The organism is Aeromonas sp. s8, from assembly GCF_040907785.1.
Lineage (GTDB): Bacteria > Pseudomonadota > Gammaproteobacteria > Enterobacterales > Aeromonadaceae > Aeromonas > Aeromonas veronii.
This window is the reverse complement of record NZ_JBFOCL010000049.1, coordinates 57,672-110,747: the sequence shown is the minus strand read 5'-3', so window position 1 is coordinate 110,747 and position 53,076 is coordinate 57,672. Positions and strand designations below refer to the sequence as shown.

51 protein-coding genes (1 of these 51 cut by a window edge) are annotated in these 53,076 nt (G+C 58.8%); 21 read left to right on the top strand and 30 right to left on the bottom strand.

Annotated elements, in window-relative coordinates:
- From AB5Y86_RS18295 to AB5Y86_RS18280, 4 genes are all read right to left on the bottom strand, one after another.
- A partial coding sequence (locus tag AB5Y86_RS18295; RefSeq protein WP_368193730.1) for a transposase occupies positions 1-136 on the bottom strand: 136 nt, incomplete at its 3' end.
- Between the two features lie 211 nt (positions 137-347).
- Positions 348-1,007 (bottom strand): hexitol phosphatase HxpB, encoded by a 660-nt coding sequence (gene hxpB, locus AB5Y86_RS18290; RefSeq protein WP_368177318.1) that lies wholly within the window; start codon positions 1,005-1,007, stop codon positions 348-350.
- Between the two features lie 126 nt (positions 1,008-1,133).
- Complete coding sequence (gene purT / locus AB5Y86_RS18285; protein WP_368193724.1) at positions 1,134-2,312, bottom strand: formate-dependent phosphoribosylglycinamide formyltransferase; 1,179 nt, start codon at positions 2,310-2,312, stop codon at positions 1,134-1,136.
- A gap of 85 nt (positions 2,313-2,397) precedes the next feature.
- Positions 2,398-3,240, bottom strand: coding sequence for a DMT family transporter (locus AB5Y86_RS18280; RefSeq protein WP_368193728.1), 843 nt, complete (start codon positions 3,238-3,240; stop codon positions 2,398-2,400).
- Between the two features lie 274 nt (positions 3,241-3,514).
- Between AB5Y86_RS18280 and AB5Y86_RS18275 the strand changes: the two genes are divergently transcribed.
- Positions 3,515-4,102, top strand: a complete 588-nt coding sequence (locus AB5Y86_RS18275) for an FMN-dependent NADH-azoreductase (protein WP_279504603.1) — start codon at positions 3,515-3,517, stop codon at positions 4,100-4,102.
- Positions 4,103-4,285: 183 nt separating this feature from the next.
- Here AB5Y86_RS18275 and AB5Y86_RS18270 read toward each other — a convergent pair whose 3' ends face one another.
- The 4 genes from AB5Y86_RS18270 to AB5Y86_RS18255 all read right to left on the bottom strand — a co-directional run bounded on the left by AB5Y86_RS18270 (position 4,286) and on the right by AB5Y86_RS18255 (position 6,669).
- Positions 4,286-4,465 (bottom strand): hypothetical protein, encoded by a 180-nt coding sequence (locus tag AB5Y86_RS18270; RefSeq protein ID WP_005336860.1) that lies wholly within the window; start codon positions 4,463-4,465, stop codon positions 4,286-4,288.
- Positions 4,466-4,628: 163 nt separating this feature from the next.
- A complete protein-coding gene (locus AB5Y86_RS18265) occupies positions 4,629-4,817 on the bottom strand; it encodes a DUF4250 domain-containing protein (protein WP_005336858.1) in 189 nt (62 codons plus the stop codon).
- Positions 4,818-4,819: 2 nt separating this feature from the next.
- A complete protein-coding gene (locus tag AB5Y86_RS18260; RefSeq protein WP_005336856.1) occupies positions 4,820-5,284 on the bottom strand; it encodes a MarR family winged helix-turn-helix transcriptional regulator in 465 nt (154 codons plus the stop codon).
- Between the two features lie 170 nt (positions 5,285-5,454).
- Positions 5,455-6,669 carry a UPF0149 family protein gene (locus tag AB5Y86_RS18255; RefSeq protein WP_368193722.1) on the bottom strand — a complete coding sequence of 405 codons (1,215 nt, stop codon included), beginning with the start codon at positions 6,667-6,669 and terminating at the stop codon, positions 5,455-5,457.
- Between the two features lie 231 nt (positions 6,670-6,900).
- Here AB5Y86_RS18255 and AB5Y86_RS18250 point away from each other — a divergent pair, with 231 nt between their 5' ends.
- Together AB5Y86_RS18250 and AB5Y86_RS18245 are read left to right on the top strand one after the other, a co-directional pair.
- Positions 6,901-7,779 (top strand): S1 RNA-binding domain-containing protein, encoded by an 879-nt coding sequence (locus tag AB5Y86_RS18250; RefSeq protein WP_231554908.1) that lies wholly within the window; start codon positions 6,901-6,903, stop codon positions 7,777-7,779.
- A 1-nt stretch (position 7,780) separates the two neighbouring features.
- Entirely contained in the window at positions 7,781-8,092 is a 312-nt protein-coding gene (locus AB5Y86_RS18245; RefSeq protein ID WP_235462392.1) for a DUF1289 domain-containing protein, read from the top strand.
- Positions 8,093-8,147: 55 nt separating this feature from the next.
- Here AB5Y86_RS18245 and AB5Y86_RS18240 read toward each other — a convergent pair whose 3' ends face one another.
- Positions 8,148-8,471 carry an HI1450 family dsDNA-mimic protein gene (locus tag AB5Y86_RS18240; protein ID WP_368193718.1) on the bottom strand — a complete coding sequence of 108 codons (324 nt, stop codon included), beginning with the start codon at positions 8,469-8,471 and terminating at the stop codon, positions 8,148-8,150.
- Between the two features lie 147 nt (positions 8,472-8,618).
- Here AB5Y86_RS18240 and AB5Y86_RS18235 point away from each other — a divergent pair, with 147 nt between their 5' ends.
- The gene (locus tag AB5Y86_RS18235) at positions 8,619-8,747 is read left to right on the top strand and encodes a hypothetical protein (RefSeq protein ID WP_019445852.1); all 129 of its coding nucleotides are present in this window, start codon (positions 8,619-8,621) and stop codon (positions 8,745-8,747) included.
- 3 nt (positions 8,748-8,750) lie between these two features.
- Here AB5Y86_RS18235 and mtgA read toward each other — a convergent pair whose 3' ends face one another.
- From mtgA to minC, 5 genes are all read right to left on the bottom strand, one after another.
- Positions 8,751-9,542 carry a monofunctional biosynthetic peptidoglycan transglycosylase gene (gene mtgA / locus AB5Y86_RS18230; RefSeq protein WP_368193716.1) on the bottom strand — a complete coding sequence of 264 codons (792 nt, stop codon included), beginning with the start codon at positions 9,540-9,542 and terminating at the stop codon, positions 8,751-8,753.
- The gene (locus AB5Y86_RS18225; protein WP_005352317.1) at positions 9,527-9,853 is read right to left on the bottom strand and encodes an HI1450 family dsDNA-mimic protein; all 327 of its coding nucleotides are present in this window, start codon (positions 9,851-9,853) and stop codon (positions 9,527-9,529) included. Before AB5Y86_RS18225 ends, mtgA begins: the two co-directional genes overlap by 16 nt.
- Before the next feature lie 196 nt (positions 9,854-10,049).
- On the bottom strand, positions 10,050-10,316 hold the full coding sequence (minE, locus tag AB5Y86_RS18220; RefSeq protein WP_005336848.1) for a cell division topological specificity factor MinE: 267 nt from the start codon (positions 10,314-10,316) through the stop codon (positions 10,050-10,052).
- A gap of 2 nt (positions 10,317-10,318) precedes the next feature.
- Positions 10,319-11,131 carry a septum site-determining protein MinD gene (gene minD / locus AB5Y86_RS18215; protein ID WP_005336847.1) on the bottom strand — a complete coding sequence of 271 codons (813 nt, stop codon included), beginning with the start codon at positions 11,129-11,131 and terminating at the stop codon, positions 10,319-10,321.
- 18 nt (positions 11,132-11,149) lie between these two features.
- A complete protein-coding gene (gene minC, locus AB5Y86_RS18210; protein WP_013723728.1) occupies positions 11,150-11,869 on the bottom strand; it encodes a septum site-determining protein MinC in 720 nt (239 codons plus the stop codon).
- A gap of 107 nt (positions 11,870-11,976) precedes the next feature.
- On the opposite strand from minC, the gene AB5Y86_RS18205 reads away from it, so the two are divergent.
- Entirely contained in the window at positions 11,977-12,255 is a 279-nt protein-coding gene (locus AB5Y86_RS18205) for a YcgL domain-containing protein (RefSeq protein WP_005360946.1), read from the top strand.
- Between the two features lie 844 nt (positions 12,256-13,099).
- Here the strand turns inward: AB5Y86_RS18205 and AB5Y86_RS18200 are convergent.
- The 3 genes from AB5Y86_RS18200 to AB5Y86_RS18190 all read right to left on the bottom strand — a co-directional run bounded on the left by AB5Y86_RS18200 (position 13,100) and on the right by AB5Y86_RS18190 (position 16,568).
- A complete protein-coding gene (locus AB5Y86_RS18200) occupies positions 13,100-14,470 on the bottom strand; it encodes an L-serine ammonia-lyase (RefSeq protein ID WP_005336844.1) in 1,371 nt (456 codons plus the stop codon).
- 275 nt (positions 14,471-14,745) lie between these two features.
- The gene (locus tag AB5Y86_RS18195) at positions 14,746-16,131 is read right to left on the bottom strand and encodes an L-serine ammonia-lyase (protein ID WP_368193714.1); all 1,386 of its coding nucleotides are present in this window, start codon (positions 16,129-16,131) and stop codon (positions 14,746-14,748) included.
- Between the two features lie 152 nt (positions 16,132-16,283).
- Positions 16,284-16,568: a pyrimidine/purine nucleoside phosphorylase gene (locus AB5Y86_RS18190; RefSeq protein WP_021230003.1), complete on the bottom strand. Its 285-nt coding sequence runs from the start codon at positions 16,566-16,568 to the stop codon at positions 16,284-16,286.
- A gap of 270 nt (positions 16,569-16,838) precedes the next feature.
- Between AB5Y86_RS18190 and AB5Y86_RS18185 the strand changes: the two genes are divergently transcribed.
- Positions 16,839-18,080: a dicarboxylate/amino acid:cation symporter gene (locus AB5Y86_RS18185; protein WP_139474291.1), complete on the top strand. Its 1,242-nt coding sequence runs from the start codon at positions 16,839-16,841 to the stop codon at positions 18,078-18,080.
- A gap of 1,612 nt (positions 18,081-19,692) precedes the next feature.
- Here the strand turns inward: AB5Y86_RS18185 and pfkA are convergent.
- From pfkA to elyC, 3 genes are all read right to left on the bottom strand, one after another.
- The gene (gene pfkA / locus AB5Y86_RS18180) at positions 19,693-20,664 is read right to left on the bottom strand and encodes a 6-phosphofructokinase (protein ID WP_005336840.1); all 972 of its coding nucleotides are present in this window, start codon (positions 20,662-20,664) and stop codon (positions 19,693-19,695) included.
- Between the two features lie 149 nt (positions 20,665-20,813).
- Positions 20,814-21,569 carry a triose-phosphate isomerase gene (gene tpiA / locus AB5Y86_RS18175; protein ID WP_005336839.1) on the bottom strand — a complete coding sequence of 252 codons (756 nt, stop codon included), beginning with the start codon at positions 21,567-21,569 and terminating at the stop codon, positions 20,814-20,816.
- Positions 21,570-21,704: 135 nt separating this feature from the next.
- On the bottom strand, positions 21,705-22,475 hold the full coding sequence (elyC, locus tag AB5Y86_RS18170) for an envelope biogenesis factor ElyC (protein WP_368193713.1): 771 nt from the start codon (positions 22,473-22,475) through the stop codon (positions 21,705-21,707).
- A gap of 101 nt (positions 22,476-22,576) precedes the next feature.
- On the opposite strand from elyC, the gene cmoM reads away from it, so the two are divergent.
- The 6 genes from cmoM to AB5Y86_RS18140 all read left to right on the top strand — a co-directional run bounded on the left by cmoM (position 22,577) and on the right by AB5Y86_RS18140 (position 31,212).
- The gene (gene cmoM / locus AB5Y86_RS18165; protein WP_033113262.1) at positions 22,577-23,353 is read left to right on the top strand and encodes a tRNA uridine 5-oxyacetic acid(34) methyltransferase CmoM; all 777 of its coding nucleotides are present in this window, start codon (positions 22,577-22,579) and stop codon (positions 23,351-23,353) included.
- A 100-nt stretch (positions 23,354-23,453) separates the two neighbouring features.
- Entirely contained in the window at positions 23,454-24,788 is a 1,335-nt protein-coding gene (gene mukF, locus AB5Y86_RS18160) for a chromosome partition protein MukF (protein ID WP_005345760.1), read from the top strand.
- Complete coding sequence (gene mukE / locus AB5Y86_RS18155; RefSeq protein WP_005345759.1) at positions 24,769-25,488, top strand: chromosome partition protein MukE; 720 nt, start codon at positions 24,769-24,771, stop codon at positions 25,486-25,488. Before mukF ends, mukE begins: the two co-directional genes overlap by 20 nt.
- A 3-nt stretch (positions 25,489-25,491) precedes the next feature.
- Positions 25,492-29,919 (top strand): chromosome partition protein MukB, encoded by a 4,428-nt coding sequence (mukB, locus tag AB5Y86_RS18150; protein ID WP_368193711.1) that lies wholly within the window; start codon positions 25,492-25,494, stop codon positions 29,917-29,919.
- A 220-nt stretch (positions 29,920-30,139) separates the two neighbouring features.
- On the top strand, positions 30,140-30,526 hold the full coding sequence (locus tag AB5Y86_RS18145) for a septal ring lytic transglycosylase RlpA family protein (protein ID WP_330124172.1): 387 nt from the start codon (positions 30,140-30,142) through the stop codon (positions 30,524-30,526).
- 158 nt (positions 30,527-30,684) lie between these two features.
- Positions 30,685-31,212: a hypothetical protein gene (locus tag AB5Y86_RS18140; protein WP_230599627.1), complete on the top strand. Its 528-nt coding sequence runs from the start codon at positions 30,685-30,687 to the stop codon at positions 31,210-31,212.
- 36 nt (positions 31,213-31,248) lie between these two features.
- Here the strand turns inward: AB5Y86_RS18140 and AB5Y86_RS18135 are convergent, their stop codons facing one another.
- The 3 genes from AB5Y86_RS18135 to AB5Y86_RS18125 all read right to left on the bottom strand — a co-directional run bounded on the left by AB5Y86_RS18135 (position 31,249) and on the right by AB5Y86_RS18125 (position 34,098).
- Entirely contained in the window at positions 31,249-31,875 is a 627-nt protein-coding gene (locus AB5Y86_RS18135; RefSeq protein ID WP_368193710.1) for a heme-binding beta-barrel domain-containing protein, read from the bottom strand.
- 298 nt (positions 31,876-32,173) lie between these two features.
- Positions 32,174-32,377 carry a hypothetical protein gene (locus tag AB5Y86_RS18130; RefSeq protein WP_368193708.1) on the bottom strand — a complete coding sequence of 68 codons (204 nt, stop codon included), beginning with the start codon at positions 32,375-32,377 and terminating at the stop codon, positions 32,174-32,176.
- Between the two features lie 479 nt (positions 32,378-32,856).
- A complete protein-coding gene (locus AB5Y86_RS18125) occupies positions 32,857-34,098 on the bottom strand; it encodes a lipase family alpha/beta hydrolase (RefSeq protein WP_368193705.1) in 1,242 nt (413 codons plus the stop codon).
- Positions 34,099-34,310: 212 nt separating this feature from the next.
- Here AB5Y86_RS18125 and AB5Y86_RS18120 point away from each other — a divergent pair, with 212 nt between their 5' ends.
- Entirely contained in the window at positions 34,311-35,315 is a 1,005-nt protein-coding gene (locus tag AB5Y86_RS18120) for a Wadjet anti-phage system protein JetD domain-containing protein (RefSeq protein WP_368193703.1), read from the top strand.
- Between the two features lie 41 nt (positions 35,316-35,356).
- Here the strand turns inward: AB5Y86_RS18120 and AB5Y86_RS18115 are convergent, their stop codons facing one another.
- A complete protein-coding gene (locus AB5Y86_RS18115; RefSeq protein ID WP_368193702.1) occupies positions 35,357-35,950 on the bottom strand; it encodes a hypothetical protein in 594 nt (197 codons plus the stop codon).
- Between the two features lie 609 nt (positions 35,951-36,559).
- Here AB5Y86_RS18115 and ygeW point away from each other — a divergent pair.
- The 5 genes from ygeW (at position 36,560) to arcC (ending at position 43,008) form a co-directional block, all read left to right on the top strand.
- Positions 36,560-37,747 carry a knotted carbamoyltransferase YgeW gene (ygeW, locus tag AB5Y86_RS18110; protein WP_368193700.1) on the top strand — a complete coding sequence of 396 codons (1,188 nt, stop codon included), beginning with the start codon at positions 36,560-36,562 and terminating at the stop codon, positions 37,745-37,747.
- Positions 37,748-37,884: 137 nt separating this feature from the next.
- Positions 37,885-39,084, top strand: coding sequence for a diaminopropionate ammonia-lyase (gene dpaL / locus AB5Y86_RS18105; protein WP_368193698.1), 1,200 nt, complete (start codon positions 37,885-37,887; stop codon positions 39,082-39,084).
- 139 nt (positions 39,085-39,223) lie between these two features.
- The gene (locus tag AB5Y86_RS18100; protein ID WP_368193696.1) at positions 39,224-40,441 is read left to right on the top strand and encodes a YgeY family selenium metabolism-linked hydrolase; all 1,218 of its coding nucleotides are present in this window, start codon (positions 39,224-39,226) and stop codon (positions 40,439-40,441) included.
- Between the two features lie 114 nt (positions 40,442-40,555).
- The gene (gene hydA, locus AB5Y86_RS18095; RefSeq protein WP_368193695.1) at positions 40,556-41,980 is read left to right on the top strand and encodes a dihydropyrimidinase; all 1,425 of its coding nucleotides are present in this window, start codon (positions 40,556-40,558) and stop codon (positions 41,978-41,980) included.
- Between the two features lie 95 nt (positions 41,981-42,075).
- Positions 42,076-43,008 (top strand): carbamate kinase, encoded by a 933-nt coding sequence (arcC, locus tag AB5Y86_RS18090; protein ID WP_368193693.1) that lies wholly within the window; start codon positions 42,076-42,078, stop codon positions 43,006-43,008.
- 152 nt (positions 43,009-43,160) lie between these two features.
- Here the strand turns inward: arcC and AB5Y86_RS18085 are convergent, their stop codons facing one another.
- The 4 genes from AB5Y86_RS18085 to AB5Y86_RS18070 form a co-directional block, all read right to left on the bottom strand.
- On the bottom strand, positions 43,161-44,384 hold the full coding sequence (locus AB5Y86_RS18085) for an MFS transporter (RefSeq protein ID WP_368193691.1): 1,224 nt from the start codon (positions 44,382-44,384) through the stop codon (positions 43,161-43,163).
- A 55-nt stretch (positions 44,385-44,439) separates the two neighbouring features.
- Positions 44,440-45,210: an ABC transporter ATP-binding protein gene (locus AB5Y86_RS18080; protein WP_368193690.1), complete on the bottom strand. Its 771-nt coding sequence runs from the start codon at positions 45,208-45,210 to the stop codon at positions 44,440-44,442.
- Positions 45,203-46,255: a FecCD family ABC transporter permease gene (locus AB5Y86_RS18075; protein ID WP_368193689.1), complete on the bottom strand. Its 1,053-nt coding sequence runs from the start codon at positions 46,253-46,255 to the stop codon at positions 45,203-45,205. The genes AB5Y86_RS18080 and AB5Y86_RS18075 overlap by 8 nt, the downstream gene beginning before the upstream one ends.
- Positions 46,256-46,354: 99 nt before the next feature.
- Positions 46,355-47,476: an ABC transporter substrate-binding protein gene (locus AB5Y86_RS18070; RefSeq protein ID WP_368193688.1), complete on the bottom strand. Its 1,122-nt coding sequence runs from the start codon at positions 47,474-47,476 to the stop codon at positions 46,355-46,357.
- A 263-nt stretch (positions 47,477-47,739) separates the two neighbouring features.
- Between AB5Y86_RS18070 and AB5Y86_RS18065 the strand changes: the two genes are divergently transcribed.
- Positions 47,740-48,663 carry a DMT family transporter gene (locus tag AB5Y86_RS18065; protein ID WP_368193686.1) on the top strand — a complete coding sequence of 308 codons (924 nt, stop codon included), beginning with the start codon at positions 47,740-47,742 and terminating at the stop codon, positions 48,661-48,663.
- Positions 48,664-48,731: 68 nt separating this feature from the next.
- Here AB5Y86_RS18065 and yqeB read toward each other — a convergent pair whose 3' ends face one another.
- Both yqeB and yqeC read right to left on the bottom strand, forming a co-directional pair.
- Complete coding sequence (gene yqeB, locus AB5Y86_RS18060; protein WP_368193685.1) at positions 48,732-50,324, bottom strand: selenium-dependent molybdenum cofactor biosynthesis protein YqeB; 1,593 nt, start codon at positions 50,322-50,324, stop codon at positions 48,732-48,734.
- Positions 50,325-50,351: 27 nt separating this feature from the next.
- Entirely contained in the window at positions 50,352-51,200 is an 849-nt protein-coding gene (gene yqeC / locus AB5Y86_RS18055) for a selenium cofactor biosynthesis protein YqeC (RefSeq protein WP_368193683.1), read from the bottom strand.
- A gap of 1 nt (position 51,201) precedes the next feature.
- Between yqeC and mocA the strand changes: the two genes are divergently transcribed.
- Together mocA and ygfK are read left to right on the top strand one after the other, a co-directional pair.
- Positions 51,202-51,849 (top strand): molybdenum cofactor cytidylyltransferase, encoded by a 648-nt coding sequence (mocA, locus tag AB5Y86_RS18050; RefSeq protein WP_368193681.1) that lies wholly within the window; start codon positions 51,202-51,204, stop codon positions 51,847-51,849.
- 319 nt (positions 51,850-52,168) lie between these two features.
- Positions 52,169-53,076 carry the beginning of a putative selenate reductase subunit YgfK gene (gene ygfK, locus AB5Y86_RS18045; RefSeq protein ID WP_368193680.1) on the top strand. 2,203 nt of this gene lie beyond the right edge of the window, so 908 of the gene's 3,111 nt are visible here — the first part of the coding sequence; its start codon is at positions 52,169-52,171; its stop codon lies beyond the right edge, outside the window.

The window sequence follows — 53,076 nt, the reverse complement described above, 5'->3', positions numbered from 1 at the left end:
GAACCCAGCGACGGAGCACGGTTTCACCGACATCCAGTGAACGGCTTGCTTCGGGGACAGAATATCCCTGGTCGAGCACCAGGGATGCGGCTTCGAGTTTGAATTCGGCAGTAAATGAGCGACGTAATTTTGTCATTGAACACCTCAGGTCATGGTGGCGACTTAAAATGGTGTCCGGGATGATTAGACCACTACAAACCGGCTGGAGTGGTCGTGTGCGAGAAGAACAATCTGGTTGTGAATGACGAGTGAAAAGAGGGTGATTGCCAACAGTTGTTTGGCAATCACAGGGGGCTGGAGCCCCCTGCGGGTATGAGAACGCGAGCGCAACAAGGCCGGGATAGGCGCTATTTGACCCAGCTGGCCAACATGTCGGCATTGAGCTCGGCCAGCGAGCTCAGCTGGTAGTTGGCGATGGCCAAGCGTGGGTTACCCACTAAAGCTGGGTCCGGCACGATCAGCGCTGTCATGGAGGCCGCCTTGGCCGCCAGCAGGCCGGTAAAACTGTCTTCGATGGCCAGACAGTGTACCGGTTCCACCCCCAGCTTTTCGGCGGCGTGGATGTAGACATCCGGGTGCGGTTTGCCGAAACGCTCTACTTCAGCGGAGTGAACCGCCATAAAGCGATCGCGAATGCCAAGTTTGCCGAGCACCGCTTCTACCATCGCAAAGGGGGAGGAGGTGGCCAGACCCACTTTCAGGCCGCGGGCCTCGATAAGGTCGAGCGCCTCCAGCACGCCGGCTTTGGCCTGACCTTCGGAGAGGATCAGGGCGTTGACCCGATCCAGAATGCGCTGTACCACCTCCTCCTGGCTCGGGCCGCTCCACGGGCGCAGGCGATACCAGTGGGCAACCAGCTGATCGATGCGCACGCCGATGGTCGATTCGCAATCCTCTACCGTGTGGGGGTGACCCAGTTCGGAGAAAACGGCGATTTGGGCCCGTTGCCAAAAGGGTTCCGAGTCGATCAGAACACCATCCATATCGAAGATCACGGCAGCTAACATCTTGTACTCCTGACAAATTTGAAGAGGGGATTATAAGCCTGACGGGGAAATGCAAAAGGGGCATTGCCATGCCCCTTGCGCCCGATCACATCGGCAAACGTTTGTTTTGCTATGGCAAAAAAGCCCTTAGAACAGTACATCGACCTTGGCGGCCACGGCTTTGGCTTTCTCTACCGCATCCTGGCAATCCGCTGCGCGGGCCAGCGCCACGCCAAGACGGCGGCGACCGGCGATCTCCGGTTTGCCAAACAGCCGCAGCTGGGCACCCGGCACCATCGCCAATGCCTCACCAATCCCCTGATAGCGGATATTCTGGCTGTGCCCTTCGCGCAGTACCACGGCGGAGGCGCTCGGCCCGTACTGGGTGATGGTGCCGACCGGCAGCCCCAGAATGGCGCGCACATGCAGGGCGAACTCGGAGAGATCCTGAGAGATCAGGGTCACCATGCCGGTATCGTGGGGACGCGGCGAGACTTCGCTGAACCACACTTCATCGCCTTTTATAAAGAGCTCGACTCCGAACAGGCCGTAACCACCGAGGGCCTCGACCACCTTGGCCGCTACCTCTTTGGATCGGGCCAGCGCCAGCTCGCTCATCACCTGTGGCTGCCAGGATTCGCGGTAGTCGCCATCTTCCTGCCGGTGGCCGATAGGGGCGCAGAAGTGAATGCCATCAACGGCGCGTACTGTGAGCAGGGTGATCTCGTACTCGAAGGGAACGAAGCCCTCGACGATCACCTTACCACGACCGGCGCGGCCACCCTCCTGGGCGTAGGTCCAGCTCTCATCCAGCTTGGCGAGATCGCGCAGCACGCTCTGTCCCTTGCCGGATGAGCTCATCACCGGCTTCACCACGCAGGGCAGGCCGATGGTCTCGACGGCGGCGACAAACTCCTCCTTGCTCTGGGCAAAGCGGTAGGGGGAGGTGGGCAGGCCCAGGGTCTCGGCGGCGAGGCGGCGGATTCCTTCCCGGTTCATGGTGAGCTGGGTAGCGCGGGCGTTGGGCACTACCTTGACCCCTTCTTGCTCAAGGGCAGCAAGGGTATCGGTGGCAATCGCTTCAATCTCGGGGATGATGAGGTCGGGTTTAACCTCGGCAACCAGGGCACGCAGGGCGTTGCCATCGAGCATGTCCAGCACGTGGGCAGCGTGGGCCACCTGCATGGCGGGGGCATTGGGGTAGCGGTCGGCGGCGATCACTTCGATCCCGAACCGTTGCAACTCGATGGCGACCTCCTTGCCAAGTTCGCCGGAGCCCAGCAGCAGGGCACGGGTGGCGCCGGGGCGGGTTGCGGTTCCAAACATACGATCTCTCCTGATGTCGATGGTCATTGTTGATGATCGCTATTACACAAATAGCGGACAAAAAAAGAGGCACGCATGGCGTACCTCAGGAAACGGGTTTGTGAGCGTGCTGCTCCAGATGGGTCAGCAAGGTAATGGCGCCAATGATGATGGCGGCGCCAAGCCACAGACGGCCGGGGGGCGCCCAGCCAAATACCAGCCAGCCTGCCAGCACGTTCATCGGCAGCTTGGCAAAATCGAAAGGCTGCACGAAGGAGGCCTCCGCCACGCTGTAGGCGCGAGCGATGGACATGTGCGCGAGTGCCGACAGAATGCCCGCTGCCGCCAGCAGCAGCCATTGTGGCTCGGTGGGCCACTGCCACTCCGGCAGTGCCAGCATGACGTTGAACGGGGTACTAAAGATAAGCAGATACACCACTATGGTGTGGGATGATTCGTTGGCCGCCTGATAGCGCACCATCAGGGAGTAGCCGGCCCAGAACAGCGCCGCTGCCACCGGCAGCAGGGAGGCCCAGTTGAATTCGTCAGTCCAGGGGGCGAGGATCAGCATGGCGCCGGCAAAGCCCGCCAGGGTGGCCAGAATGCGGGCGCGGCTCACCTGCTCCTTGAGCAGCAGGGCGGAGCCCAGGGTGGCAAACAGCGGTGAGGTCATCAGCAGGGCGATCCCCTGCCAGATGGGTACAGGGTACGCCAGTGCCCAGAGCCAGAGCTGGATGCCGATCACCGCCAGCAATACCCGCAACAGGTGCAACCGGAACTGATTGGTCATCAGGGATTGGCGCAAGCCGTGGCGGACCAGCCAGGGCAGCAGGCAGATCAGGGCGATCAGGTATTGATGGAAGGCGACCTGGGTAGAGGCAAGGCCGAGTTTGAAGCTGACATACTGGCTCAGGCTGTTGACGGCGGCGAAGCAGAGTCCTGCCACCATCATCCAGACTGCACCGGCCAGAGGAGAGTGCCTGCGCGAGGGTATCATGGGATCCGGGTCGCTGGAAAAAAGTGCGGCGGATCATAACGGCAATCGTTTGTTCTGCCAAGGGTTGAAGCGCGGCCGCGGGGCTGGCTGGCGAGGAAGTGGCCTTGCATCAAAAAATTTGAACAAGTTGAGCATCTATTTTCGCTATCAGCAAATAAGCACAATGTTTAGAGTGACCTCCATCGACAGCAACGCTGTTCAACCGACAACCAAATGGAGTTTCACCATGGCCAATATCCTCGTACTCAAATCCAGCATCCTGGGTCAATATTCCCAATCCAACGCCCTGATCGACGGCTTCCTGGTTGACCATCAGGATGATGCCGTCACCGTGCGTGATCTGGCTGCCCTCAACCTGCCGGTGCTGGATGGCGAGCTGGCCTCCGGCCTGCGCGGTGGTGACAACCTCAATGAACGTCAACTGGCGGTGATCGCCCAGTCTGACGAGCTGATCGCCGAGCTCAAAGCAAGCGATCTGGTGGTGATTGCGGCCCCCATGTACAACTTCAACATCCCGACCCAGCTGAAAAACTGGATCGATCTGGTGGCTCGTGCTGGCGTCACCTTCCGCTATACCGAGACCGGTCCGGTCGGTATGGTTGAAAATACCCGTGCGCTGGTGATCAGCCCCCGTGGCGGCATGCACGTTGGCAGTGCCACCGATCTGGTCACTCCCTACATGCGTACCGTGCTCGGTTTCATCGGTATCAAAGAGGTGGATTTCATCTACGCCGAGGGGATGGGTATGGGCCCGGATGCCCAGAGCAAGGGGATGGAAGCGGCCAAAGCGCAGCTTGAGGCTCTGGCTATCTAAGGGCTCTCTCTATAAGGGCTCTCTATCCCGTCAGGGGTTATCTCTTCAAGGGGTTGCCCCGCCAGATACAAGAACGCAGCCATCAGGCTGCGTTTGTTTTTGGGCTAGATATGATTGCGATAGACGTTGCTGCTACAGAGAGTATCGCGGCAAGCGGTCGGTATAGACGCTCTGGCGGAGTCACTACTCCATCATAAAGCGGCGACAACCGCGCACCAGCAGCAATGCCACCGCGACCAGCAGGCCAAGCAAGAGGGTGGTCAGCCACTGTTCGGTACTTTGCGGCAAGTGGGGCGTGAAGAGGCTGATCATCAACAGGGTACAGAGCGTGATCAACAGGCTCTGTCGGGTCATCAATATCATGGGGTCATCCTTGGTTTGCTCACCTGAAACGATTTTAATGCCCTCTTGTGACAGGGTGATGTATCCGTGCATCACCCTGTTGGGGCTCTTCAGACCATATCAGGTTTTTACCGCAGAGCCAGCGCCATCACTGGCGCTGTGATCCCGATCCCGCTAGCTCTCTTTATCTGAACTGTTTCTGCGCTGGCTGGTAGTGAAAATCGCCGCTGGCGAGCCGCGCTTCCAGTGCAGCCTGATCGATATCCTGCGCTTTGCAGAGATCATCCAGATCGTCATAGCGATCACGCAGCTGCATATTGACGACGCTCAGCAGCATGTTGATGTCCATGGTGGCGAACTTTTTCAAATCCATGATTATTTCTCCCGATCCAGTGATTGCAACTGCTCGATGGCGGCGCTGACGCTGTGCAGATGCTGGCGGATCGCCTCGCGGGATTCGCTAGGCAGATAGTCGGTCAGGGTATGTTGCCAGCTGCCCGCTTCACTCTTGAGCTGCAGGAAGAGGGCGAGCCCGGCATTGGTGAGGGAGACCAGGCTGATGCGTTTATCCTGCTCGCTGCTCTCGGTAAAGATGATCCCTTTTTCGACCAGACGGCGGATCTCGCGGGAGATGCGCACCTTGTCCATGCCGCTCGCCTCGACCAGCTCTTTCTGGCTGATGGGGTAGTTGGGGCCGAGCACCATCATCAGGCGCCATTGCGGCACGGTCAGCTGGTAACGCTGCTCATAAAACTGTTCGAAGGTATCCCGTAGCATCTCGGCGGCATGTACCAACTGATAGGGCGGGTAGTGAGCGAGTAACGCTATGATTTTTGACATATTACACCCTGCTGTGACGGCTGCATCAGATGCAGTTTCTTTTGATACTTTGACATTGATGATACGAAACTCAAGCTGATTTGTCTGACCCGGTTGCGATGAAATGTGCGGTGGCGCACGCCCTCAAGGAAAAACCGGGTCTGACCGACGGGATTTTAAGCCAACGCTGTTCAGCCTTTACGCAACCAGATGAGGGCGTTTTGCTTCAGCCAGGCCTCGCGTGTGTGGATGGCGTAGAGCGCGGCCTCGTCGCGGCTGCCCGCTTGCCAGCTTTGTGGCTCCTGTTTGGGCAGCTTGCGCTGACCCAGCAGGCAGGCCGGAATGTGCGGGTTGGCCTCGATGGCGACCAGCAGATGGGGCTTGGCTGCCTCGGCACCCTCGGTGGCAAAGACCATCAGCGCCTTGTTGTAGAGCAACCAGCTGGAGGCTTCATCGAAGCGCACCAGCAGGGCGGCCAACGCCTGCCAATCCCCTTGCAGTGCATAGAGGGTGGAGAGGTTGTAGCGGCAACCCAGCTCATCGGCCACGCAGATTGTCAGCAGCGCCAGATACTCCGCTTTGGCCTCGCCCAGCTTGCCAAGGCGCAGCAGGCAGTCGGCGCGGCCGGCTCTGGCGGCCAGCAGAGGGCGCAGTTCGGGGGCACTCCAGCCGTGACCGGCGATTTGCTGCCAGAAGGCGTCGTCAAAGAGCGGAGTGGCATCGGCGATGATCTTCTCGAACCAGCCGAGGCGGGCCTGATGATCGCGGCAGCTGTCGGCCAGCTCGAACCAGGTCTGCCACTGTTGGGCCTGCTCGCCATTGAGGGCCACATCAGCGCTGGGGGCGGCCTGATACTGGTCGAGGTTGAGCAACTGGTTGAGGGCGGTTTTCATATTCTGGCGCTGGCGCTTGCAGAACTCGACAAAGGGGAGTTCGCTGGCGGCGGCGCTATAGAGCATCTGGGCCATCTGCTTGTCGCGAAACAGGCTCAGCTCGGCGGCCAGACTGAAGCGGTACTGGGTGGTCGGGTCGTTCAAATCCTTCGGCTTGGGCCAGGTGGCAAAACCCATGCTGAAGCCATAACACCATTGACCGAGGGGGTGGCTCTGTTCGAACACCTGCTCGGGGTTATCGCTGGGCAGGCGACACTGGCTGGGTAGGGCAAGCTGGGCGTCGTCGGCTTGGGATTCCAGCTCGGCGATCAGGTGGTTGAGGGCTTCTGCGCTTTTTTCATCCAACTCGGCATCCTGTTCCAGCAGACCAGCCAGCGGGTGTTGCCAGTCAGGGCTTTCCGGCCCCACCAGACGAGCACAGAGAAAACCGTGCAGGGCCGGGTAGGTCATGTCCTGATCGCTGTGGCTCTGGATCCATTGATTAAGATGGCGGGTACGAGTGGATGGGTTCATCGACAGTTCCTCTGGATTTGAACAGCCGCGAAGTCTACCTATAAGTGGGGTTATTTGCAGCAAATGGCCGCCTGTTTGGCGATTTAATCACCATTGGCGGATAAGATAAGGGCGAAAGGGCGGCCAGTGGTGGCTTGGGGACTAGGCCGGATCACCGCTCTTGAGGTAACATGCGCGCCCATAGGGGCCATGATCAATTGGCCCATCCGGGTAATGAAAAAAGAGAGCACCATGATACAGATTGGCAAGATGAACACCCTCACCGTTGTTGAACTCGAAGACCGTGGCGCCTGGCTTGCGGCCGATGAGTACGGTGAACTGCTGCTGCCCAAACGTCAACTGCCGGAAGGGGTGAAAGAGGGGGATAGCGTGCAGGTCTTCCTCTATCTGGATGCCGATTGCGAGCCGGTGATCACCACTGACAAGCCATTTGCCATGGTGGACGAATTTGCCGGTCTGAAAGTGGTCAATGCCAACAAGATTGGTGCCTTCCTCGACTGGGGCATGAAAAAGGATCTGTTCGTGCCCAGCCGCGAGCAGAACAAGCCGATGCAGGTGGGCCACGTTTATCTGGTGCGTCTGCAACTGGATAACGAAGGGCGCATGGTCGGCACCAGCCGCATCGAGCGTTTCCTGACCCCGGCCGGCAGCAACTTCAAGGTCGGTGACGAAGTGACCGCGCTGCCGGGGGAGCACTCGCCCCTTGGCATCAAGGTGATCGTCAACGGTCAGTATCCGGGCATGCTGTTCAAGAACGAGGTGTTTGGCCGGGTGATGACCGGTCGGCCGCAAACCGCCTGGGTCAAGCAGGTGCGCGAAGATGGCAAGCTCGATCTGACCCTGCAAAAGCCGGGTCTGGCGCGGGTTGATGATGCCGGTGAGCGCATTCTGAGCCGGATGAGAAAGCAGGGCGGCAGTTTGGCGGTGGGTGACAAGAGCGAACCCGAGCTTATCTACAAGCTGTTCAGCATGAGCAAGGGCACCTTCAAGAAGGCGATCGGCGGCCTCTACAAACAGGGCAAGATTGTCATCGAAGATAACGCCATTACCCTGACCGACGCCGGTGCCGCACAGGCGCAAGCAGGCGAGCAGGCGCAGGATAGCGAATAAGATGCCGAGCCCCTGTGTTGGCCTCTGCAAGGCGAAAGATGGGCTTTGCCTTGGTTGTGGCCGCACCCTGAGCGAGATCGGCCACTGGTCGGCGCTGGAGAGCAAGGCCCAGCTGGCGGTGATGGCAGAGCTGAATGGCTCGAAAAGCACCCATCGCTGCCCGGGTTGTGGTGAACCGGCCTATTGCGCCGTCTCTGCCGGTCAGACCATCGAGCAGTGCTGGTGCAGCCAGTTGCCGGTACTGCCGATGCAGGAGGCCAGCGCCTGCTGGTGCCGCCGCTGTCTGGCTAAGGCCATTGCGGCGCAGGATTAGCAGAGAACAGCAATAAAAGAGCACAGAAACAATAAAGGCGCCGATGGCGCCTTTTTTATGCCTGCTGCTGGCGATGCCAGCGCACATGCACTTGATTCTCAGTGAGCAGACGAGGCAGCAGGAAGGTGGCAAAGATCGCCTCAAACTCATCCTGATGATCCAGCAAACCGACCCACACTTCGACCCAGCGCTCCATATCGACCGGCTCACCCAGCTCGGTCGACCAGTCAGCACTGGGCAGGGTTGCTTCGACGGCACCACGCTTTTCAAACTCCAGGGTGATGTCGACTATTTGTTCGGGGGCCAGCATATCGGCGGCCTGCTCAAGAAACTGATCATAGGCCCATTCGACCAGCTGATCCGGGGTACGCTGTTCCATGAAATCACTCCAGATACATCGAGGTTCGCTACTGTAACAATTATTGGCTGTGGCGGCCAGACCAGTGCGCCGGGCGTGGCTAGCCTGTCCAAGTTGCCGTTGGGGGAGTATGGTTAAGGCGCGGATCATCTGGCAGGGAGTAAGGGGATGAAGCAGCGGGGACGGCGGCAACAGATCAAGCGACGGCGCGAGGCCTGGTGGTGGCACTATCTGCCGCTTCACCGCGAGACGGTGGGCGGTCATCTGGGCCCACCGGAGAAACCCGATGAGCCCTGAGGATCAGTCGGCCTGATGCACCCGATTGAGGGTGATCTGACCCAGTTGCCCCATCTGGCGGCGGATCCAGACCGAGCGCTTCTGCACATAGGGTGAAGGGGGCTTGACCCGATAACGCCACGGATTGGGCAGGGCGGCGGCCAGCAGGGATGACTCGTAGCGGGTCAAGCGGCTGGCCGGTTTGCCAAAGTAGGTGCGGGCCGCGGCTTCGGCGCCATAGATGCCGGGGCCGAACTCCACGATATTGAGATAGACCTCGAGAATGCGGGCCTTGTCCCAACCCAGCTCCATCAGCAGGGTAAACCAGGCCTCCAGCCCCTTGCGCAGGAAGCTGCGATCACTCCACATAAAGAGGTTCTTGGCGGTCTGCTGGCTGAGGGTGCTGGCGCCGCGCACCCGTTCGCTGTGCTGGTTGTGCTTGAGCGCCGCGTTGATGGCATCCATGTCAAAGCCGTTGTGCTCGGCAAAGCGCTGATCCTCGGCGGCGATCACCGCCAGTTGCAGATCCTTGGAGATGGACTCCAGATCTACCCATTGATGGCGCACCTGGGTGATCTTGGCGGGCGGAAAGAGGGCCCGCTCGATACGCCAGCTCCACATCGGCGGATCGATAAAACGCAGCAAGGCGACCGAGCCGACCGAGCAGAGCAGCCCGGCCAGCGCGATCTTGCCTGCCCACCTCAACACCCGGCGCCCAAACGATGCAGATGCGCGCACGGGGGCCACGGCGTCAGGGCCAGACTCCCACTGATAATGGCTGGGATCATCGGGATCCGGAATTATTGGGGCAGCCATTCGATGTGGCAGAACTTCTCGTCAACACGGCGGGAGAGCAGCATGCGGGCAAACAGATGCTCATACTCTTGTTCTTCATTGCCAAGGCCTACCCAGATCTCGGCATAGTCGGTGTCGCTCACGGCAAAACCCACGTCCGCTTCCCAGTCATCGGCCGGGTCGGTTTCGGCCAGCAGGCCGCGGTCGTTGAACTCCTGATTGAAGCGGGCGATCTCCTGCTCCGGCAGGTTGTCAGAGGCCAGCTCCATAAAGAGTTCGAGGGCGGTATCGAGCAGTTCCTCGACGCTGTGCATTTCGTCATTCATAGACATAAGCGGTCTGTTCCAGAAAAGAGAAAAAGGTGCCGCGCAGATCACTGCCTGCGGGGCGGCGCTATTCTAGCGGTCGGCAGACCCCTTGGCGAGATGAAGCGAGCCGCTGTGACCTGTTTTTGTGCCAATAAAAAACCGGATCCAGTGACAGGATCCGGTCTTCATTGGGGGAAGGGGTCACGCATAGGGCGTCAGCTCATCCCTTCTTGTCATCGGCGAAGGTGATGTTGAGCTCCAGTACCGACAGCTCATCACTCTTCTGATCCAGTTGGACGGTTATCTTCTCCGGATCAATGTTGACGTATTTGCGGATCACATCGAGGATATCCTGCTTGAGCTGGGGCAGGTAATCCGGCCCCCCTCTGGATGAACGCTCGTGAGCAACAATGATCTGCAACCGCTCTTTGGCCAGTTGTGCGGTGTTCTGTTTCTTGTTGGAACGAAAATAATCCAATAATGACATGTTTAACTCCCGAACAGTCGGCTAAAGAAGCCCTTCTTCTCTTCTTCCAGAAAACGAAATTCCTTGGCATCGCCCAGCAGGCGGGACACCGCATCTTCGTAGGCCTGACCGGCATCGGACTCCTTGTCCAGAATAACCGGTTCGCCGGAGTTGGAGGCGCGCAGCACCGCCTGGGACTCCGGGATCACCCCGAGTAGCGGGATGGCCAGGATCTCCTGCACATCCTGCACACTTAGCATGTCGCCGCGGTTGACGCGGGTCGGGCAGTAGCGGGTCAGCAGCAGGTGCTCCTTGATGGGGTCTTCGCCACGCTCGGCGCGGCGGGACTTGGAGGCAAGGATACCAAGGATGCGGTCGGAGTCACGCACGGAAGAGACTTCCGGGTTGGTGGTGACGATCGCTTCATCGGCAAAATAGAGCGCCATCAGCGCGCCCGCCTCGATCCCCGCCGGGGAGTCGCAGACGATGTAATCGAACTTCATCTCCGCCAGCTGATCCAGGATCTTCTCGACCCCCTCACGGGTGAGGGCATCTTTGTCCCGGGTCTGGGAGGCGGGCAGGATAAACAGATTTTCAGAGCGTTTGTCTTTGATCAGCGCCTGATTGAGGTTTGCTTCCCCGTTGATGACGTTGACGAAGTCATACACCACGCGCCGCTCGCAGCCCATGATGAGATCCAGGTTTCTCAGACCGATGTCAAAGTCAATGACCACTGTCTTGTGACCACGCTGGGCTAAGCCGGTGCTCAGGGCCGCACTGGTTGTGGTCTTGCCAACGCCACCTTTACCTGATGTAACGACTATGATTCGCGCCATTCTCGCTTCCTTGTAACTCTATTTGATACGGTCTATTCGGAGTTGTTCGTTGTCCAGCCGGACGTGTACCGGTTGCTGGATCAGGCCTGCCGGCAATGCATCGCTCAGCTGGAATGTGCCCGCGATGGAGAGCAGCTCGGCCTGTAATTGCTGGCAATAGATCCGGGCCTGGGTGTTTCCCCGGGCACCGGCAATGGCTCTGCCACGCAGGGTGCCATAAATATGAATGCTGTCGTCGGCGAGCACTTCGGCTCCCGGACTGACGGACCCCAGCACCACCAACGAGGTGCCGGCGGCATAAATCTGCTGGCCGGAACGAACCGGTCCCACATGTACCTTGCTCGGGATCAAGGGGGCGGGTTCGGGCTCGGGAACCACCTCAGGGGCGGCTGGCGCGGGGGCAGGCTCGGGTTCCGGTTCGCTCTTGCGACTCTTGCCCGAGGCCATCACGGCCAGTCCCACCGCCTTGGCGGCTGTCTTCATCTCTTCACTGCGCGCCCCCGTGATGCCGACCAGCACAAATTCTTCGGACTCCACCAGCTCCTTGAGCTGTTCGAAATCGGGAATATGTTCCAGTCGGGAAACATTGATCACCAACGGTGCGCAATTAAAAAAGTAGGGTGCCTGGGCCACTTTTTCGGCCAACAACTGACGTATCCGCTCAGGCTCGCCATCGCTGATATGCAACACAGAAATAGTGAAGGTGGTCCCTTTCAATTCGTTATCGCGCTCAACCATGAATCTTCCCCGAGGCAGAGATGCTAATCCGTTATTGTTATTCAATTCCTGATGTTATAGTTTGCCCCCATCAGAGGCAATAAACTCGTCGGATTATATCAATTTCCATGTTGTGTGCAGTCTATAAAAGTCGCAAAAAAGCCGAGACCTACCTTTTTGTTGAAAAAAGAGAGGATTTCTCCCGCGTTCCCGAGCCACTGCTGAGCGCATTCGGGCGTCCCGAGCTGGTGCTGATGACCAAGCTGGATCCGGCCAAGCCCTTGGGGCTGGCTGATGTTGGCAAGGTGATGGCCGCGCTGACCAACCAGGGGTTCTACCTGCAGGTGCCGCCGCCCCCCGAGAATTTGCTGGAGCAGCACAAGGCCAGCCTGAAAAAACCATCCTGAATATCCAGCCCCGTTGTGTGATCTGCCCAGCGGGGCTAATTCTTTGTGACTCTGCATGACGCATTCCGGCTCCGGAGAGGTAGCTTGCGATAATCCCGTGACAGGATCTGGCCAAATTAAACCCTCCCTTTGGTGATATTCACTTTTCGCTGTTTAAATAGAAAGTCAATCTACTCCCAACACCATATCTTCAACCTTTGCTGGCGCTCACAAAAATAGCGAGTGGCGCGTACTCATATCCTCCATTTGAACGACTATTGGCCCATTCATCGATTATTTTTAGCCCCTTCTTTGGGTGCTTTTTTGGCCTCCACTGCTCGATGCGTTTTACATCAAACAGGGCGTAAAGAGGGCGGTGATAACGGTGCTAAAACCAGTTTGCGTGATGCGCTGTGGCCAAAATGATGAGCTAACCCCCTGTTTGTGTACTTGATTGTTTGCCCTGATCACGAAAGTGCCACATAGGAGGCAATCAATGTGGCGGCGTGATAATCCGCAGGGGGAGTGGTAACCGCGTCTTGCCAAACAAGGGTATGACCAAAGGGGGATATTGAGCTGAGGGGGCATCTCGATATCGATTAGTTGTGGAATCGTGACCGGGGCAAGATAGCAGGTACAGGTTTCATGTAGGGGCGTAATGTCCCTCTCAATGCATTGAGAAGAGTTAATCAAGGTATGTAATTAGATAGGTATGCAGACAAGGCAATCGTGGCGTAGCAGGGTATATCAGCGACGCCCTACAGTGAAATGGTCGGTATGCCGGTATAAGTGCCCGGCATCCCATTCGGGCAATAAAAAAGGCGGGATATCCCGCCTTTGTTCAGATGAGGGTCGCAACCCTTATTTATTCGCAAGCAACCTGCATCACCTTGATGGCCAGACCACCACGGGAGGTTTCACGGTACTTGGAGTCCATGTCCTTGCCGGTGATGTACATGGTCTCGATCACCTTGTCCAGGGAGACGCGCGGCTTGGAGGTACGACGCAGGGCCATACGGGAGGCGTTGACTGCCTTCATGGCGGCGATGGCGTTACGCTCGATGCAAGGCACCTGTACCTGACCGGCAACCGGATCACAGGTCAGACCCAGGTTGTGTTCCATACCGATTTCAGCGGCTTCGCAAACGTGCTCCGGGCTACCGCCCATCAGCTCGGTCAGACCGGCAGCGGCCATGGAGCAGGAGACACCCACTTCACCCTGACAGCCCACTTCGGCGCCGGAGATGGAGGCGTTCATCTTATAGAGGATGCCGACGGCACCGGCAGCCAGATAGAAACGGGTGTACTCGTCGCGGCCAACCGGCTGGATGAACTTGTCGTAGTAGGCCAGTACGGCCGGGATGATACCGGCAGCGCCGTTGGTCGGTGCAGTGACCACGCGGCCACCGGCAGCGTTCTCTTCACTCACGGCCAGAGCGAACATGTTGACCCAGTCAACGATGTTCATCGGATCGCTCGAGAGGTTCTCGTTGGTGTTGAGCTGACGGTAGAGCGGTGCGGCACGACGGGGTACGCGCAGCGGGCCGGAGAGAACGCCTTCGGTACGGCAGCCGCGCTCGATACCTTCGCGCATGGTGTTCCAGATCTTGCCGAACTTCTTGTAGATCTCTTCCGGAGTGTTGAAGCACTTCTCGTTTTCCATCATCAGGGCAGAGATGGAGAGACCGGTCTGGCTGCAGTGGGCAACCAGCTCAGCGGCGCTCTTGAACGGATAGCGTACGGACATGTCGCCGCTGTCAGCCTTGCCGAAGTTCTCTTCGTCAACGATGAAACCGCCACCGATGGAGTAGTAGGTCTTGCTGTAAACCACTTCATCTTCAATCAGGGCAGTCAGCTTCATGCCGTTTTCGTGCAGCGGCAGGGCTTCGTCGTGGAATACCATGGCGTCACGCGGGAAGCTGACGGTGTGGCAGTGCAGGCCGATCGGCAGGCGCTCGGTCTGCTCAACACGGGAGATAAACTCGGGGATGGCATCGATATCGACATTTTCCGGCAGGTTGCCAGCCAGGCCCATGATGATGGCGGTGTCGGTATGGTGGCCTTTGCCAGTCCAGGAGAGGGAGCCGTAGACGTCGACATTGATCCGGGTTACATCGCGGATCTTGCCGCCCGCGCGCAGCTCGTCAACAAACTGTTTGGCCGCTTTCATCGGGCCAACAGTGTGGGAAGAAGAGGGGCCTACACCGATTTTGAAGATATCAAAAACGCTGATCATGTCACTATTACCTCAGGGTAGAAGGGGGCGGCATGCCCACTCACAGAAATTTGGGAGATCCATGGAACGCGCTTGTCAGCGCAGGTCACAGAACCAGATAACCGTAGTGTAACGGCTCCAGACCTAAAAAAAGTTGAAATAGATCTATTTTTGTTGAATCTGAGGCGCGAGTATAAAATTTATTTTTGTGCTTATCCATTTTGTTAAGCGTTTGCCCATAAAAATACCCGGCGATGCCGGGCATTTAGGAACCAAATGGAGTCATTTGCCGTTTTTTAACATTCGGTAATGTTAACGGCGAGGCCGCCACGGGCCGTCTCCTTGTATTTGGTCTTCATGTCGTTGCCGGTCTCCCACATGGTCTTGATCACTTTGTCGAGCGACACCTTGTGCTCACCGGTGCCGCGCAGGGCGAGGCGGGCGGCATTGATCGCCTTGACCGCCCCCATGGCGTTGCGCTCGATGCAGGGCACCTGCACCAGTCCGCCGATGGGATCGCAGGTGAGGCCGAGATTGTGCTCCATGCCTATTTCGGCGGCGTTCTCCACCATGGCCGGGCTGCCCCCCAGCAGTTCGGTCAGCGCGCCAGCCGCCATGGAGCAGGCGACACCCACTTCCCCCTGACAGCCCACTTCGGCGCCGGAGAGGGAGGCGTTCTTCTTATATAAGATGCCGATGGCAGCCGCGGTGAGGAAGTAGCGGATCAGCGTCTCGTCATCCACCTTGTGCACGAAGCGATCGTAGTAGTGCAGCACGGCGGGGATGATGCCCGCAGCGCCATTGGTGGGGGCGGTCACCACCCGGCCACCGGCGGCGTTCTCTTCATTGACGGCCAGCGCAAACAGGTCGACCCACTCCATCACCATCAGCGGGTCCTTGTTGAAGTTGGTCTCGCAGCTTAGCTGGCGGAACAGCCCCGGGGCGCGGCGCCGAACCTTGAGGCCGCCCGGCAGCACCCCTTCGCTTTTGCAGCCTCGCTCGACGCAGCCCTGCATCGCCTGCCAGATCTTGCGCAGCCCCGCTTTTATCTGCTCATCGCTGCGAAAGACCCGCTCATTGGCGAGGATAAGCCCCGAGATGGAGAGGCCGCTCTCCTGACAATGGGCCAGCAGTTGAGCGCCGCTGTCGAACGGGTAGGGGACAGGGTGTTCGGCATCGGACTTGGCGGCCTCCTCCTTGGCGGTGACAAAGTGGCTCTCTTCAATGATGAAGCCGCCCCCGATGGAGTAGTAGGTCTGGCTGAAGCGCAGGTTTTCCTCTTTATCAAAGGCCCGCAGAGTCATGCCGTTGGTGTGGGCCGGCAGGGTCTTGCGGCGGTTGAAGATGATGGCACCGGTGCGCGGAAAATGGCTTGGTTGCTCGCCTGCCAGCGGCAGGCTCTGTTCCTTTTCCACTCGAGCCAGAATGGCAGGAATCGCATCGATATCGACCGATTCCGGTTCAAAACCCGATAACCCCAGAATGATTGCCTTGCCGGTACCGTGCCCTTTGCCGGTCTGGCCCAGCGAGCCGTAACACTCCACTTCGACCCGCGTGACCTGTGGCAGATGCCCTTGCAACTTGAGCTGCTGGACGAAGGCATAGGAGGCACGCATGGGGCCGACGGTATGGGAAGAGGAGGGGCCAATTCCGATGGAAAACAGGTCAAACACGCTGATCATGACATCAATCCGGTGATGGTTTATGTCTGTTTATTCTAGGATTTTTGCCATGGATAGGAAGCGAGGATGTGCGGTGCTGTGACATGGACACAGATAATGGGGCTGGGGGGACCAAGAAAGTTGAAGGGGCTGATCCCCTTCAACCGGCCTGATCAGTCGAGAAATTCGCACAGATAGGCAGTGGGGGTTTTCACTTCCAGTTTGAAGGAAGAGTGACCGGCCACCAGGAAGGATTCACCCTGGCTGTAGGTGTGCCACTCATCTTCATCAGCCAGCTGGATGGTGAGGGCGCCCTTGATCACTGTCATCCGTTCGGGGGCGGCGGTGTTGAACAGGTAGTCACCGGCGTTCATCACCCCGACGGTTGATTTATCGCCTTTTTGTTCGAAACCGATGGATTTTACATTTCCGTCGAAATACTCGTTAACTTTCAGCATCTTTACATCCCTGTATGTACGTTTGTGCAGCCAAACTAGCACAATCTTTTGCCAGTTGTCATGGGGGATGAGGTAAAAATCGCCGAGACCGCTTTGAATCTTCACTTTTTCGCAAACTTATTAATAGCCAAGGTTAATGATTTGCTGATTTAAAACAGCAATTAAATGTGAGATAACACGCGCAAACAGGGGAATGGGCAGCCGCTCATTCCCCTGTTTGGTTAATTGCACTGGGAAAAGTGTGAATTTTGCTACATAAAGGAACATATTGTGTTAACTAAAGGACTCATTAAAAACATCGGCTTCCAGGTTGTGGTCGCCATGGTACTGGGCGCAGTGGTCGGCGCGTTCATGGGTGAACAAGCCACCGTGTTTGCACCGCTCGGTACCCTGTTTATCCAGCTGATCAAGATGCTGGTGATCCCGCTGGTGGCGGTAGCCATCCTCTCCGGCGCCGCCAATCTGGGCGCCAGCCCGGCTGCGGGCAAGATCGGGGCAGCGACGCTGGCCTTCTTCCTTGGTACATCAGCGTTGGCCGTGTTGCTGGCACTGGTAATGGGGCAGATCTTCAAACCGGGTGTCGGGGTCGATTTCGCTTCCGTCGCCTCCATGTTTGGCGGTGACTACGCCGATAAAGGGGCGCTGCCGGATGCAGTCGCCACCCTGCTTGGCATGATCCCCACCAACGTCTTCAACTCCCTCAACGAAGCGAACATCCTGCAGATCCTGGTGTTCTGCATGTTCCTCGGCATTGCGCTGGCCAAACAGCCGCGCGAGCGGGCCAAGCCACTGGTCGATGGGCTCAATACCCTGGTGGATGCCTTCGTCTGGATGATCAACAAGGTGATGATCATCGCACCACTCGGGGTGTTCGGTCTGATGGCGGAAGCCATCGGTACTTATGGCTTCGACGTGCTGACCCTGGTACTCAAGCTGTTCGTGGTCTATGTGGCTGCCATCCTCATCTTCGGTTTTGTGGTCTATCCGCTGCTGGTGATGATGTTCTCCAACACGCCGGTGATGAAGTACCTCTCTGCCATGAAGAAGCCGCAGATCGTGGCCTTCTCCACCGCCTCTTCCATGGCGACCCTGCCGGTCAATATGGAGACCTGCGAGCATGATCTGAAAGTGACCAACGCGACCGCTTCCTTCGTGCTGCCGCTGGGAGCCACCATCAATATGAGCGGCAACGCCATCTATTACGGTCTGGTCGCCATCTTCTTCGCGCAGGTTTACAACATCGATCTGAGCGTCGGTGCCTGGGCGGCCATCATTGTGACCTCCACTCTGGGGGCGATCGGTCAGGCCGGTGTGCCGGGCCCAAGCTTCCTGGTGGTTGCCGTGCTGCTGGCGGCCGGGATCCCCATTGAAGGGTTGCCGCTGCTGTTCGCGCTGGATCGTCTGTTCGACATGATCCGCACCTCCCTCAATATCACCGGCGATGCGGCCTGTGCTGTCATTGTTGACCGCTTCAGCCCGGAATATGACCCGCAGCGTTGGAACAAGGCATAACTGCTTTGAGCTGGACTGGGATATAACAGCCCTAAGCTGACACTGAGAAACGCGAGCCCCTGCCATGATGGCGGGGGCTTTTTTATATCTGCCGGACAAGTATCAGAGCAAAGGTGTGCACAAGAGATTGCTGACGGATGTAGCTGTGTTGAATGGAGAGCACGGGAGGGAAAACATCAGTTGTGGGCATGGGCCGTATGGCGTCAACCGGCCTGTTGTAGATGCCGGGGGAGGGGATTGTCAAACGGCGGGTAACAAAAAGGGGAGCCTTGCTCCCCTCGGATATGATCTGCTGCTGGTTCTACTCCATCAGGCCATATGGTTAAACCATCCTGGTTACACCCTTGTGGCGAAAGAAACAGCGTCAACGTGATGAAATCATATCTATGTTGACCATCTCGGAATTATTACTGAAAAGCGCCAGTTGGTGGCGATTAAACAGACATGGCAAAGAGGGTCGGTCCGGATTGATGCCTCTCTATCCGGCTCAGAACTGTGACAGTGAGGGCAGAGAGACAGCAACCAGGGTGAAAAACACCGTGAAAACGGCAGTGACGACAAACTCTTTCATTTTTCTCTCCCTAAGTTGTTGGTTGATGTAGTCAAGATACCATAACAAGGGGGTAAAACAAGGTGTAAATTGATAAAATAGCTTCTTTGTGTGCGTGGTTGGTTGAGATGTCTATTTTTGTCATATTGAGCTGATTTTATCACCTTATCTGGCAGGGGAGGCATTCAAGACTCTGTCCTTATGATTATTTCATTTAAATTCAATTGGTTGGTGAGCTGCTGGTTGGCTTGGTAATGGGTTTTGCATGGGGCTTCAATGGGGGTTTATAAGTTTTCACCCTCATAATGGCGTCATTAAGGCCATGAAAAGTGTGCGAGGCAATGATTTGACGATACCTGACGTAGATAGCCCATCCAAAAGAAGTCTATGGAGACAATCTGGTTGCCAGCCCTTGTCACACCATCACTTTATCAGTCCAGAGTCTCCGCATTTTTACAGCAATACACGGGGTTCATAGGGATGAGAGCCGTACATCGGGGGGATACAGAGTGGCAACTGGCTGTTTTATCACCGCCAATTTTCCCGTCGGCCTCGGAATAGACATGGCCACAGCAAGAGTGAGGTGCGCAATAGGCCAGAGGCGTATTCTCTGGCTGGGCTGGGCTGGGCTGGGCTGGGCGCGAGTAGCGATCCGCGTAGCCGGTGCATCTGCGTGAGTCATGTGAGTGCAATACGAGAGCTGCGCCGGAGCATGGTTGGGGAAGATATCTGAATCCCCTCTACAAGATTGAGATATAAAAAGCGGCGTATGAAGAGGAGGCTGAACAAGCTGGTTTCAGGGGCGACAGAGCACAGGTCAACGCAATCCGGTTCGCAGTGATAAAACATCCACGACAATACCAGAACTCTGTTCGTAGGTTGAAGCCGGTTGCTGTGAGGAGAGGAAGGCTGGTGATCAGTCAGATGGCGCAAGGGTTGAGAATCAGGCAACCCTTATGGTGAGGGCCACACAGCGTGCCGATGCCCCCGTTTTTGTAAGATATAAAAAAACCCTCCGATGGAGGGTTTTTGTCATCAACAGCCGGTTAAAAACCGCGAGGCTTAGAACAGGGTGGTGGAGAGGTTGTACAGCTCCTGATCGAACGGACGCTTCATGTTCTCGATACAGTCGATGATGTCGTGGTGTACCAGCTCGTTGCGCTGGATACCGACGCAGCGACCACCGTGGCCAGCCAGCAGCTGCTCAACGGCGTAAGCCCCCATACGGCTGGACATGATGCGGTCACGAGCAGTCGGTGCTCCGCCACGCTGGATGTGGCCCAGGATGGTGGCGCGGGTTTCACGACCGGTCAGGGCTTCGATGTCCTTGGCCAGCGCGTTCACGTCGGTCACATGCTCGCAGATGGTGATGATGGCGTGCTTCTTGCCCTTGGCTTCGCCTTCCTTGATCTGCTTGAGCAGCTTCTCTTTGTCGAAGGCTACTTCCGGCACGATCACATACTCGGCACCACCGGCAACGGCTGCAGACATGGCCAGATCGCCACAGTGGCGGCCCATGATCTCGACCACTGAGATACGGTGGTGGGAGCTGCAGGTGTCGCGCAGGCGGTCGATGGCGTCAACCACCACGTTCAGGGCAGTATCAAAGCCGATGGTGAAGTCGGTACCGGCGATGTCGTTGTCGATGGTGCCCGGCAGGCCGATGCAGGGGAAACCCTCTTCGGTCAGCTTCTTGGCACCCATGTAGGAGCCGTCACCACCGATGACGACCAGCGCATCGATACCGTGCTTTTTCAGGTTTTCGATCGCTTCGGCGCGCACTGCGGGGTCTTTGAAGGCAGGGAAACGGGCGGAGCCGAGGAAAGTACCACCACGGTTCACCACGTCGGAGACGCTGTGACGCTCCAGCTTGACGATGCGATCCTGGTGCAGGCCGAGGTAGCCATCATAAATACCATAAACTTCCAGGCCATGATGCAAACCGGCGCGAACCACGGCGCGAATGGCTGCGTTCATACCCGGTGCGTCGCCACCACTGGTCAAAACACCAATACGTTTGATTTGTTTGGTCATGAGTGCCTCTGGATCTGAGTTGTCAAATACGAATGTTTAAATAGACAAGCCACTTTTACTATATCGGCTTTCATATGGGATGCGGGGGCCACCATAGGAAAAGCGATACAAGAGAGGGGACGAGCCCCTCTCTTTGCCGTAATCAGCGATTACTTGGCTGCGCCAGCGATGATCTGGGAGAAGTCGTCCACTTTCAGGGACGCACCACCGACCAGGCCACCGTCGATGTCCGGCTGACCGAACAGGTCGGCAGCAGTGGCGCCAGTGACGGAACCGCCGTACAGGATCTGTACTTTGGCAGCAACGGCGGCATCAAAACCGGCCAGGTACTGACGGATGTGAGCGTGAACGGACTGAGCGATCTCCGGAGTGGCAGTCTTACCGGTACCGATGGCCCATACCGGCTCGTAAGCGATAACGGCGTTGTTGAAGGAGGCGATGCCGCAACGGTCGATAACGGCTTTCAGCTGGGTCTCAACCACGTTCTTGGTCACGCCGGCTTCGAACTGCTCCAGAGTTTCACCGATGCACAGAACCGGCACCAGGCCGCCTTTCTGGATCGCTTCATACTTGGCAGCAACCACGTCGTCGGTCTCTGCGTGCAGGGTACGACGCTCGCTGTGGCCGACCAGAGAGTAGGTGCAACCAAAGGCTTTCAGCATGGAGGGGGCGTTTTCGCCGGTGAAGGCACCAGACTCGTGAACGTCAGCGTTCTGGGCACCGTAGGCAATCTTGCTGCCAGCGGTCAGTTGCTCAACCAGACCCAAAAAGATAACCGGCGGGCAGACGGCGACTTGCACAGAAGGATGAGCGGCAGCAGCCGGGGTCAGTCCTTTGATCAGAGCTTCTACAGAAGCTTTGGTGCCGTTCAGTTTCCAGTTACCCATTACCAGGTGCTGTCTCATCTTGTATATCTCCTAGGCATTTGATTGCGCGACATTATATGAATTGAACCGAGCCCAAGATAGCTGACCCGGCGGCAAATGACGTAATTTTTTTTCGCTTTCCTGATCCAAATCAGGAATGAAACGCTTGATCGCTCATTCGTTAACCTGCCCCCGCAAGCGAGCCCACCATACCCCAATCCATTCGTGGATGGCAGCTTCGGAATACATCAGATAACGCCCTTTAGGTAAATAACTGTAGAGGGGCTGGGCCACCTGGCTCTGCTTGGCGGTGTAGTCGGTGGGGGCCGGCACTGCCTTGAGTCCCTGACCCTGATAGAGGGCCATGGCACGTGGCAAATGAGTGGCCGAACTGACCAGCGCCACCTCTTTTCCTTTCAGATGGCGGCTGATACTGACCGCTTCATCATGAGTGTCTTTGTTGTTTTCAAACAACGTCATCCGCGAACGGGGAATGCCAAGGCTCTCGGCCATCCGGGCATTGACCTCGGCATTGGAGAGGGGATCCCCCGATACATAGCCGGAGAAAACCAGCTCGGCGTCGGGATAGGCCTGGGCGAGGCGCACCCCTTCGAGAGTGCGGGCCAGGGCAATATTGTTTTGCCAGGAGCGCTCGGGCACCGCCGGGTCGCTGACATGACCATTGCCGAGCACCACTATGGCATCGATGTTGGGATGCTGGCTCACCTCAAACGGCGGGAAGGTCTGCTCCAGCCCGCGGGCCAGTTCATAGCTCACCGGCCGCATCCCCATCAGGGCCACAATGAGCAGCGAGAGAGTGGCCAGCAGTTTGCCGGTTTTCTGAAAACGGGTGAACCAGAGCAGCAGCAGGGCGACCAGCAGCAGGGAGAGGGAGAAGGGGAGCGGCATCAACAGCTGACCCAGCCACTTTTTGAGCACAAACACGACAGACACTTCCTTGAGTTTTCAGCAAATTCGGGATGTGACAGAATACCTCTCTTTTTTGGGATGGCCACAACCCTGTGGCGCTAATGTTGAGTTTCTCCTTGAAGCACGATCAGAGTTTTGACGGGCGCGCCGACAAGTTCGCCCGCAACATTTACGACTCCACCAAGGGGCGCATCCGCACCACCATTGTCTGGAGCGACATCGAAGCCTGCCTGGCCCGCCTTGGCAACCGTCCGCTGCGCATCCTCGATGCGGGGGGCGGTTTTGGCTATTTCGCCCAGAAGCTGGCGGCCATGGGCCATCAGGTGGAGCTGTGCGATCTGTCAGCAGAAATGCTGGAACTGGCCCGCAGCCAGATCGCCGAGAAGGGGCTGGAAGACAAAATCCGTCTCATCCATTGCCCCATTCAGGATCTGAAGCAACACGTGACCGGTACCTTTGATCTGGTGCTCTGCCATGCGGTGCTGGAGTGGCTTGCCGAGCCGCGCCAGACCTTGCTGGGTCTGTTCCCTTTCGTCAATGCCGGGGGCATACTGTCGCTGCTTTTCTACAACCGTCATGGTTTGCTGTTCCAGAGCCTGGTGGTGGGCAATTTTGACTATGTGCGCCTTGGTCTTCGCAAGAAGCGCCAGACTGCGCTTACGCCCACCAATCCCCAATTGCCGGAGCAGGTCTATGACTGGATTGGTCGCGGGGGGCTGCGCATCATCGGCAAGACCGGAGTGCGGGTGATCCACGACTATATGCGTCACAAGCAGGATCAGGTGGAGAAGTTCGACGATCTGCTGGCCATGGAGCAGCAATATTGCCGTCAGGAGCCTTTTGTTTCCCTCGGCCGCTATATCCATGTAATGGCCCAGAAGCCGGCCAGCTGATTGCTCGCTGTTCACGTCGATGTGAACCATGTTTTCGATGCTACCGGATGTAGCCGCGCGCACGATTTTGCGCCCAATACAACAACGAGATGACAACATCATGATGAGTACATCCCGTACCCTGCCAGAGCGTTCTTTGCCGGAGCTAGTAGGGTGGGTCAGGCAGGAGGGGTTGGCGTTGAGCCTGCCGACCGACCGGCTGGCCTTTCTGATTGCAATCAAGACCCTGTCCGAAGATGAGTCGGACCTGTCGGAAGCGGCGCTGCACGATGCCTTCGGCTATGTCAGCAGCGCCTTCGGCCAGATGGACGAGACCCTCACTGGTCGCGCCAACAACGCCATCAACGATCTCATTCGCCAGCAGCTGCTGTCGCGCTTCAATACCGACATGGTGGCGGGGGAGAGCCTCTACCGCCTGTCTCGCCTGGGTGTGAGCATCGTCGACTTCTTTATGGATCAGCGTCAGGTTGACTCCATCAAGCTCTCCATCTTGCTCGAGCATTTGGCGGCCGAGCTCGACACCGCCCGCAAGGCGGCGCTCGAGACCAACACCCGCGAGCAGTGGGACGCCGAGGTGCTGCCGCGCCTCACCTTCTCGCTGGAAGAGACCCTGGGACGGATCGATCTCACCCAGCGCGCCATGGATGAGCAGCAGAATCAGGTCAAAAGCGAAATTGCGGCCCTGCTGACCCAGAACTGGGTCGATGCCATTCACAGCTGCGAAAAGCTGCTGCACGAGACCGGCCAGACCCTGCGCGAGCTGCAGGATACCCTGGACGCTGCCGGCCACCGCTTGCAGGCGGGGCTGCTCAACATTCAGGAGGCGGCGCAGGGGCGCGACGATCTGTTCCACGTCGAGGAGCTCACCCACGCCTTGCAAGGTCGTCTTGATGTCATCACCAGCTGGGGTCAGCAGTGCATCGAGCTCTGGTCCCGCTACGACAGACACGTCCACAAATTTATCCGCAACGCCATCGACATGGACAAGAACCGCGCCTTCAGCCAGCGGCTGCGCGAGTCTATCCGCAACTTCGAGCAGCACAACTGGCAGTTGCGGGTGGCCGAAGAGCCCCGTCTGCTGGAGCTGCGCGACGAAACCATCGCCATCCACGACGAGGAGGTGACCGGCGAGGTGCCCCTCGAGATGGAGTACGTCGAGATGGTGGATATCAACCAGGAGCTGGCCGAGCGCATCGAGCGCTATCTGGCCCGCTACCCCGAGCAGGGGCAGCAGCTGGACTTGGCCGATGTGCTGCGGGAATACCTGCTGGACTACCCGGCTCATGCCCACTTCGATGTGGCGCGTCTTCTGATCGACCAGGCCGTGCGCCTGGGCCATGCCAGCGGCGAGCGCGAACTGCATCGCCAACCCGCATGGAAACCCATTAACCAAGCTGGATCCAAGGTTCAGGCCTATGTCATTGATCAATACTGAGTTTCCCTTGCCTCTGCGCCTCGCAGAGGCGATTGCCAACCCCTTGTTTCCGCGCATCGACACCGCCTTGCGCTCCGGCCGCCACATCAGTGCCGACGAGTTCGAGCAGCATTCGGCGCTGGTCGAATATCACAGCGAGCTGGAGATTTTCTACGGCCGCTATCAGGTGGAGCTGATCAAGGCGCCGGAAGGCTTCTTCTACCTGCGTCCGCGCCCGAGCTCCGACATCGGCACCACTGTGCTCTCCGAGCTCGATATGCTGGTGGGCAAGGTGCTCTGCTACCTCTATCTGAGCCCGGATCGTCTGGCTTCGGAAGGGGTATTCGCCATGGCCGAGCTGCAAGAAGAGGTGCTGAGCCTCGCCGACGAGAAGCAGCTGCTGCGGATGGTCAACAGCCGCTCCGGCGGTACCGATCTCGACAAGAAGAAGTTGCTCGAAAAAATCCGTACCTCCATGCGCCGTCTGCGCCGCCTTGGCATGATCACCGCCCTTGGCAACGGGGATAAATTCCGGGTCAACGAATCGGTGTTCCGTTTCGCCGCCGATGTGCGTTCCGATGAAGATCCGCGCGCCGTTCAGCTGCGGATGATCCAGGAGGGTGAAGCCATCTTCCACGACGACGAAATGCCGAGCAGCGACTCGCTCTTTGATGACATCGAGGCGGATCTCGATGAAGAACAACTGGATCTGGAGGTATAACCGGTGCGAGGCAAGTTCAAATCCCTGACCATGGTCAACTGGAACGGCTTCTTTGCCCGGACCTTCGATCTCGACCAGCTGGTCACTACCCTTTCCGGCGGCAACGGCGCGGGCAAGTCCACCACCATGGCGGCCTTTATCGCGGCGCTCATCCCAGACCAGTCACTGCTTCACTTCCGCAATACCACGGAAGCGGGTTCCAGCAGCGCCTCCCGTGACAAGGGGCTCTACGGCAAACTGCAGCGCGGCCACTGCTATTCCCTGCTGGAAGTGATGAACAGCCGCGAACAGCGGATCTGGGTTGGCGTCCACCTCGAGCAGGTGGCCAACCGTGACAACAAGGTCAACATCACCCCGTTTGCGCTGGTGGATGTGCCGGAAAATCTGGCTCCGACCGATCTGCTGCTGGAGAAGCTTGATGGCGGCAAGGGGCGGGTACGCGCATTTACCGATCTGAAAGGGGCGGCCGCCGAGCTGGGGGCGCTGAAAGTCGCCAAGTTCAATACGGTGACCGACTATCACAACTTCATGTTCGAGTTCGGCATCACCCCGAAGAAGTTGCGTGACCAGAAGGATCGCGGCAAGTTCTATCGCCTGATCGAAGCCTCCCTCTACGGCGGCATCTCCTCGTCCATCAGCCGTTCCCTGCGCGAATACCTGCTGCCGGAGAACTCTGGGGTGCGCAAGGCGTTTGCAGACATGGAGGCGGCCATCTATGAAAACCGCCGCACGCTGGAGGCCATCAAGGAGACGCAAGGGCAGCGGGATCTGTTCAAGAACCTGATCACCGAAACCACCCACTATGTGGCCGCTGACTATGTGCGCAACGCCGCCGAGAAGAGCCGCCTCTCCGAGTTGGCCCTCAAGGCGCGCCAGGAGCTGGCCGACAAGCGCCGCATTCTGGCCGAAGAGAAGCAGCGCGCCATCTATCTGGCCGACGAGGTGGAGCAGCTCACCAACCGCGAAAAATTGCTGACCGACGAGCTGGAGTCTGCCTCCGAGCATCTGGCCAAGGTGATGGCGGCTGTCAGCTTGCAGAAGAAGATCGAGATGTACCGCACCGATCTGGCGGATCTCTCCGACAAACTCGAGCAGCAGCAAGCGGTGGTGGAGGAGATCCACGGCCAACTGCTGGAAGTGGAAGAGCGCAAGGAGCTGGCACAGGCCGAGGTAGACAGCCTCAAGACCCAGCTGGCCGACTACCAGCAGGCGCTCGATATCCAGCAGACCCGCGCCATCCAGTACCGTCAGGCGGTGCAGGCCCTCGATGCTGCCCGCGAGCAGTGCGAGCTGCCGGGGCTGACCGCCGAACAGGCGAGCGACACCCTGCACCAGTTCCGTAGCGCCGAGCAGAGCCTCACCAGCCGGGTGCTGGGGGCCGAGCAACAATTGGCACTGGCCAAGGCGGCAGTGGCCGAGCACGAAGCGGCGCTGGCGCTGCTGCTCAGCATCGCTCCGGAGACAGTGCGCGAGGCCGCCTGGCCCACTGCGCAGGCGCTGCTCAAGCGTCACATCGAAGACAAGGCTCGCATTGCCCAGGGGCAGGGGCTGCGCGCCGCGCTGGCTCGCCTCGAGAAAGAGAGCGAAAGCCAGAAGAGTCTCTTCAAGCTGCGTGACGAGCTGCAGCAGGCCTCTGGCCAGCTTATTGCCAGCAGCGACGAGCTGGAGATCTTCCTCGAAGCCCAACGCACCCGTCAGGAGGAGCTCTCCGAGCAGCAGGCAGAGGTGAACCAACGCCGCGCCAGCCTCGAGCATCAGGGCACCCAGCTGGGTCGCGATATTGCGGAGCTCACCAAGCTGGCGCCGCGCTGGCTCAAATCCTTTGAAAAACTCGAGCAGCTGCGCGAGCAGAGCGGTCTGCCGCTGACGACCGCTGAAGAGCTTTCGGCCGGCATGCAAACAGTGCTCGACAAGGAGCGCGAGTTCGAACAGGAGAGCAACCGCATCGCGGCGCAGAAACAGGCGCTGGAGCTGCAAATTCGCAACCTGCAGCTGGGTGCTGGCGAGGCGGATCCCCGCCTTGCCCGCATCGCCGAGCAGGTGGGGGGCGTGCTGCTCTCCGATGTCTACGACGACATCTCCATCGACGATGCCCCTTACTACTCCGCGCTCTACGGCCCGGCTCGCAGCGCCCTGGTGGTGCTTGACCTTGAAGGTGCCATCGAGCGGCTGAAAAAGCTGGAAGATTGCCCGGAAGATATCTACCTGATTCAGGGCAACCCCGACTCCTTTGACGAGGATCTGGTGGAAGCGGATGAGCTGGGGGACGCCGTGCTGGTGCGCACCAGCAAGCGTCAGGTGCGCTTCTCCCGCTACCCCGAGCTGCCGCTGTTTGGTCGCGCCGCCCGGGAAAAGCGGATCGAGCAGCTCGACCTTGAGCGCGAAGGGCTTATCGAGGGTTACGCCAAGGCCGCCTTCGAGCAGCAGAAGTACCACCGTCTCTACGGTCACTTCCGCGACTTTATCGGTCAGCATCTGGATATCGCCTTCCGCCCCGACCCCGAAGCCGAAGTGCAGGCCAAGCAGGCCGAGCTGCGCGCGCTGCAAGGAGCCATCGGCGAGTGCGACAAGCAGCTGAGTGATGCCAAAGCGGCCGCCGCCCAGCTGACTCGCCATATCCAGCTGGTGCAGGGGATGCTGCCCTTTGCCCACCTGTTTGCCGAGACAGACCTGGCCGCCCGCCTCGAGGCGGCTCACGCCGACGTTGAGGCCCTTAAAACAGCCGAAGCTTTTATCGCCAAACACGGCAAGGCGCTGGAAAAACTGGAAACCATGGTGCAGGTGCTGCGTCAGGATCCGCAGGATCTTGCGGCGCTGCAGGCTGCCTATGATGAGGTGAGCGACCTGCTGGCCGAGCAGAAGCGCCGTTGCTACGCCCTCGATCAGCTGGTGGCGCGTCTGCCGCACTTTGCCTATCAGGATGCGCAAGACCTGCTGGGCAAGGCCTCCGAGATGAGCGAGCGACTCAAAGAGAAGCTGAAAGCGGCGGAGCTTGCCGCCCGCACCGCCGGCGAGCAGCACAAGCAGATTGCCCAGCGTCACACCGAGGCGCTACAACTGCGCACCGCCCTCAACTCCAGCGTCGAGGCCAAGCGCCAGACCCTGACCGAGTTCGAGCAGGAGCTGGCGGCCATGGGGCTGACCCTCTCTGACGATATGGAAGAGAAGGCGCGTGCCCACAAGAAAGAGATTGAAGAGCTGCTGATCCGCACCCGTTCCCGTCGCACCAGCGCCGAGGCCCAGTTGCAGGTCACCAAGCGGGAGATCGAATCCCTTGGCGGTCGTCTCAAGCTGGAAGGGAAGGATTACTACAGCGCCCGTAAATCTCTGGTGGGTCACAAGGCGAGCTGGTCGCGGGTGGTGCGGCTGGCACGGGAGACCGACGTCGAGAAGCGCCTCAACAAGCGTGAACTGGCGTACCTCGACAGCGACGAGTTGCGCTCCATGTCGGACAAGGCCCTCGGCGCCCTGCGGGTGGCGGTGGCCCACGACGAGGCTCTGCGCGATGCGCTGCGTCTCTCCGAGGGCAACCGCAGCACCGAGCAGAAGGTCGCCTTCTACGTGCAGGTCTACCGTTACCTCAAGGATCGCATCCGCAACGACATCATCCGCTCCGATGATCCGGTCGAGGCGATCGAGGAGATGGAGATCGAGCTGGCGCGTCTGGCTGACGAGCTCAAGCAGCGGGAAACCCATCTGTCGCTCTCCTCTCACGAGGTGGCGGCCAAGATCACCAACATCATCCGCCGCGAGCAGAACCGCATCCGGGTGCTCAACCAAGGCTTGCAGAATATCGCCTTCGGTCTGGTGCGGGGGGTGCGCCTCAACGTCAATATCCGCGAGGCCCACACCCGTCTGCTGACGGCGCTGGCCGATCAAACCGCCATGCACAACGATTTGTTCGCCGACAAGGAGCTCAGCTTCTCCGAGGCGATGGCCAAGCTGTTCCAGCGTCTGAACCCGCAGATCGAGCAGGGGGATCGCAGCTATCAGGTGATGGGCGACGTGCTGCTCGACTATCGCAACTATCTGGAGCTGGAGATCGAGGTGCAGCGCGGGGCCGATGGCTGGCTGCGTGCCGAGAGCGGCGCGCTCTCCACCGGCGAGGCGATCGGTACCGGTCAGGCCATCCTCTTGATGGTGCTGATCAGCTGGGAGGAGGAGTCCCGCCGTCTGCGCGGCAAGGATATCGCCCCCTGCCGCCTGTTGTTCCTCGACGAAGCGGCCCGTCTGGATGGCAAATCCATCGCCACCCTGTTCGAGCTGTGCGAGCGGCAGGATATGCAGCTGCTTATCGCCGCGCCGGAGAACATCAGTCCCGAGAAGGGCACCACCTACAAGCTCATCCGCAAGGTGCAGGGCAAGCACGAGCACGTGCATGTGGTGGGTCTGCGCGGCTTCGGCTTTAGCGATGACAAGCTGATTGCCTGAGATGTCTCTGGCCCATCCTGACACGGGATGACTGGTAACTAGTTGAAAGGGAGGCATTTGCCTCCCTTTTTACATGTAAGATATGGCAAAGTAGCCGCACTGTCGCTGCTGCCTGACAATAAGGCGAGAAGTTACTTGCGAACATGCCGCCAGTGTCACCGGCCGCATCGAAGAAGAAAAATTGCGCATAGCGAAAAGAAGAAGAGAGGAGAGGGGAAAGGTGCAACATATCCAGAAAGGGCTGCTGTTATCTCTTTGCCTGCTGTTGGCCGCCTGTAGCAGCCGTTATGACGAGAGCCACGGCGGCAGCTGGCGCGGCTATAGCGAAACCGGCTATGCCAGCTATTATGCTGACCGCTATCACGGCAAAAAGACCGCCAGCGGCGAGCGCTATCGCAACAACCTCAATAGCGCCGCCCATATGGAATTGCCCTTTGGCTCCATGGTGAGGGTTACCAACCTCGCCAACGGCAAGAGCGTAGTGGTCAAGGTCAATGACCGTGGCGCCTTTAAAAGCGGGCGTATTATCGATCTCTCCAAATCTGCGTTTAGTGCCATCGGCAATATTCGCGACGGGATTATCAAAGTAAAAATAGAGGTGCTCTAGGCTGGGTGAACCTGTTTATACACGAAAATGGATGTTGATGAATGATATTGGAAGGCTGACATCGACCAGTCAGCCTTTCGGTAGATAAAGATATAACATTGATATGGATCAATATTTAATTCAGCTAAAAATGGATTTGTTATCAATGGAAAAAATCGATGATCGTGATTGATATTTATTTTAGCTTATCTCGCCTGTTCGGCCTTACTATGGGGCAAACGGAGGGATTAGTGATGATTATCTATGGTAAATATGGTGGTGCAGCGCTGAGAGCTGTTCATCTGATGGTGCAGAATAATTATGGGCATGCCACCGCCTGGGATATGGCTATTGCTGAAGCATTTGGTGGTGATATCAGTACAGGAAAATTCAAAAATAATCCAAAGGTAACTTTTTTGACTCTTTGCAGTCTTGGTTGTATCAGTTGCATCATGCCAGTTCATTATGTAGCTGCGACCAAAACCAGAGCATATGTGTTGGCTGCCATTGATTTATTGTCACACAAGGATATTACCAAACCGATCAATCCCGAGCAGTTATGGCTGGAAGTGATCTCGGCCTGTAAGAGCGGCAAGGTTGTAAAGCATAACAATCAGATGGATGTCATTCTGACACTTTGGTATGCCGGTGTGCTCAATCCCGAGTGGGATAGGGATGCCATCAGGATAGATTATCGACGAATATAAAAAAGCCAAGGTAATGAATACCTTGGCCATGAAACATCAATTGGTTTTGGTCAGGGATGCACTATCGGAGTGTGCGAATGGCTTGCCATACACCATCAGGTTGGTGGTTTGACTGTATTTGAGGAGATCTTTCTCTGAGAAGTCCAGAGTCATCGAGAAATCCGTGGTGGAATCATTAATGGTCATATAATTGCTTTCCGCAATACCGCGCTTGCCCGTCTTGAACTCGATTTTGTTACCCGCTTTGCCTTCAGTGACCACACAGACTGCACGGGGTATACAGTATGAGTTGTAAACAAGCTGATTAGTCTTGTCATAAATCAGATAACCGCGTTGGTCATGAAATTTCCCATTATCACTCTTTCTGAATACTTCCTGCTTGTAATACATGGCTACCAGATATTGTTCGCTGGCATTTTTTGCATCGGCCGCCGGTTCAAAGGTAATGACTTCGTAATAGGGTTCCACTGCTGGCCCCCCTTTGCCAACTTTGCTGCCCTCCTGGCCGGGTGCTACATCTACACCACCAGCATCGGTGCTTTTCCATGTGCCAGCCAACTGAGCTAATGGACCAAAATCCAGACCGTTGATAATAGTGCTGGACTCTGCGTGAGCGAGCGTGGCACAGGTAATTAATGCTATGGGTAAGATAACTTTATTCATTGTGATAACTCCATCACTAATAATGACTTGCGAATAAATATGTTCAGCAAAGTAATTGTTATAACGGACCAAGGATGTGGTCAATGATATTGAGTGATGGTGGTTAGTTTTTGTGAGTTATGATTTGTTTTTTCGGGGCTAAATAAATTGAATTTGATATAAGACAATATTGTATTTTTTCATCGCGCTTCCTCAGATATATCGTGGTAGCGAGAAAGGTACTTTGACATGATGCGATGATTATTATGTCAACGGCGTGAATATTTCACTCAGCCCCATCAATTGAAGGCGATAGTCACTAACTCTGCGGCACCCTGACCCCTTTATCGAGATAGAGGCTGCTGTAGTGGGCGCGGTGGGTGACAAACATCACCTGATGGCGGCTGCCGTCGGAGAGGATAATGAAATCCCCCGCCTGGGCGGGGCTCTGCAAGGTGATCTCCTGCTCGGGGGAAGTCAGGCGATCGACATCTTCCTTGAAGGTGAGGGTGTAAGAGAACATATGGCGCTCCACTGCTGGCTCATATCAAACACTCCGTTGAAGGTAGTTGCTGGCATGGGCACGCGCGGCGCCCGATTGGCGCTGTTAGACCAAATAGCTGAGATGGGAAAGCGCGTGGTTTCAGTCGGGCTGTTTTGCTGAGGTGTGCTTGAGGCGTTTACATTAAGGCCATCGGTATCAAAACGATGGTAAAGGGGCGAAAAGGGGATGAAAAAACCGCCAGCTGGCGGTTTCTCTTATGCTGTGGGTCCTACTTCAGGGCCTTCTTCAGCTTCTTGATCTTGCCTTCATGCTTGGCAATTTTCTCAAGACGAGCGGCGATCTTCTTCTTGATCTCTTTCTTGCATACTTTGGCCATCGGTGGCGCTCCTTTGCAGTGGGGACACATGAGGTGTCAGTGTGGGTCTTCCCTTTGACGTCCCAGAGTGCCACAGGGCTCCTTTGTGAACCAGCACTCTGTTGCTTTAATCGCCAGCTCGCTATAACTGCAAGGGGTCGAGCCAGCGCAGCAGTTGCTGGCCCACTTGCGGGCTGGCGAGCAGGGCCATATGGCTGGTGCGATAGACGATCAGGGTATGGGCGGGGAGGAAGGCAAGCTGATGACGCGCCTCGCTGTGCTGACCGAGGGCGCTGCGTAGCGGCACCAGTCCATCGCCAATCAGCCGGTCGGCCAGCAGGCTGCGCTTGGCGGCCGTGGTCGCGGCAATGGCATAGCAGTTGACGCCACAGGGCAAGGGGAGTGGGACGCGGGGATCGCGCAAGGGCACGGTGGGGTCGGGTTGGGCCACTTCATCGATCACCTTGCCGTGGCGCAGATCCTTGATGCCAGCACTGCGCAGCCGCGCCAGTCTGACGAAGGGTTCGCTGTAGGCGGTAGCGGGCAACAACTGCTCCAGCCAGTGACCGGCATGTTCGAGCGGAGCGCCGTGGTGTGGTGTGCCGAGAAATATCAGGTTGGCAAGGTGCGCAGGCCAGGTGAGCCCGGCCATGCCGGCATGGTGGCAGGCGCTGCGTGCAACCAGTCCCCCCATGCTATAGCCCATTATCGTTATCTCTTTGAGCTCTCCCGGCCAGTGGGCGAACAGCTGTTCCAGCAACAGGGCCAGCGCCTGCCCGTTCTGTGCGATGGGCAGGCCCGAGTTGTAGCGCAGGTAAAGAGGCTGATAGCCAAGCGCGTTGGCAAGTTGCTCTCCGTGATTGACCGGCTTGCCTTGGTGCTCGGTCTGCCACTGCAGATCGTTCATGCAGAGGCCATGGAGCATCAGCAGCACCCGTCCCTCGCGGGGTAGATCCTTTGGCATCGCCTGCCAATCGAGGGGCTTGCCCTGATAGCGCAGGGTCATGGGGGTGGCGAGGGCATTGTGGTGTTCGACCAGCTTGTCCCCCAACACGCCGTTGAGTGTGGCGATCAGGGCCGCACGTTTCGGGGTCTCGGGGATCTGGTGGGGCGGCGGAGTGGCTGGCAGGCGGCTGAGCAGTTGGTTGATGCCGCTGCTTAGGTTGTTGGCGGCGCCATGTACCCCCTTGTAGACCAGCCCGGTGATCCCGGCTGTTTTTCCCTCATCCCGTCCCTTGAGCCCCATACCGCTCAGTACCGCCTGATGTACCGCTTCGGTGATCTCTACCGCGGCGGGCAGCGCCAGAGTCAGCAGTTGCGCCAGCTCGCGGATATCCGAAAGATGCCAGGAAGAGGATGGCGAGGGGTCTGTGGCGTCGGTCATGGCAAGCCCTTGTGAAAGCGGGTATCGCGTTGTCGTGCCGCGAAGAGCGCAGCGTATCTCTATATCAAACCAGCTTGCGCCCTTTGTGGCGGGTTTACCAGTAACGGGCCATGCATGGCGGGGCTGATAAGAACCGCTTGCGAAGCCGGTCACGGTAATGACAGGGAAAATCACCTCTACTTCGTCATATGAAGCCACATGGAGAGGTGAGGATGTCGCTGTTTAATGAGGTGCGGGTACAGGATTTGTGTGCACGGTTGCTCGATAGCCAGAACGAGAAGGGCTGCTCCCTTGAGAGTCGGCATGGCCGCGAGTTGAAGGAGTTGCTGCAGGCTGTGGGCGGAGTCGAGTCAGTTGGGCGCAGTTCCCGTCATATATTGACCGACGCGGGGCGGACTTTTCTGACCGGACAACTGGCACGGGCTGCGCCCCCCGAACCGGACAAGGGGGAGCAGCTGCAACGTCTGGGAGTGAGTTTGCCTGCACGGCTCAATCAGGCCTGCTTTTATGCTCTCTGGCATGGGGATAGCAAGCATCCGCGATCAGCATCCCTTGCCGCGCCACAGCTTGCGAACTTGTCGCTAACTCAAGATGAGGTGATCCGCATCCGTACCCTCGAACAGCTCTCACTGGTCGATCGGCAAGGTCAGCAGCACGATATGACGGCAATGATGGCGCTGCTGGGGGAATTGGCGTTGCCGGAGCGGACTCTGGGCACGCTGGCGGCCATCGGCTGGCAAGGGGATCGGGTCATTACGGTGGAGAACAAGGGGGCCTTTGTCGACTACCCGCTGCAACCCGGGCAACTGCTGCTCTTTGCCCCCGGTCGCAATACCACCCTGGCCAAACAGCTGATCCCGCTGCTGCCTGTGGGCGTGCAGTGGGCCCATTTTGGCGATCTCGATCAACGGGGTATCGATATTGCCATCGAGCTGGCGCGTGAGCTAAATCGACCGGCCATGCTCTGGCTTCCCTGTGAGCTGCAACCTTATCTGGAGCACTACGCCCGTCCGGTGCGCACCTTTGCGACGGACAGTGGCAAGGTGCCCTGGCGTGTGACGAAGCAGGCTGATCAGGTTGATGGTCATGGCGCGTCGGCAGGCGTTCCCTGGCTCGATAAACTGATCACAGACGGGACTTGGCTGGAGCAGGAGGTATTGATTCTGGCCTCTCACTGGCGGAGCTGGTCATTGGAAGAGATGGGCAATCAGGTGTGAAACGGGGAGCCCGCGCTCCCCGTCATTTCGTGGTCAGCTGTTTACTTGGCGTTGATGGGCCCCTTGGTGCCGGCATCATTATCGACCCAGCCATCTTCACCCTTGATGCGGCGATCCCCCTGAATGGTGTAGATGACCATGCCATCCTTGAACACCAGCGCGCCATCAGATTTCTTGGCATTGACCTTCTTGTCGTTGACCCACACCTGATCCTTGTCATCGATGCGGATATTGGCCACGGTGGCGCCGGTTTGGGGGAAGGTGGCGATCCAGTTGCCCGCATAGGGGCTGGCGCTGGTTGCCGCGGCCGGAGCATTGCCAACACCGGCAGCCGCGTTCTCAGCCTTGGTTTTGTTGATATCGCAGCCATTGAGCTCGCTCACCTGAGTGCAGCCCGAGCGCTCCAGCTTCTGCTCATAGCTCAGATTCAGACCGCCCTCCGCGGCCGGGGCGGCCGCGCCAAATCCCGCCTTGGCATTTTCCGCTTTGGTTTTGTGAATGTCACAGCCTTGCGCCTCGGTGACCTGGGTGCAGCCGGAGTGCTCCAGTTGCTCGGCATATTTGGCACTGATGGCGTGGGCAGGGGCGATCCCGAGCAGGGTCAGGGTGATGAGCAGAGCAGCATTCCTAGACATAGATAATCCCTCGAAGATGTAAGTCATGCAGGTTCTTCCGCGCAGTTGCGGCAGTGAACGTCGGCCCTTCTGAGCATCCGAGACAGATACGCAGCTGGCGTATTCACGTTAGCACCTTGGGCCAACCGCGCCCAGCGATGTGGCCGGAAGATAAGGCGAGAGGTGATACGGGCGGGGAGCGAAGGGGAGACGAGATAGCAGCAGTGTCAACGCTGGAGAGATCCTTCCAAGAGAAAAGGTGTTGCGGGCATTATCATAATGATAACGACAGCCCCGCCGATATCATTTCAGCCCCTGAAACTGACCTTTGATGATAATTCTCACCGACAAAGGGATATTGCCTCTGATTATTATCACTCGGCTATTTTATGGCTTGGCCACCCTATCCATCCTTTTATGGAATAAACCGCTGAAATAGCCGCTGATTTTGTGGGTGGCATCACATACTTTCGCCATTTATTAATATCTGCCTGCATTTTATTGGTTTGGCACGCTTATTGATTGCCTCATATCGACGCTAACCGACGCGCTCACCCACAACCGGGATGCTGGTGACATCGTGAGTGAAAGGGGAGCTATCCATATCTCATCCAATGATTGGGGCGAACGATGAAAGCAGTTAACGAATTAATCAAAGAGATCAGAGCACTCAAATCCAACCTGCATGAAAAAGATTTTCTGCTGACCTGGGAGCAAACCCCTCAGGAGCTGGAGCTGGTATTGAAACTGGCCGAATCCCTCAAGACCCTGCGTGCCGAAAATATTGCTACCAAACTGTTTAACAGCGGGCTCGGTATCTCGGTTTTCCGCGATAACTCCACCCGAACCCGCTTCTCTTACGCCTCAGCCTTGAACCTGCTCGGTCTGGCCCAGCAGGATCTGGACGAGGGTAAATCCCAGATCGCCCACGGCGAAACCGTCCGTGAAACGGCCAATATGATCTCCTTCTGCGCCGATGCCATCGGCATCCGTGACGACATGTTCCTCGGTGCCGGTAACGCCTATATGCGCGAAGTGGGCGCCGCACTGGATGAAGGGTTCGAGAAGGGAGTGCTGCCCCAGCGTCCGGCGCTGGTCAACCTGCAGTGCGACATTGATCACCCGACCCAGTCCATGGCTGATCTCGCCTGGTTGCAGGAGCACTTCGGCAGCCTGGAAAACCTCAAGGGCAAGAAGATTGCGATGACCTGGGCTTACTCTCCGAGCTACGGCAAGCCGCTCTCCGTGCCGCAGGGCATCATAGGTCTGATGACCCGTTTCGGTATGGACGTGACCCTGGCCCACCCGGAGGGGTATGACCTGATCCCGGATGTGATCGAAGTGGCCAAAGAGAATGCCAAGGCTTCCGGCGGCAGCTTCCGTCAGGTCACCTCCATGGAAGAGGCGTTCAAGGATGCCGATATCGTCTATCCCAAGTCCTGGGCCCCCTACAAGGTGATGGAGCAGCGCACCGAGTTGCTGCGTGCCAATGACCACGCTGGCCTGAAAGATCTGGAGAAACACTGCCTTGAGCAGAACGCCAAGCACAAGGATTGGCACTGCACCGAGGAGATGATGAAGCTCACCAAGGGGGGCGAAGCGCTCTATATGCACTGCCTGCCGGCCGATATTTCCGGCGTATCCTGCAAAGAGGGCGAAGTAACCGAAGGGGTATTTGAGAAATACCGTATCGCCACTTACAAAGAGGCGAGCTGGAAGCCCTATATTATCGCCGCCATGATCATGGCCCGTAAATTCTCCGCCCCGGCAGAAACCCTGGAAAATCTGATTAAAGAGGCGCAAAAGCGGGTGAAATAAATAACGGCAGGGCAGGGTGAATATTCATCCTGCCCACGCTGTCGAAATCATTATTTTGAGTTTTCTCCCCGTGGTATCTGAATAACGGATCTCCCGGCGAGGCAGCTCTTTGTCAGGTAACGCCTAGTGAGGTAAGCATGTCCCAATTTTCGCTGAAGATGGATATTGCCGATAACCGCTTTTTTACCGCTGAGTCATCTCCGCTGTTTTCTCGCGCCGAAGCACAAAAAGCTCGCGCTTTTCATAAAAAACTGGCCGGTTATGAGCCGACCCCCTTGTGCGACCTGAAAGATCTGGCCGCCTATATCGGGGTGAAAAATATATTGGTCAAAGACGAGTCAAAGCGCTTTGGTCTCAATGCCTTCAAGATGCTGGGTGGCGTTTATGCCATCGCCAACCTGCTCTGTGAAAAGTACGGGGTGGCCATCGAGGATTTCTCCTTCGATCTCATCAAACGCACCATCAAGGAGCCGATGACCTTCGCCACCACCACGGATGGCAACCACGGTCGCGGCGTCGCCTGGGCCGCCAAGCAGGTAGGTCAGCATGCGGTGGTCTACATGCCCAAGGGCTCGGCCCAGGAGCGGGTTGACCACATCCTCAATCTCGGTGCCGAGTGCATCGTCACCGACATGAATTACGACGACACCGTGCGTCTGACCATGAAGATGGCCGAAGAGCGCGGCTGGCACATAGTGCAAGACACCGCCTGGGAGGGCTATACCAAGATCCCGACCTGGATCATGCAGGGTTACTCCACTCTGGCCGACGAAGCGGTCGAGCAGATGCAGGATATGGGCATCAAGCAGCCGACCCATGTGCTGCTGCAGGCCGGGGTCGGGGCGCTGGCGGGCGGAGTACTCGGTTATCTGGTGGACTGCTTCGGGGCGAAAAACCTGCACAGTATCGTGGTCGAGCCGGATCAGGCCGACTGCATCTACCGCTCCGGTGTGGCTGGGGAGATGGTCAACGTGGGAGGCGATATGCGCACCATCATGGCCGGTCTTGCCTGCGGTGAACCCAATCCGCTCGGTTGGCCATTGCTCAGAAGCTGCACCACCCAGTTCATCTCCTGTCACGACAAGGTGTCGGCGCTGGGCATGCGGGTGCTTGGCAACCCCCTTGGCAATGATCCCCGAATCATCTCCGGCGAATCCGGCTCGGTCGGTACCGGTGTGTTGGCGGCAGTGCGTCACCACCCGGATCGCGCGGCGCTGATGGCGCGCCTCGGGCTGGATAGCAACTCGGTCGTACTCATCATCAACACCGAAGGGGACACCGATGTGACCCACTACCGGGAAGTGGTGTGGGAAGGCAAACATCCTGCCTGCGATTAACCCCGGCTGTGAGTGATCCCTGCGAGAGCAGAGACACGAATTGAAGCATTGGTCGCGCCTCGTCAACGGGGCGCGGTAACGGGCACAGGGCGCTGTCGACGAACAGGCCGCGCACTCTCAGTTGTTATGGAGAATCACAATGAGCAAGCAAATTCCGTTTGAAATGGTGTTGGAGAAGGCCTACCAGTACAAGGCCGAGATGAGTCAGTTCCTGCGCGACATGATCGCTATCCCGAGCGAGAGCTGCGATGAAGAGCGCGTCGTGCTGCGCATCAAGCAGGAGATGGAGAAGGTTGGCTTTGACAAGGTCGAGATCGACCCCATGGGCAACGTGCTGGGCTATATCGGCCACGGCCCGCACCTGATCGCCATGGATGCCCACATCGATACCGTGGGTGTCGGCAACATGGCCAACTGGACGTTCGACCCCTATGAGGGGATGGAAGATCACGAGATCATCGGTGGTCGTGGTGCATCTGACCAAGAAGGCGGCATGGCCTCCATGGTCTATGCGGGCAAGATCATCAAGGATCTCGGGCTGGAAGATCAGTACACCCTGCTGGTGACCGGTACCGTGCAGGAGGAGGATTGCGATGGCCTCTGCTGGCAGTACATCATCGAGCAGAGCAAGATCCGCCCCGAGTTCGTGGTCAGTACCGAGCCGACCGACTGCCAGATCTACCGTGGCCAGCGTGGCCGCATGGAGATCCGTGTGGAAGTGCAGGGGGTCAGTTGCCACGGCTCTGCGCCGGAGCGCGGTGACAACGCCATCTTCAAGATGGGCCCCATCCTCGGCGAATTGCAGGAGCTGAGCCACAACCTCGGTCATGACGACTTCCTCGGCAAGGGTACCCTGACCGTCTCCGAGATCTTCTTCACCTCCCCAAGCCGCTGCGCCGTGGCAGACAGCTGCGCCGTCTCCATCGACCGCCGCCTCACCTGGGGCGAAACCTGGCAAGGGGCGCTCGACGAGATCCGCGCCCTGCCTGCGGTAAAAGCCGCCGGTGCCGAGGTCTCCATGTACCAGTACGATCGTCCGGCCTACACCGGTCTGGTCTATCCGACCGAGTGCTACTTCCCGACCTGGAAGGTGGAAGAGGATCACATCACCGTCAAAACCCTCTCCAAGGCTTATCGTGAGCTGTTCAACAAGGAGCCGGTGGTGGACAAGTGGACCTTCTCGACCAACGGGGTCTCCATCATGGGTCGCCACGGTATTCCGGTCATCGGTTTTGGCCCGGGTAAAGAGCCGGAGGCCCACGCCCCGAACGAGAAGACCTGGAAAGAGCATCTGGTCAAGTGCGCCGCCATGTACGCCGTGATCCCCATGCTCTATCTGGCCGAGCTGGACAAGTAAGGGGGCTGCCGGGCGGTGACTCTCATCACCGCCCGGCTGTCGCAAGTGTGGCAAGTGCCCCGTCTCCATTGAGGCGGGGCTTTGCTGTTTGAAGTGATGTTCGAGGTGGTGGGAATGAAACGGCTGATCAAAAACGGTGTGCTGGTCGATGCACAGGGGGAATATCGTCAGGATCTGCTGATCGAGAACGGGGTGATCCGCGCGCGCGCCGCCGCTATCCAGCCCGATGGCGAGACCGAAGTGATCGATGCCAGCGGCTGCTATGTGATGCCGGGTGGCATCGACGTCCATACCCACTTCAACATCGATGTGGGCATTGCCCGCAGTTGCGATGATTTTTTCAGTGGTACCCGTGCCGCCGCCTGTGGTGGCACCACCACTATCGTCGATCACATGGGATTTGGCCCGGCGGGGTGCAATCTGCATCACCAGCTGGCCCGCTATCACGACTATGCCGCCGATCAGGCGGTGGTCGATTACAGCTTTCACGGCGTTGTCCAGCATGTGGATGACGCCATCCTCCACGAAATGGCCGCCATGGTGCAGGAGGAGGGGATCAGCAGCTTCAAGCTCTATCTCACCTACCAGTACAAGCTGGGTGATCACGACGTGCTGCGCGCCCTGGCCCGCCTCAAGGAGGTGGGGGCGCTTGCCACCGTCCATCCCGAGAACGACGCCGCCATCGCGGCGCGCCGGGCGGCTCTGCTGGCCGCGGGTCACCATGAACCCTGGTATCACCCGCAGAGTCGCCCGCTGGAGTGCGAAGCCGAGGCGGTGGCCCGGATGATCAATCTGGCGGGGCTCGCTGGCAATGCGCCGCTCTATATCGTCCACCTTTCAAATGGACTGGGGCTGGAGTATCTGAAGCTGGCGCGCCGTCAGGGCCAGCCAGTCTGGGTGGAGACCTGCCCGCAATATCTGCTTTTGGATGATTCCTGCTACTACCGGGAGAACGGAGTCGACTATCTGCTCAGCCCGCCGCTGCGCTCACGCCGCGAGCAGGACAAGCTGTGGGTCGGTATCGCTGCGGGTGACATCGATACGGTAGCGACCGATCACTGCAATTTCTCCCACGCCCAGCGCATGACCCTCTCGGGCGGCGATTTCAGCCGCTGCCCCAACGGCTTGCCGGGCGTCGAGAACCGGATGCTGCTGCTGTTTGCCCACGGGGTGCTCGGCGGGCGCATCTCGCCGTCCCGCTTCGTGGCCCTCACCAGCGCCAATTCGGCCAAGTTGTTCGGTCTCTGGCCGTGCAAGGGCAACTTGCAAGCGGGGTCTGATGCCGATCTGGTGCTGATGGATCCCTGTGGCGAGACCCAGATCCGTCACGCCGCCCTGCATGACAACGGTGACTACAGCCCCTACGAGGGGATGCATTGTCCCGGCCAGATCAGGATGACCCTCAGTCGCGGCGAGATAGTCGCTCGCGACGGCGAATTTACCGGACAACGGGGGCATGGCCGCTTTTTGGCCAGAGCGCCCTTTGATCCGGCGTTGGCGCCTGATCTGCACTCGCCTTGCCCCGCTGTTGCTGGCTGACAATCCGTTCGAAACAGACAGAGCAGCAAGGTTATGTGAACAACGAAAGGTGGGCCGGTATTGCGCCGGCTTGTCCCATCACTGGAGATAACAAGATGAAACAGAGAATCGTACTGGCCCTTGGTGGCAATGCGCTGGGCAACAACCTGCCCGAGCAGATGAAGGCGGTGCAGAGCACGGCGCACACTATCGCCGACCTGATCGCCCAGGGGCACGAGGTGGTGGTCACCCACGGCAACGGGCCGCAGGTGGGGATGATCCAGCAGGCGTTCGAAGTGGCGGCCCGCCACGAGCCAAAATCACCCCATCTGCCCATGTCGGTCTGTGTGGCCCTGAGTCAGGGCTACATCGGTTATGACCTGCAAAATGCCCTGCGTGAAGCCCTGCTGGAACGCGGCATCCACAAGCCGGTCGCCACGCTGGTGACCCAGGTTGAGGTGGATAAAAACGATCCCGCCTTCCTTGACCCGAGCAAGCCCATCGGCGGCTTCTTCAGCAAGGAGGAGGCCGAGGCATTGATGGCCAGGGGCGAGCGGCTCAAAGAGGATGCCGGCCGTGGCTATCGCAGAGTGGTCGCATCTCCCAAACCCGTAGATATCATCGAGAAAGAGACAGTCTCTGCCATGCTGGCCGCCGGTCAGGTGGTGATCACCGTCGGTGGCGGCGGCATTCCGGTGCTGCGGGAGGGCAATCACCTGCGCGGTGCCAGTGCGGTGATCGACAAGGATTGGGCCAGTGCCAAGCTGGCGGAGCTTATCGACGCCGACATGCTGATCATCCTCACCGCGGTGGAGAAGGTTGCCATCAACTTCGGCAAGCCCGATGTGCAGTGGCTCGATCAGCTGAGCGTCGCCGATGCCAACAGCTTTATCGCCCAGGAGCAGTTTGCCAAGGGCTCCATGCTGCCCAAGGTGGAGGCTGCGCTCTCGTTCGCCACCTCCTTGCCGGGGCGCAAATCCCTGATCACCTTGCTGGAAAAGGCAGCCGAGGGGATCGCTGGCAAGACCGGGACCGTGATCAGCCTGTAATCATGCGTACTGATCCACAGGGGCATCCCGCCCCTGACAGAGTGTGGAGCCTTGGCTCCACACTCTGTTTTATTGGGATGGCGGTGACGGATCATCACTGTCGGTCGTGTTCTGCAGGCCAGATGAACCGCTCTGTGGGAGTGGCAATAGGACTAGTTGGAGTGGCAGCCGGGTTTTATGGATGGCAGAAACTTGTAGAGGCCGATACCGGCGAGCAAACCAATCATCGCCAGCAGCAGCCAGATGACTGTGGCGGGGCGGCTGCCCGCATCCCCCAACATAAAACCGATGAGCAGGTTGCCAAAGAGCGCCATGCAGCCGCCAGCGCTGGCATAAAAGCCGTAGTAGCTGCCGAGCTGCTCGGGAGGGGCGTAGCGGGGCAGTTGGGCGGCAAAAAGCGGGAAGCAGAGAATGGATCCTAGCGATAGCAGGGCTACCTGCGTCAACACGCCTGCCGTCGGCCAAGGTGCCAGCAGCGGTAGAGCCAGATAGCTCAAGCCCATCATCCCGATACCCAACCCCATGGCGAGCGGCACTCCCAGGCGCCTCTCTACCAGACGGGAGGCAGGTAGCTGGAGCAGGACGCCGATCACCGCCGAGAGGGTAAAGACGCCTCCGAGCAGGTGGGTGGCGTCCGGGAGGCTCTGGATATGGGCGGGCAGGGCGAGATAGAGCTGGTGGAACAGGATCTGGTAGCTGCCCGCCAACAGGGTAAACACGATAAAAGGGCGCTGGCGCACTATCTCTCTCCATTGGCGTAAAATGGCGCCACGCGGACTCTGGTGGCTCACCGGGCGTTTGGGCAGCACCCGGTATTGCAGCACCCCGAGCAGGGCGAACAGACTCGCCGCCAACAAGCCGGTCAGGGTATAGCTCTGCTGGGTCAGTGTCAGTCCAACCAGGGGCCCGAGCAGCATGCCCGCCTCGCTGGCGAGATTGTGCAGGGCAAAGGCGCGCTGACGCTGGCTCGGGTTGTGGCATTCGCTGGCAAGATACGCCTGGGCGCAAGGGGTGAACAGGGCCCCCGCAAAGCCGGTGAGGGCGGCGGCCAGCAGCAGGATGGGCAGGGACTCGGCCCAGCCGAGCAACACGAAGCCTATGGAGCGCACCAGGCAGCCCCAGACGATGGCGGGGTGATAGCCGATGCGATCCCCAAGGGTGCCCCCCAAGAGAAAGAGCCCCTGCTGGCTGAAGACCCGCATCCCCATGACCAGGCCACAGGCCCAACCGGCGAGACCCAGCCCGCTACCCATGTGCTGGGCGAGGAAGGGCATCATCATGTAGAAGCCGAGGTTGAAGGCCAGCCCGTTGGTGATAAGCAGGCGGGCAGCCGGGCTCATGCCCTGCCAGTCCCGCCAGTAAGAGGCGCCGTTCATCTTCGCCTCCCACTAGCATGTCGGGAGGGGGCCGCCGGGGTTGTGCTGCGCTCAGTCATGAGGCCTTTCGCACGGTTCTGAGGAAGGGGATGCCGCTCTGATCATGGCTTATCTCCACCGGTACGTGGTAAAGGCGCTCTATGAGGGCCGCGTCGAGCACCCGGGCGGGGGGGCCGAAGGCCTGCAGATCGCCCCCTGCCAGCACGATCAGCTGATCGGCAAACTGGGCGGCGAGGTTGAGATCGTGCAACACCACCAGGGTGATCCACTGCTGCTCGCGGGTCTGCTGACACAGATGCTCCATCAGTTGCATCTGGTGGTGCAGATCCAGGGCGCTGACCGGCTCGTCCAGCATCATGATGCGGGGATCGCGCAGCAGCACCTGGGCAAACAGCACCATCTGCCGCTGGCCGCCGCTTAAGGAGTAGAGGGGGCGATCCGCCAGATGGGCGATACCAAGGGCCTGCAAGGCGCGACCCGCCGCCAGGATGTCCTCGTCCGCCAGACGCATGGAGAGGCTGTCGAGGCGACCGAGTACCACCACTTCGATGACGCTCAAGTCCAGCTCCAGCTGGATGTTCTGGGGCATGTAGCCAAACTGCTGGCGCCACTTGGCCTGCGTCATCTGGCGGGCACTCTGGCCCCCCAGGCGGATATCGCCGCCATCCGGGGTCAGTTCACCAAACAGGGCGCGCATCAATGAGGTCTTGCCGGTCCCGTTCGGACCGATGATCACGTGGACCTGACCCGGATGCAGGGTGAGGCTGAGCTCTCGCAGCAGGGTCTGCTGGCCGAGGGAGAGGGAGAGTCGGGATATTTCAAGCACGTTTACGCCCCCTGCCGAGGATTAACCAGATGAAGAAGGGCACGCCAATCAGAGCGGTGACAATGCCGATGGGAAAGAGGGCCCCCGGAATGATGGACTTGGAGAGCACCGAGGCCGCTGAGAGCATGCAGGCGCCGCACAGGGCCGAGAGCGGGATCAAAAAGCGCTGATCTTCCCCCACCAGCATGCGAGCGATATGGGGCGCCACCAGGCCAACGAAGCCGATGACACCGACGAAACTGGTGGCGGTGGCGGTGAGCAGGGCGACCAGTACCAGAGTCTTCATGCGCAACCTGTCCACGTTGACCCCGAGGCTGCGGGCGCGGGCTTCCCCCAAACGCAGGCTGGTGAGGGCCCAGGCATCCCGGTAGATGAACAGGGTGCAGATCAGGGTGACGGCGGCGGTGATGATCAGGGAGTCCCAGGTGGTGCGCATCAGGCTGCCAAACAGCCAGAACAGGATCTGCTGGTTGAGCTCGGGGGAGGAGAGAAACTGCAGCAGGGAGAGCAGGGACTGGAACAGGAACAGCAGGGCGATGCCCGCCAGGATCAGGGTCTGGCTGCTGACATGGCGCATCATGGCAAGGCCAAATAAAAGGCTCGCAGCAAACATGCAGAGGATGAAGGCGCCAGCCGGAATGGCCACAAGAGGAGGGAGTCCAAGACCGCCGGTATAGAGCGCCAGTGCGGCACCGAGCCCCGCTGCCGCCGCGAGTCCCAGGGTGTAGGGGCTGGCCAGCGGATTGTCCAGCAGGGTCTGCATCTGGACGCCGCCAAGGCCCAGCGCCGCACCGACAACCAGCGCCATCAGGGCGATGGGCAGGCGCATGTCATGGACTATGGTGCGGGTCATGGGATCGGCCTGGGCGGGGGCGAGCAGGGCATCGACCACTTCGCTCAGTGGCAGCAGGGAGGGGCCGGTGGCGATGTCGAGCACCAGGGTAATGCACAGCACCAGGGTGAGCAGCAGGAGCCAGTGCCCGCGACGGCGCTCCCGTTGCCGCTGGCGGGCGAGGGTCTGCTGCAGGGCAGCCAAATCATTCATGATGACAATCCTGAAACGGGCGCCATGAGAGGCGCCCACAAGGGTTAAAGAGGGATGAAGAGGGCTCTGCCTAGACTGGCAGAGCCCGAACAACCAGATTCAGTTTGCCTTACCCGGCTTGATGCCCAGCATAAAGGTGCCCTGGGGACGGATGGGCAGATAGCGCTGGTAAAAGCCCTGATAGGTGGCCAGGGGATCGAGATCCTGGAACAGATCCGGGTAGAGGGCCTTGGCCATGAACTCGATGAGAGCTGCATCCATGATGCTGCGGGTTGCGCCGTGATAGACCGCATAGAGGCGCTCCTGCTGCACCGCGGGCAGCTCGCTCCAGCCCGGACGGGCGGCAAAGCCTTGCAGACGCTGGCGCACCGTCTCTGCCGACACATCCTGGCCGACCTGCATCGCCTCAGCGCTGCTCACGCTCTCGTAGCCCGCCATCAGGATGACCTCGGGTTTGCTCGCCAGCAGTTGCTCAGGATGGATGGGGCCCCAGCGCTCGACGAAGGGCGCCGCGACGTTGTCACCCCCGGCCAGCAGGGCCATGGCGCCCCACATGTCCTTGCCATAGGTGTAGCTGTATTCTGCAGGTCCCTTGTCGCCCAGCTCGATATAGACCCGGGGTGGCTGGCGCTTCGCGTTGGCAACGCGGGAGGTGATGATGTCAATCTTGGTCTTGTATTCGTCGGCCATCTGTTGGGCACGAGCTTCCTGGCCTGTCACCTTGCCCAGCAGCAAGGTGCTCGCCATGTGGCGCTCCAGGGTCTGGGCGTTGTAGTCGATGACCACCACCGGGATCCCGGCCTGTTCGAAGCGTGGCAGATCCGGGCCGAGGGCCTCATATTGCCACTTCGCCAGGATCAGCAGATCGGGCTTGACCGCCAGGGTCTTCTCGATGGAGAAGCTCTGATCCTGCACATTGCCAAGGTCAGGCACCTTGGCCAGTTGCGGCAGGCTGGCGACATAGAGCGACCAGATGGCGGGGCGGGACTTGACGAACCAGCCACGGGACATGCCCACCAGCCGATCGGCGCCGCCTTCACCGGCCACGGCCAGATAATCCTCGGGATAGAAACCGAGCACGATACGGCTGGCCGGAAGGCTGAGGGAGACCTTGCGGCCCATCACATCTTCTACTTCAACCAGGGGATTTGCCTGCGCCATCCAGCTCATCAGGGTGAGCTGACCGAGCAGCAGCAACTTTGCCAGGGGGTGACGAAACATCTTGTGAAAACCTTGAACGGATTTTGGGGTGAGAAGTATTAGCATTTGCGTTTAATGATGGCAATCGATTTTACCAGGGGTCACATAAGGGAGGTATATAGCGTGTTGGTCGTTCGAGGCCCACCTTGGCAAGGTTCTTCGCCAACGCCGCTCTTCAGGGGGGAGGGTAGGTTTGGGCTGTCGGCCCCCACAAGAGTAAGATGGTTCATTTCGGGGCTGGTTAGCCCGGCATGCAGGCGCACAGGCGCCAAAAAGGCAGAGTAATGAGCACAAAGATCAATATGGCGGCGCTGGGGGGACTGGTCCTGCTCACCGCCATCTGGAGTTACAGCTGGATCGTGATGAAGCAGGTGATGCTCTACGCGGGGGCCTTCGAGTTCACTGCCCTGCGCTGCCTGTGCGGTTCATTGGTGTTGTTGCTGGTATTGGCCCTGCGCGGGCGCCGTTATCTCAAACCCACCCCGTTTCGCTATACCCTCGCCATCGCATTGTTCCAGACCTGCGGCATGGTGGGGTTGGCCCAGTGGGCGCTGATCAGCGGCGGGGCGGGCAAGGTGGCCGTTCTGAGCTACACCATGCCGTTCTGGGTGGTGATCTTCGCGGCGCTCTTTCTCGGCGAGCGGATGCGCAAGCTCCACTATCTGGCGGTCGGGGTGGCCGCATGCGGGCTGCTGCTGGTGATCGAGCCCTGGCAGCTGCATCTCGATTCCATGAAGAGTGCGCTGCTGGGGATTGCCTCCGGCATCTGCTGGGGGATCAGCGCCATCATCGCCAAGCGGATGTATGCCCGCCATCCCGCGGTGGATCTGATGTCCCTCACCACCTGGCAGATGATCTATGCCACCATGGTGATGGCGCTGGTGGCGGCGCTGGTGCCGGAGCGACCCATCGACTGGCAACCCTATGTGTTTGGCGCGCTCGCCTACAGCGCAATCTTCGCCACGGCGCTGGCCTGGAGCCTCTGGTTGTTCGTGCTGAAAAAGCTGCCGGCCGGGATCGCCAGCCTCAGTACCTTGGCGGTGCCGGTGAGCGGCGTGCTGCTCTCATGGTGGCTGCTCGGGGAAAACCCGGGGCCGGTGGAAGGGAGCGGCATCGCCCTTATCGTGCTGGCGCTTATCGTCATCAGCCGCAAGGGCAAGCGTTCCGTGGTGTCGGTGGCGGGGGAGACCCGCGTCAAGCACGGCTGAGTCGATTGTCGGCAACGAAATAAAAAGGGCCCGCCATCATGGCGGGCCCTTTGTGTTGGCACACAGCCTTATCTGCGCTGGGCCAGATGCATCATGGCTTCCAATACGGCGCCGCCGATGGCGCGGGCCTTGTCAGAGACGGTGGTGGCATCGGCGCGCTCGCCACGCGGGTCGATATCGCCAATCTTGAAGCCGACTGGCACCTCGATGCCATCGCTGAGCAGCCCCCGCACCATGCCAGAGAGCGGCGCGATAATGGGGGCATCCCCTACATGGGCGATCACATCCCCTTCCTGCACCAGATCGCCGAGCTTGATCAGGCTCTTCATCACCCCGGGGGCGGGGGCGCGCACCACCCGGCGTGCGGAGTGCCCCTCGATCACCCCAGGAATGCCGGTATTGGGCTGGGCGGGGCCCTGATAGATGACCCGCCCCAGATGGTGACCGCGGTTGGTTTCGATCACCGCATCGCAGTCGCGTCCCGCCTCAAATCCCGGGCCGAGGGCCACCGTGATGGGGGCCATCTCCTTGTGGGTGCCGAGGTTCTGCTTGGCGAGGATGGCATCCACCAGATAGCGGGGCTTGAGCTCGGTGAGGGTGGCGCAGTCGGGGTCAACCAGCAGCGGAATGATGTCCCGATCCAGCTGCTCGAACGCCTGCTCGACGCTCTCGACCCGCTTGGCGCGCACACCCTCGACGCTGGTTTCACCATCAAACATCCCTTGCGCGAAGGCGACGGTGCGGCGGATCACCGTGGGTTTGTCGAGATCCAGCATCACCACCTTGAAGCCCGCATTGTGCAGGCGCAGCGCCACGCCGGTAGCGATATCGCCGGAGCCGCGCATCACCACCAGCTGATCCCGCTTGAGGCGCACGTCATCCTGCATCAGCCCACCCGATTTGCCGTTTTTCACCTGCAGCAGCTCGGCGAGAATGCTGATGGCGATCTCCTCGGGGGTTTCGGCACCTATGTTGTAACCGATGGGGGCGTGCAGCTGCTGCAGTTGGGTCTGGCTCACCCCTTGCTGGTGCAGCGCCTGGGTGAAGGTCTGTACCTTGCGCTTGCTGGCGAGCAGCCCCAGATAGGCGAGGGGACGGCTGATGAGCCGCTCCAGCGCCTCCTTGTCCTGATGGTTGGTGGCGATGATGACGAAGTTGGCGGGCTCGATGGCCAGTTTATCGATCACCGCGCTGATGGTATCGGCCTGCACCAGATGGGTACCGGCGGGGAAGAGGTCAGGGTTGAGGCTCCCCTCGAAGCAATCCCCTACATGGACATCAAAGCCGAGCGGCGCAGCAGCATGGGCCACAGCCCGGTTGACGTGGCCGGCACCAATGAGCACCAGCCGTGGCCGCAGGCCATAGACATCGATATAGACCGACATGGCGCCACCACAGTCCGACCCGACCGCATGCTCGCCGTTGCGGGCCATCCGGCCGTGGAAGATGCGGGGCTTGCGCTCGGCAATGGCCGCCACGGCCTCTTCGATCACCAGCCGCTCGATCATGCCGCCGCCGATGGTGCCGAGGATCTGGCCATCGGCCATCACCAGCATCTGGGCCTGATGGCGCGGGGTGGAGCCCCGGCTCTCGATGATCTGGGCCATGGCAAACGGCGTGTTCTCCTGTTCCAGTCGGGCTGCGTGTGCAAACAGATTCATAAGGTACCTCTTCTTATCCTTAAACCATCATGGGCGAGGCGGCTGTGCCTCATCCTGAGCGAAGTAACCGAGTGCGAGGCGAATGGGTTGTGGTTCGCGAACCGCCCCCTGCCAGATGGCGTGGATCTCGGGGTGGCGGCTATGCAGCGTTATCAATTCATCGAGCCACGACGCCTCATTTTGATAATCCCCATTGATAAACCAGATCCGGCGCGCCCTGGCCGGGGTGCCCTTGAACAGCCCCTCGGGGTGGGAGAGCAGCTGGTGAAACAGGGCCCAGTCGAGGGGGTCACCGGCCTCTATCCCGCACAGGGCCTGAAGCTCTGCCCAGCGGTGGATCTGCTGCGGGTCGGCCTTGGCCCCCACCATGGCGCCGCCTGTCAGGGCGATCACCCAATCACTGCTCTGGGGAATGCAAGGTTCGTGCAAAGCGGGCACTTTCAATAACTTGTGATGGGCGCCATCCGCTTCGACCAGGATCAGATCGAAGCGCTGCTGTCCTTTGAGCAGGTCGATTTGGCGCAGATCCGGCCCTGCAACCTTGCCGGTGCGCTCGTCGAGATGGCTGAACAGGGCGACCAGGGTCGGGCCATCCGGCAGCGCCTGACAGCGGGTAAGTTGACGAACGGGATCCGTCTCGATAATCAATTCCCGATAGTGTGACGGGGCTGGCAGAAACATCCGGGTGGTGGTGGTAATTAGCACCCTTTTACCCTGTTGATAAAAATATTCCGCCAGCCAGAACAGGGTGCTGGTTTTTCCACCGGCCCCGCAGAGGCTAATTAAGGTGGTATGACTATCAATATTTTTGGTGAGCGGGTTTAATAGCAGATCTATATCTGGAAATGCGACAGCAACAACGTGTGGTAGCGACATAATGACGACCAAAATAAATATCGAAGGGAGTGGGAAACAACGTTGCCAGGAACAAGTGCAGTGTGACTGTATAATAACGGCGGCGGGTTTATCTTCCCGAATGGGTACCTGGAAAATGATGCTACCTTATTGCCAGGGGACAATGCTTGATGCAAGTCTCAAAAATGCCCTGGCCTTTTGTCAGCGGGTTATTCTGGTGGTGGGCCATCGTAGCGAGGAGCTTGAAGCCCGCTACGGATCACGGCCGGATATTGTTGTCGTCCACAACCCCGACTATCGGCAGGGGCTGGGCAGCTCCATCCGCTGCGCCCTGGCGGCCAGCGATGCTGACTACCTCTTTATCAGCCACGGGGATCTCCCCTGTATCCCGCGCGAGGTCTATCAACAGCTCTGGCTGGCACGGGGCTGTGAGGCTCTTTTCCCCACCTGGCAGGGGGAGGCGGGCCATCCGGTGTTGCTGCCAAAATCCATCGCAAGGGAGCTGGCTACCGCGCCGGTACAGCAGTCGGTGCGCCGCTGGTTGCAAGAGCATCCGCACCGTATGGTGCCAGTTGACAGCCCCGCTATCCTGTTTGATGTGGATACCCCGGAGCGCTATCAGGCGCTGCTGGGTGGCATTCTTGAAAATGAGAGCGAGCCCACGAAATAACCCAGTTTAAAAAGATAACGGGGAGATAAATGGCGTATCAAAGTGATATTTCTCGCACTTGATCTGATAGGGCGAGTTCTTTTTGAACTGCTCATTAAGTAAATTCCAGAGTGATTGATAACTACTCGCAATACCCATAATGGTGGCATCGTAAATTTTCTCCATTAATTCGAGCTGTCTCACGCTTTTACCGTAAAAAATAGTTTTGTAACTGTAGTGGCCTGATTGTTGCTCTTCTCCTTGCCAAGGGGGAACACCCGTGCGGGATACCCCATTTATTCATGCTGCCAATGGGCAGAACAGCTGCAAGGAGATAGCCATGGGCGATATTATGCGACCCGTTCCGTTCAAGAACCTGCTGACCCGTATTTTTGCGGAATATAAAGAGAGTCAGAGCATTTTCGGTATTCCCGCCGCGCAATTCTATCGCAAGCAGGACGAGCGCAAGATCAAGGTGTTCGGTGAAACCTGCGAGACCCCCATTGGCCCGGCAGCTGGCCCCCATACCCAGTTGGCCCAGAACATCGTCACCTCCTGGCTGACCGGCGGGCGCTTTATCGAGCTCAAGACGGTGCAGATCCTGGACCGTCTCGAACTGGAAAAGCCCTGCATCGACGCCGAAGACGAGTGCTTCAACACCGAGTGGTCTACCGAGTTCACCCTGCCCAAGGCGTTTGACGAGTATCTGAAAGCCTGGTTTGCCCTCTACCTGCTGGAAGAGGTGTTCGACCCCCGTCTCGACGGAGAAGCCAAGTCCTTCATCTTCAACATGAGCGTGGGTTACAACCTCGATGGCATCAAACAGCCACCGATGCAGCAGTTCATCCACAGCCTGATGGATGCCAGTAGCAATCCGAAATTTGCCGAGTACCAGCAGGTGCTGCGCGAGCTGGTGGCCGACGAGCAGTTTATCGCCGAGCTGGGACTGGGGGCGCGCCGCGCTCGCCTGCAACAGCTGGTGGATCGTATCCCGGCCAATCTGGTGCACGGCGTCACCCTCTCTACCATGCACGGCTGCCCGCCGAACGAAATTGAGGCCATCTGCCGCTACATGCTGGAAGAGAAGGGGCTCAACACCTTCGTCAAATTGAACCCGACCCTGCTGGGCTACCCGCGGGTGCGCGAGATCCTCGATACCTGCGGCTTTGATTACATTGGTCTGAGCGAAGAGTCGTTCGATCATGACCTCAAGCTGGATCAGGCCAAGGCGATGCTGACCCGTCTGAT

Coding starts and splice junctions, on each gene's coding strand:
- AB5Y86_RS18245 (WP_235462392.1), top strand. CDS start 7,781: ATGCCGAGCCCCTGTGTTGGCCTCTGCAAGGCGAAAGATGGGCTTTGC.
- yqeB (WP_368193685.1), bottom strand. CDS start 50,324: ATGAATCTGTTTGCACACGCAGCCCGACTGGAACAGGAGAACACGCCG.
- AB5Y86_RS18205 (WP_005360946.1), top strand. CDS start 11,977: ATGTTGTGTGCAGTCTATAAAAGTCGCAAAAAAGCCGAGACCTACCTT.
- mukE (WP_005345759.1), top strand. CDS start 24,769: ATGTCATTGATCAATACTGAGTTTCCCTTGCCTCTGCGCCTCGCAGAG.
- AB5Y86_RS18280 (WP_368193728.1), bottom strand. CDS start 3,240: ATGGTGGCAGGACTCTGCTTCGCCGCCGTCAACAGCCTGAGCCAGTAT.
- minE (WP_005336848.1), bottom strand. CDS start 10,316: ATGTCATTATTGGATTATTTTCGTTCCAACAAGAAACAGAACACCGCA.
- AB5Y86_RS18135 (WP_368193710.1), bottom strand. CDS start 31,875: ATGAATAAAGTTATCTTACCCATAGCATTAATTACCTGTGCCACGCTC.
- AB5Y86_RS18225 (WP_005352317.1), bottom strand. CDS start 9,853: ATGTCTATGAATGACGAAATGCACAGCGTCGAGGAACTGCTCGATACC.
- minD (WP_005336847.1), bottom strand. CDS start 11,131: ATGGCGCGAATCATAGTCGTTACATCAGGTAAAGGTGGCGTTGGCAAG.
- tpiA (WP_005336839.1), bottom strand. CDS start 21,569: ATGAGACAGCACCTGGTAATGGGTAACTGGAAACTGAACGGCACCAAA.
- AB5Y86_RS18085 (WP_368193691.1), bottom strand. CDS start 44,384: ATGAACGGCGCCTCTTACTGGCGGGACTGGCAGGGCATGAGCCCGGCT.
- AB5Y86_RS18255 (WP_368193722.1), bottom strand. CDS start 6,669: ATGAACCCATCCACTCGTACCCGCCATCTTAATCAATGGATCCAGAGC.
- AB5Y86_RS18265 (WP_005336858.1), bottom strand. CDS start 4,817: ATGGATTTGAAAAAGTTCGCCACCATGGACATCAACATGCTGCTGAGC.
- AB5Y86_RS18070 (WP_368193688.1), bottom strand. CDS start 47,476: ATGTTTCGTCACCCCCTGGCAAAGTTGCTGCTGCTCGGTCAGCTCACC.
- hxpB (WP_368177318.1), bottom strand. CDS start 1,007: ATGTTAGCTGCCGTGATCTTCGATATGGATGGTGTTCTGATCGACTCG.
- yqeC (WP_368193683.1), bottom strand. CDS start 51,200: ATGTCGCTACCACACGTTGTTGCTGTCGCATTTCCAGATATAGATCTG.
- AB5Y86_RS18240 (WP_368193718.1), bottom strand. CDS start 8,471: ATGGAACAGCGTACCCCGGATCAGCTGGTCGAATGGGCCTATGATCAG.
- AB5Y86_RS18140 (WP_230599627.1), top strand. CDS start 30,685: ATGATCGTGATTGATATTTATTTTAGCTTATCTCGCCTGTTCGGCCTT.
- dpaL (WP_368193698.1), top strand. CDS start 37,885: ATGTCCCAATTTTCGCTGAAGATGGATATTGCCGATAACCGCTTTTTT.
- AB5Y86_RS18115 (WP_368193702.1), bottom strand. CDS start 35,950: ATGTCTAGGAATGCTGCTCTGCTCATCACCCTGACCCTGCTCGGGATC.
- AB5Y86_RS18195 (WP_368193714.1), bottom strand. CDS start 16,131: ATGATCAGCGTGTTTGACCTGTTTTCCATCGGAATTGGCCCCTCCTCT.
- AB5Y86_RS18130 (WP_368193708.1), bottom strand. CDS start 32,377: ATGTTCTCTTACACCCTCACCTTCAAGGAAGATGTCGATCGCCTGACT.
- AB5Y86_RS18235 (WP_019445852.1), top strand. CDS start 8,619: ATGAAGCAGCGGGGACGGCGGCAACAGATCAAGCGACGGCGCGAGGCC.
- arcC (WP_368193693.1), top strand. CDS start 42,076: ATGAAACAGAGAATCGTACTGGCCCTTGGTGGCAATGCGCTGGGCAAC.
- mukF (WP_005345760.1), top strand. CDS start 23,454: ATGATGAGTACATCCCGTACCCTGCCAGAGCGTTCTTTGCCGGAGCTA.
- AB5Y86_RS18260 (WP_005336856.1), bottom strand. CDS start 5,284: ATGTCAAAAATCATAGCGTTACTCGCTCACTACCCGCCCTATCAGTTG.
- ygeW (WP_368193700.1), top strand. CDS start 36,560: ATGAAAGCAGTTAACGAATTAATCAAAGAGATCAGAGCACTCAAATCC.
- AB5Y86_RS18200 (WP_005336844.1), bottom strand. CDS start 14,470: ATGATCAGCGTTTTTGATATCTTCAAAATCGGTGTAGGCCCCTCTTCT.
- purT (WP_368193724.1), bottom strand. CDS start 2,312: ATGTTTGGAACCGCAACCCGCCCCGGCGCCACCCGTGCCCTGCTGCTG.
- AB5Y86_RS18075 (WP_368193689.1), bottom strand. CDS start 46,255: ATGAATGATTTGGCTGCCCTGCAGCAGACCCTCGCCCGCCAGCGGCAA.
- AB5Y86_RS18065 (WP_368193686.1), top strand. CDS start 47,740: ATGAGCACAAAGATCAATATGGCGGCGCTGGGGGGACTGGTCCTGCTC.
- AB5Y86_RS18190 (WP_021230003.1), bottom strand. CDS start 16,568: ATGCTGAAAGTTAACGAGTATTTCGACGGAAATGTAAAATCCATCGGT.
- pfkA (WP_005336840.1), bottom strand. CDS start 20,664: ATGACCAAACAAATCAAACGTATTGGTGTTTTGACCAGTGGTGGCGAC.
- AB5Y86_RS18275 (WP_279504603.1), top strand. CDS start 3,515: ATGGCCAATATCCTCGTACTCAAATCCAGCATCCTGGGTCAATATTCC.
- AB5Y86_RS18100 (WP_368193696.1), top strand. CDS start 39,224: ATGAGCAAGCAAATTCCGTTTGAAATGGTGTTGGAGAAGGCCTACCAG.
- mtgA (WP_368193716.1), bottom strand. CDS start 9,542: ATGGCTGCCCCAATAATTCCGGATCCCGATGATCCCAGCCATTATCAG.
- AB5Y86_RS18270 (WP_005336860.1), bottom strand. CDS start 4,465: ATGATATTGATGACCCGACAGAGCCTGTTGATCACGCTCTGTACCCTG.
- AB5Y86_RS18250 (WP_231554908.1), top strand. CDS start 6,901: ATGATACAGATTGGCAAGATGAACACCCTCACCGTTGTTGAACTCGAA.
- hydA (WP_368193695.1), top strand. CDS start 40,556: ATGAAACGGCTGATCAAAAACGGTGTGCTGGTCGATGCACAGGGGGAA.
- AB5Y86_RS18120 (WP_368193703.1), top strand. CDS start 34,311: ATGTCGCTGTTTAATGAGGTGCGGGTACAGGATTTGTGTGCACGGTTG.
- mocA (WP_368193681.1), top strand. CDS start 51,202: ATGACGACCAAAATAAATATCGAAGGGAGTGGGAAACAACGTTGCCAG.
- AB5Y86_RS18125 (WP_368193705.1), bottom strand. CDS start 34,098: ATGACCGACGCCACAGACCCCTCGCCATCCTCTTCCTGGCATCTTTCG.
- minC (WP_013723728.1), bottom strand. CDS start 11,869: ATGGTTGAGCGCGATAACGAATTGAAAGGGACCACCTTCACTATTTCT.